The organism is Mesorhizobium sp. M0437 (genome assembly GCF_040321335.1).
GTDB lineage: Bacteria > Pseudomonadota > Alphaproteobacteria > Rhizobiales > Rhizobiaceae > Mesorhizobium.
Window position 1 is genome coordinate 1 of record NZ_JAMYRK010000037.1, and the last position, 57671, is coordinate 57671.

Below are 57671 nucleotides of genomic sequence, written 5' to 3' on the forward strand. Positions count from 1 at the left end.
CGGAGAAGCCGCAAGCTCGAAAGCGCTTGACCTCAACATGCCGAATAGAGAAGTGCTTCAGGACTGCTGCAACCCGGACTTTTTCAACACTATCGACCCTGCTAAGACGTTCGTTCGTGTCTCTGGCGAGCTCTGATGCGGACGATAGACGTGTTTTCAGGGATAGCGGCTGAGCGCCATTGCTTCGACACGTTTTATCCAGGCGTCTTTGCAGTCGGAATAGGCGTGGCTGTCTTCGGGATGCAGCGCAGCACATCGCCGCTTCTCTCGCTCATACTCCTCTGCAATGCTAGGCGAACTGCGCAGAAGGTCGCGAAAGGCAAGATGTCTGCGGATGGCGGGGTCGCCGTCCACGAAGCAGTGAATTTGAACGACCCGCTCGCCCGTTACCTAATCGTGTAGGGTGCAATAGCGTCGTCCTTCCATGCCGTAGGCGCCATGCCATTCATAGCCAAGGGCTTCAATGGCTGCCTGTTCGGCATCCAGCGCCGCCAGATTCGAAACAACGGGCATCAGGTCAAGGACAGGCTTGGCGGCAATGCCGGGGATGGAGGTTGAGCCGATGTGGTGGACCTGAAGGATCGAAGCCGCCTGCTGTTGCAGCCGATCTGCTTCGCTGGCAGCACGGGTGGCCCAGCTCGCATTATGGGGTGCCAGGCGAACGGGGATCGGTGGGGGCAAACTCCGACTCCTCATGAATTGCGGACAGGTCTGCAAACGTCCGGTCCATTCAATATCTGCCAGAAAGCGGACCGCCTGCAAACCACCTTAGCAGACATTCAACTGGCGGCGGCGCAGCTCGCCGCCCGTTGTTCGAGATTTCAATGGCAGGCCGCACTGGCCGGCGGTGCAAAGCCATAAGCTCGCGCTTGCGACATATCACCCCTCGAAAAGGCTCGGCTGCATGCTAAGAGACTCAAAACCCCAAACGGACTGAACTGAGGAGGCGGCCGTCATGACAAGCGAAAGCAAAAAGGCGGCGCGATCCGACCTCGACGAAGCAGCGCTCTACTTCCACAAGCACCCCCGTCCCGGAAAACTTGAAATCCAGGCGACGAAACCGCTGGGCAACCAGCGCGACCTGGCGCTTGCCTATTCGCCGGGTGTCGCCGCCCCCTGCCTTGAAATCCGCGACGATCCGGCAACCGCTGCCGACTATACAGCCCGCGCCAATCTTGTTGGCGTCGTCACTAACGGTTCGGCGGTGCTCGGCCTCGGCAATATCGGTCCGCTCGCCTCCAAGCCGGTGATGGAGGGCAAGGCGGTGCTGTTCAAGAAGTTCGCCGGCATCGATGTCTTCGACATCGAGATCGACGCACCGGGCATCGAGCGCATGGTCGAGACGATCTCGGCGCTGGAACCAACCTTCGGCGGCATCAACCTGGAAGACATCAAGGCGCCCGAATGCTTCGAGGTCGAGGAGCAGCTGAAAGCCCGCATGGGCATACCGGTCTTCCATGATGACCAGCACGGCACCGCCATCATCGTCGCCGCCGCTGTGCTCAATGGGCTGGAATTCGCCGGCAAGTCCATCTCGGACATCAAGATCGTCACGTCGGGCGCTGGTGCTGCGGCGCTCGCCTGCCTCAACCTTCTGGTCTCGCTCGGCGCGCGGGTTGAAAACATCTGGGTCACCGACCGGTTCGGGGTCGCCCATAAGGGCCGCGTCGAGGAGATGGACCGCTGGAAAGACCCCTATGTGAAGGATACCGGGGCGCGCGCGCTGGCTGACGTTCTGCCCGGCGCCGACGTGTTTCTCGGCCTGTCTGCCGCCGGCGTACTGAAACCGGAACTGCTCCACCACATGGCGCCCAAGCCGCTGATCCTGGCGCTGGCCAACCCCAATCCCGAGATCATGCCGGAAGCGGCAAGGGCGGCGCGACCCGATGCGATGATCTGCACCGGCCGCTCCGATTTCCCCAATCAAGTCAACAACGTACTCTGTTTTCCTTACATCTTCCGTGGCGCGCTGGATTGCGGCGCAAGGGCCATCAACGAAGAGATGAAAATGGCCGCCGTTCGGGCCATCGCGGCGCTTGCCCGCGAAGAGCCGTCCGACGTTGCCGCGCGTGCCTATTCCGGCGAGACGCCGATCTTCGGCCCGGAGTTCCTGATCCCCTCGCCTTTCGATCCGCGGCTGATCCTGCGCATTGCCCCTGCCGTCGCCAAGGCAGCTTGCGAGACCGGCGTCGCGACCCGGCCGATCACCGATTTCGCCGCCTATATCGACAAGCTGAACCGCTTCGTCTTCCGCTCCGGCCTGGTCATGAAGCCCGTGTTCTCGATGGCCAAGACGTCGAGCGCCAAGCGCGTCATCTATGCCGACGGCGAGGACGAGCGCGTGCTTCGCGCCGCGCAGGTCGTGCTCGAGGAAGGCATTGCCGAACCGATCCTGATCGGCCGCCCGCACGTCATCGACGTGCGGGTGAAACGCTATGGGCTGCGCATCAAGCCGGGCGTCGATTTCGGCCTGATCAACCCGGAAGACGATCCGCGTTACCGCCACTACGTCGACCTTTTGATCGAGCTTGCCGGCCGCCGTGGGGTGACTACGGAAGCGGCACGCACCATGGTGCGCACCGACAATACGGTGATCGCCGCCCTTGCCCTGAAGCGCGGCGACGCCGACGCCATGGTCTGCGGCCTTGAGGGCCGTTTCGAGCGCCATTTGCGCAACGTCACGCTGATCATCGGGCCACGCGCCGGCATTAGGGATCGCGACCTGTCGACGCTTTCCATGCTGATTTCGCAGCGCGGCATCATCTTCCTCACCGATACCCATGTCTCCGTCGATCCGACCGCCGAGGAGATTGCGGAGATGACCGTTCTGGCGGCCGAGGAGATTCAGCGTTTTGGCATCGAGCCCAAGGCAGCCCTGCTTTCGCATTCGGATTTCGGCTCCCGCGATTCGCCAAGCGCCATGAAGATGCGGCAGGCGGCGGCGATCCTGGCGCGCATCGCGCCCGACCTGCAATGCGACGGCGAGATGCATGCCGACTCGGCATTGTCGGAGCAGCTGCGCCAACGCGTCTATCCGCATTCGCGGCTGAAAGGCGAAGCCAATCTGCTGGTGTTCCCCAATCTCGATTCGGCGAACATCACACTGACGGCGCTGCGCACAATGATGGAGGCGCTGCATGTCGGCCCGATCCTGCTCGGCACCGACAGCCCGGCGCACATATTGACGCCGTCGGTGACGTCGCGCGGCGTCGTCAACATGACGGCACTGGCAGTGGTCGAAGCCGCGCACAAGGCGCAAGCCATCGTCGATCTGGGGTAGCCGCGGGCTTTCTCAGATTGGCCTGAACCGGAAATGCCCTGTCTGCCTGAAGGCAAACAAAGTGTCCTCTTCCCTGGCGCCGCCGCCGATATTGTGAATAACCAGCCTTCTTGTCGGTACCAAAGTGGAGCGATTGGACGACACGATGGCAATATGCGACAGATTGCCGGGCAGCATCTGGGCGACGAGATCCCCTGGCCGATAGTCGGCGGGGTCTTGGCTGACGGGCAAGGCAGCACCGCGCCGCTCGAAATAGGCCGCAAGATTGGGCACACGGCGGTGGTCGATGTTGCGGTCCGGCGCTTTCAGGCCCCAAGCCTTCGGATAGGCGGCAAAATTGGCCCGCATATCCTCATGTACCAATCTTTGCAGATCGACATCGAAGGCGCGGCGATAGGCACGGATCACGACATCCGTGCAAACACCCCGCTCGGGCCCAACGTCCCCGCCCGGATAGGCCAGGCGTGTATAGGTCGGATCGTAGAGTGTGGTGACGCCGATCTGCTCACGGGCAGCTTCGACCAATCTGGTACCCCAATCCGGCGCGATGGGCTTTTGCTGCGCCATGGCATCCGGCATCGCCAGGCACAAAAGACCAAACTGCAGCGCGGCTCGACGGGTAATCGCGGTCATGCCAAGCCTCCGGGCATTGCTGAATCCAGGCATTCTTCTGGGCGAATACGCCTTTTTCGTGCAGCGCCAGGACGTCGCGGTTCTGGCTCTGTCCGAATACGCAGTGTGGCGTGGTCGAAATGACAGCACCGGTCGTGATCGAAGCCGCGCACAAGGCGCAAGCCATCCGATTTGGGCTGAAGCCGGAATCGGCGGCATGCTAAACAAACGATTAACCGCAAGCGCGGTAGCTTTCTGAACAACAGGCAGGCGGAGTCGGAGGGATGACGGGCGCACGTTGGAAGCTGACGCGTACCGCCGCGCTGCTCGGCGCCGTGGTGCTGTGCGGCATTGCCGCCACTCAGGCACAGGCCGCTTCCCGCCTCTGCCGCCAGCTTGAAGCCGATCTTGCCGCCGCTTCTCGTGGTGGCGGCGGCAAACCGGCATTGCTCAGGAAATATGACGACGCAATCGTCCGGCAGCGCCAGCAGATTTCAAAGGCCGTCAGGCAGGCCAGCAGCGCCGGCTGCGGCTTTTCGCTGTCTCGCCGCAACGCCAACGCATGCGCAGCACTCGACGCCACCATCGATCGCATGGCAGCCAATCTCGACGCCCTGCAGGCCAAGCGCGGCGACCTTGCCGGCGGTGGTTCGCGACGTGATCGTGCGCGCATATTGACGTTGCTTGACGCCAATGGCTGCCGCGATGATGCGGCGGCGCCGACGCCCGCGCCGGTCCGCGAAGCCAACCGTGAAAACGGCAAGCGAAACCTGCTCGACCAGCTTTTGGGCAGTCAGCCCGAAGAGGCCGACCAGGCTGAAGAACTGAGCCAGCCGGGCAACATCCGCACCGTGCTCAACAGCGCCGACATGGGCCAGCCCCAAGGCGAATTCCGCACCATGTGTGTGCGGACCTGCGACGGCTATTTCTTCCCGATGTCGAATGCTGCCTCGCTGGGCGATTTCGAGCGCGATCAGAAGAATTGCGAATCGAGCTGCCCCGGCACCGAGATGCAGGTTTTCTACACGCGCGGCGTGAACAGCGATTCGGCGTCGATGACGTCTTCGGTGACGGGCAGGCCTTATATCGAACTGCCGACGGCCTACCTCTACAAGCAATCCGACATGCCGCGGCCGCCGACCTGCGGCTGCAACGCCGCGCAGAATTTCGAGATCATCGCCGGCAACCCGCCAACCCGGGAACAATCCGAGGCGAATGTAGAGAGTACCCCGTTCATTCCGCTGCCGGTTGCCAGGCCTGATCCGGGCGCCGACCCGGAGTTCTTGGCCAATGCGCAAGACGGCCTCGACCGTGGGGCGATCAGACGCCTTGCTGTCAAACCTGTGCCCTCGCCGACATCGCTGCCGCCGCCGGAGCAGCGCAAGGTCAGGGTCGTCGGGCCAACGTTCCTTCCCGACCCAGCAGCGGCAACAGATCTGCAAGCTCCGGACCCGAAGGCTGTCCCGTAAGCGCCAGCCTGAGCGGCATGAACAGCGCCTTGCCCTTACGGCCGCTCGCCGCTCGGATCTTGCCCGTCCAGTCCTTCCAGACGGTGCCGTTCCAAGGCTCTTCCGGCAGCAACTCGAATGCCTGGCGAAGAAAGTCGCGGTCCTCGTCGGAAAACTCCGCCGGCTCCTCTGGACCGTCTCGAAGCGTACGCCACCAGATCGCCGCATCGGCCAGCCTGTCGAGATTGCCGCGCACGGCCAGCCAGAAAGACTCGGCCTGTTCGCCGGAGATGCCGAGCACGATCAGCCGGTCGCGCGCCTCGGAAAACGGCATGTGATGCAGCAGCGTGCGGTTGAGCACGAAGAGTTCGTCCGGGTCGAATTTGGCGGCGGATTTCGATGTTGCAGCCGGATCGAAGCGCTCGACTAGCTCGGCCATCGTTGGCACCGCCACGACGTTTTCCGAGGTGCCGACGAGCACCGCCAGCGAAGCGATCGCCATCGGCTCGATGCCGCTCTCACGCAGGCTCTGGATGGACAGCGCGCCGGTGCGCTTCGAAAGTCCCTCGCCTGATGCCGTTGTCAGGAGATTGTGGTGGCCGAACACCGGCGGCTCCGCGCCAAGTGCTCGGAACAGGGCTATCTGGACGCCGGTATTGGTGACGTGGTCGTCGCCGCGAATGACATGGCTGACGCCCATGTCGATGTCGTCGACAACCGAAGGCAATGTGTAGAGGTAGGTGCCGTCCTCACGCCGCAGAACCGGGTCTGAAAGCGAGGCGAGGTCGACGGTCTCTTCGCCGCGCACCAGGTCGTTCCAGTGGATTTCGGTGCGCTCCGGCTGTAGCGGATCGCTGCTGAAGTTGGGCAGCAGAAAGCGCCAGTGCGGCCGCCGGCCATCGGCCTCATATTCCGCCACCTGCTCGGGTGCCAGCGTCAGCGCCTCGCGGCCATAGACTGGCGGCAGGCCACGCGTGCGGCGCACCTTGCGCCTCAGGTCGAGCTCTTCAGGCGTCTCATAGCAAGCATAGACGAGGCGCGCCTCCTTCAGCCTCTCCAGTGCGGCATCGTAGATTTCGACCCGCCGCGACTGGTACTCCGTGGCATCGGGGAAGATGCCCAGCCAATGCAGGTCATATAGGATAGCGTCGGAAAACTCCTGCGTCGAACGGGCGACGTCGGTGTCGTCGAAGCGCTGGATGAAGCGGCCTTTGTTCTTGATGGCGAACAGCCAATTGAACAAAGCGGTGCGCGCATTGCCGATATGGATGCGGCCGGTCGGTGACGGGGCGAAACGGACGGTAACTGTCATGAGCGGGCGTACCGGATGGTTTTGCTGTTGACAAGACGCGCCCCCGCGCTCGGCGGCAGACATAGAACATGACAAAGGCGAAGAAAAGACTGCAGCGCCGCACGTCTATCAAGACGCGCGGCACCGCAACCGTCAGATCACCAGGCCTTTGGTCAGTTCAAGCGCCTGGCGTTCGAACAGCCGGCGGTAGATGCCGCCTTGCAGCCGGATCAGTTGGTCATGCGAGCCCTCTTCGACGATGCGGCCGCGATCGAACACCAAAAGCCTGTCCAGCGCCCGCACCGTCGACAGCCGGTGGGCAATGACCAGCGTCGTGCGGCCGACCATCAACCGCTCCATCGCCTGCTGGATCAGCACCTCCGATTCCGAATCGAGGCTCGACGTTGCCTCATCCAGGATGAGAATGCGCGCATCGGCAAGAAAGGCGCGTGCGATTGCAACGCGCTGACGCTCACCACCCGATAGCTTTACGCCACGCTCGCCGACCAGCGTGCCATAGCCTTTCGGCAAATTGGCAATGAAGTCATGCGCGCTGGCCAATCGCGCCGCGTGCTCGATCTCGGCCTGCGTGGCGGCCGGCCGAGCATAGGCGATGTTTTCGGCCAGCGACCGGTGAAACAGGATCGGCTCCTGCTGGACGATTGCGATCTGTGCGCGCAGCGACGCCTGCGCCACATTCGCAATATCCTGGCCGTCGATCAGGATATTGCCCGCAGTCACGTCGTAGAGGCGCTGGATCAGCTTGACGAATGTCGTCTTGCCGGAGCCCGAATGGCCAACCAGCCCAACCCGTTCGCCCGGCGCGATGTCCACCGAAAAATCGCGATAGAGCGGCAGGCGGTGGCTGCCATAGTGGAACGTGACATTGTCGAAGGTGATACGGCCATCGGTGATCCGGATCGGTTTGGCTCCGGGCCGATCCTCGATGCCGAGTGGTTCGGACTGGAAGTCGACCAGTTCCTCCATGTCGTTGATCGAGCGCTGCAGATTGCGGATATGTGTGCCGATGTCGCGCAGATAGCCTTGCAGCACGAAGAATGAGGTCAGCACGAAGGCGACATCGCCGGCGCTCGCCTGCCCCCACGACCACAACAGCAGGGAGAACCCGATGACCGCTGCCCTCAAAAGCAGCAGCATCGTCCCTTGCGTGGTGCCGTTGACGGTGCCGCGCATCCAGGTGCGGCGCGTGCGACCGCGCCATTTGGCGACGACCTCGGCGAGCCGCGTCTCCTCGCGTTCCTCGGCGCCAAAACCCTTGACCACGGCGTTGCAGCTTACCGCGTCGGCCAGCGAGCCGCCGAGCCGTGTATCCCACGCATTGGCAAGCCTTGCCGCGGGCGCGACATAGCCAAGCGACAGCATCGTCGTCACCGCGATGAACAGAACCGAACCGGTGGCGACGACAGCACCCATCAGCGGCCAGAACCAGCCAAGCAGCAGCGTCGAGCCGACGAGCATGACGACCGATGGCAGCAGCGCGATCAGGATCGTGTCGTTGAGCAGGTCGAGCGCCCACATGCCGCGCGTTATCTTGCGCACCGTCGATCCGGCGAAGCTGTTGGCGTGCCAGTCGGTGGAGAAGCGCTGGACGCGGTGGAAGGCGTCGGCGGCGATATCCGCCATCATCTTCAACGTCAGCTCGACAATGGCCATGAAGGCGAGATTGCGCAGCACGACACCGGTGAGCGCCAGGGCCACCAGCATCGAAAAGGCCGCTGTCGCCGCGTTCCACGCAACATCGTCGGCCGCAGCACTGCTGGCGACGGCATCCACCAGCCGGCCGGAATAGAGCGGCGTCAGCACGTCGGCCAAGGTCGACAGCAGGAATGTGCCCATAATGCCGGCAAGCCGCCACGGCTGACACCGCCAATGGCTGAGCGTGAAGCCAAGAACGCTGCGAAAGGCGCCCGCGCGCAAATCTATTCGAAAACGAGTCATGATGTCATTCGGGCGCAAACGAGCCCGATCCCACGAAAGTAGAAATTGAAAAACCGCGTCGGCGCCGTTTGGCGCCCGGAGATGCGGAGGTTTGGCGTATTTGGCGGCCCTGTAGAGGGGCGGCGACCGGCAGCGGCGAAATACCTGCCTCGGTTCAGCCTTGCCGCGAGGCTATCTCGCGGCGCACTGACCAAGACCTAGGCTTCGCAGCCTCGCATAACGATGTCAAATCCTGGCATTCGGTTCCTCCTGAAGGGGAATCGCGGAGAGGTGTTTATAGAGACGCCTCAACGCCGCGCCAAGTCAGTAGATAGCCAAAAGCGCATCTGGTCCAAGCAGTGAGACGATTTTGCAACAATCGCGGGTTGTGCGCTGCCTCTGTTCAGGTTGCCGGGATACGGTCGAGGCGCATATAGCGGCCGTCGGTGGAAGGCCTGAAGCCGAGCTTCTCGTACATGGAGTGTGCGTCGTTGGTCGACAGGCTCCAATGCGTGACAGTCTTGCAATCCGGATGACCGATAAGCGTCTGGACAAGCCGGGTTCCGATGCCTTGCCGGCGATACCCGGGCCAGACAATGATGTCGGCGAGATAGGCAAATACCGTACGGTCGGTGATCGCCCGGCCGAAGCCGACCTGATTGCCGCGGACATAGGCGCCGACGCACAGTGAGTTGGCAAAGGCGCGGCGGTGCAATTCGTCGCTGCGGCCGCTGCCCCAATAGCTCTCCTTCAAAATGTCGGATGTCGCCCGGAAGTCGATTCGCGACAGGTCGAAGCTGATCTCAAAGTTGGCCATGGCTAAACCGTTATGCAGCCAATCGCCTACCCGCCATCCCTGAACCGGTTGGTGATGGGATAACGGCGATCGCGGCCAAAGTTCTTCCTGGTGATCTTCACGCCAGGCGCCGCCTGCCGGCGCTTGTATTCGGCGACGTAAAGCAGGTGCTCGACACGCGCCACCGTCGCCCGGTCATGGCCGCGCGCAACGATCTCGTCGACGCCCATCTCGTTCTCGACCAGACACTCCAATATGTCATCGAGCACTGGATAGGGCGGCAGCGAATCCTGGTCGGTCTGGTTCTCTCGCAGTTCGGCCGAGGGCGCCTTGTCGATGATGTTGGCCGGGATCACCTCGCCGGACGGACCGAGCGCACCCGGCGGCACATGCGCGTTGCGCCAGCGCGACAACGCATAGACCTGCATCTTATAAAGATCCTTGATCGGGTTGAAGCCGCCATTCATGTCGCCATAGAGCGTGGCGTAGCCTACCGACATCTCGCTCTTGTTGCCGGTGGTAACGACCATCGAGCCGAACTTGTTGGAAATCGCCATCAGGATGGTGCCGCGGGCCCGGCTCTGCAGGTTTTCCTCGGTGATGCCTTCCTTGGTGCCCTCGAAAAGCTGTGTCAACGTGTGCAGGAAACCCTCGACTGGCTCGAAGATCGGCACGATGTCGTAGCGGCAGCCGAGCGCGCGGGCGCAGTCCTCGGCATCCTTGAGCGAGTCCTTCGAAGTGTAGCGGTAAGGCATAATCACGGCGCGCAGCCGTTCCTCGCCGAGCGCATCGACGGCAAGTGCCGCGCAGATCGCCGAATCGATGCCGCCGGAGAGGCCGAGCACGACATTCTTGAAGCCGTTCTTGTTGACGTAATCGCGCAGGCCCAACATGCAGGCGCGATAGTCGGCCTCCTCCTTTTCCGGGATTTTCGACATCGGTCCGTCAGAGCAGACCCAGATGTCATTCTTTCGCTTCCAGGTGGTGACGTTGACCGTCTCCTCGAACTGGCTCATCTGGAAGGCCAGCGTCTTGTCAGAACCTATGGCAAACGATGCGCCATCGAAAACCAGCTCGTCCTGGCCGCCAAGCTGGTTGGCATAGATAATCGGCAGTCCGCATTCGATGACCTGACGGATGACGATCTGGTGGCGGACGTCGACCTTGCCGCGGTAATAGGGCGAGCCGTTCGGGACCAGCAGGATTTCCGCGCCGCTTTCGGCCAGCGTCTCGCAGACGGCAACCTCGCCCCAGATATCTTCGCAGATCGGCACTCCCACGCGCACGCCGCGGAAATTGACCGGCCCCTGGATCTCGGGGCCGGCCTGGAAGACGCGCTTCTCGTCGAACTCACCGTAATTCGGCAGATCGAGCTTGTAGCGTTCGGCAAGGATCTTGCCGCCATCGGCAAAGATGATCGAATTGTGCGTGCCGGTCTTGCGCTTCAACGGCGTGCCGATGACGAAACCCGGGCCGCCGTCGGCGGTATCGCCGGCGAAATCCTCCGCCGCCCGCTCGCAGGCCTTCAGGAAGGCGGGCTTCAGCACCAGATCCTCAGGCGGATAGCCGGCAAGGAAAAGCTCGGTAAACAGCACGAGGTCGGCGCCTTGGCGGGCGGCATCCGCCCTCGCCTCGCGTGCCTTGGCAAGATTGCCGGCGACGTCGCCGACCGTCGGATTGAGCTGGGCGACGGCGATGCGCAATATGTCTGGAGCGGTCTTGTCTGTCATGCCCGTGGGTTTAGCGCGGCAAAATTCGTCGAGCAATGGCGTTCGTTTGGACCAAACAGTCGATCCTATTCGCCCATATATTCGCGCAAGGCTTCCGGCGGATGGTTCTCGCCGATCGACATTGCCAGAATGCGCGAAATGTGCCGGCGCGGCAGCCCGGTTTCCGCCGCCCAGGCGTTTATCTGCACTTGGATCTTGTCCAGGTCCTTCTTCGACGTCGGGCTCTGCGCGAGGTCGAGCCCAGCGTCGCGCAGCGCTGCCGCCATGTCGGCCGAGACGATGAAGGCGTCCCACTCCAGCCAGCGCAGAAAATACTGGCCGGTATTGCCGCCGAGCCGGCTGCCATGCTTGCCGAGATAGGCCATCAATCCGACCTGGTCATCCGCCGGCCAATTGGCCAGGAACTTGCCGAAGCTGCCATGCTCCTTCGACACGCGCTCGACGAAGGCTGCGTTGTCGCGTACGGATTTGATCTTCTGCGGATTGCGGACGATGCGCTTGTCGAATGTGAGATCGTGCCAGAAATCGTCAGGCTGGAACAGCAGCCGCTTCGGCTCGAAGCCAAGAAATGCTTCCTCGAAACCCGGCCATTTCTGCTCGATGACGCGCCAGACAAAGCCGGCGGCAAAAACCCGCTCGGCCATGGTCGACAGGATCCGGTCGTCCGTAATCTTTGCCACCGCGGCATTGTCGGGCATAGGACCCAGCAGCGACGTCAGCGCTGCCTCACCGCCTTTGCGCTTCGCTGCACGGGCGCGAATTTTCTGAAAATCCACCATTGTTTCCTGACCCCATCGCGTCAATCTACCACTTCCCGTAGGAACCGGCAGCGTCTACCTCATCGCGGACGACGGAGGCGACGATGAACAAAACGATCGAGGACCTGGCAAGCCGCTGGCTGAAGCGAAAGCCGGACGGCCTCAGCGCGCTCGAAAGCCGGGTACTGCAATCTACGCTCGAGCGCACCACGATCTCCAAGGACACCAACAAGGCCGTCGCCTTTCACCAGACGTTTGGAGATCGCCTGGCCGACACCATCGCCCGGATCGGCGGCTCTTGGTCCTTCATCCTGGCATTCATTGGCTTCCTGATCCTGTGGACGGCAGGCAATGTCTGGCTCTTGTCGCGCGCCGCCTTCGATCCCTATCCCTTCATCTTCCTCAATCTCGTGCTTTCCATGGTTGCCGCCCTGCAGGCGCCAGTGATCATGATGGCGCAAAACCGCCAGACGGAGCGCGATCGAATCGACGCCGCCCACGACTATGAGGTTAATCTCAAGGCCGAGATCGAGATCATGGCGTTACACGAAAAGCTCGACGAACTGCGCCACAGCCAGATCATCGGCATGCGAGACGAGATCGCCCGGCTGGCCGAGCAGGTGAAGCGCATCGACGACATTCTGTCGAAGCAGCGAACGTCTTCATGACGGAAGTCATCCATCGTCTCATTGAGCAATATGGATTGGTCGCGGTTTTTCTGGGCTGCGTCGCAGAGGGCGAAAGCGCCGCAATTCTTGGCGGTTTTTTTGCGCATCAGCATGTCTTCATCCCGTGGCAGGCGTTTCTCGCAGCCGCGCTCGGCGCCTTCGGTGGCGACACGTTCTTCTTCATCTTGGGACGGAGCTTCGCCGACCATAAATTCGTGATCAGGCTCCGAGCCCGGCCGGGCTTCAGCCACGCCTACCGCCTTGTCACCTCTCATCCCAACATTTTCGTGCTGTCGAACCGCTACATCTATGGCCTCCGCCTGGTCGGCGGCATCGCCGCCGGGCTGTCGGGCATTGCGGCGGCGCGCTTCGTCATCCTCAACGCCATCTCATCGGTGGTCTGGGCGGCACTGTTCTGCACTGTCGGTTATGTCTTCGGGCTGGGCGCGGAGCACATCGTCGGCCAAGCGCTGGCTCGTCACGAGCGATTACTGATCGCTCTGGCAATCGGCCTCGTTGTGGCCATCCTCGGCTGGCTCGCGGCCCATATCGTCGCCAAGAAGGAACTCCACAAGGGAAGCTGATCGTCAATCAATGCCGAGCGCGCGATCACCCTTCTCGAGGATCAGCGGAATGATCAGGTCTTCCTCGTCGGCAAGATGCCGGGTCAACATGGCGATCAGCCGGCCGTTCTCGTCGGCATAGGCATCGGCGGCGAAACGCTGTTTGTCTTCGCTCTTCTGAAGCGTGCGGATGAAGGCATTTGCCGCCTCGGCATTGCGCTCCAGTCCCTCATGGATTGTGTGGTGATCGGCATCGAGAATCTCGAAGCCGCGCTTCAGACGGGTCTCGGCCCTGGCGAAGACCGGGAAATAATGATGGTCCTCGACATTGTGATGGCCGTCGAGATTGCCGAGGAAATGGTTGAGGCGCGGCGCGAACCAGCGCGCGAATTCCGGCGCGTTCAGCCTACTTTCTCGATAATCGCCGATACCATTGGTGAGCATGCCGCCAAGCTCGCGGAACATGTCGTGCCGCTGCAGCCACATATTGGCTATGCCGTGGATATTGGCATGCGCCTGCCAGTCCTCGCGCGGATATTTTTCGACCAGCCAGCGCAGATCGTCCGGCAGGCCCTCACGTTCAAGCAACAGAAATCCGGTGGTATCGGCCATGTCGGGCCCCTCAGTTGACCTGCATGTAGTGTCTGAAACGTCAGATCGGTACCCCGAGGATCCGCTCGATGACGGCGACGCCCCATACCCCGGCAGCGATCACCACCGAAATCAGCACCGCCAGCGAACCGCAATCCTTGGCCAGTTGGATATCGACGTTGAATTCGCGGCTGAACGCGTCGCATGCCGCCTCGATGCCGGTGTTCAGCACCTCGATCATGATCATGAGCAGCACCGCGCCGATCAGCAACGCATAGCCGCGCCACGATTCCGAAAGGAACCAGCCGAGCGGCAAGGCAAGCACGAGCAGCGTCAGCTCCAGCTGGAAGGCCTCCTCGCCGGCGGCCAGTTTGCGAAACGCCCGCACCGAATTGTAAAAAGCGTCGATCAGTCGCTGCATGCCAAAACCCTTCGGAATCACCGGCAGGGGATAGCGCAATGGCTGGACCAAGGGAATAAGGCGGCCTCTGCAAAGAATCAGCCGGCTGCCACCTTGATCGACGGCGTCGACTTCTCGAACTGCGGCAGCCCGTCATCGATCGCGTAATAATCGCCCTTGTCGCCGACGAAGATATGACATTCGCCTTGGAGCCTAGTTGGCGCGTCGAACAGCCCTGCCATGACCGAAACATAGCCGTCATCGCTCGGCTTCCAGAACAACAGAGAGCCGCATGTCTTGCAGAAGCCGCGCCTGGCGAACGAAGAGGCCTCGTACCAGGTGATGCTCTTCGCGCCGGTGATTGTAATGTCGCGGTCGGCAACGTTGGTCGCCGCATAAAAATGCCCGCTCTGCTTCCGGCACTGCGAGCAATGGCAGTAGACGACACCGCGTAGCGGTCCTCGTGTCTTGAACCGCACTGCCCCGCACAAGCATGATCCGGTGTGACTGTCAGCCATGTCGGCCTCCCGATGCAATTGCCATCGCCTGGCAGCATTCCAGTTTTGCGCGCGTTAGGCACGAGCAAATGCGACACCGGCGGGATTGAATACAAAAAGCGCCGGTTTTCGCCCGGCGCTTCTTCAATGACATCAAAGTTCAGATCATATCAGCCGTTAACGGCCTGCTTGTGCTGGACCGGATGGGTCTTCTTGAGCAGATCGGAGACCAGGAACGCCAACTCGATCGCCTGATCGGCATTGAGGCGCGGATCGCAATGGGTGTGGTAGCGGTCCTGCAGTTCTTCGGCGGTGATGGCGCGGGCACCACCGGTGCACTCGGTGACGTTTTTGCCGGTCATCTCGATGTGGATGCCGCCCGGATGCGTGCCTTCGGCGCGGTGCACCTCGAAGAAGGTCTGCACTTCCTTCAGGATGCGGTCGAACGGCCGTGTCTTGTAGCCGGCGGCCTCGATCGTATTGCCATGCATCGGGTCGGACGACCACACCACGCTGCGGCCTTCCTTCTGCACCGCGCGCACCAGTTTGGGCAGATGGTCGGCAACCTTGTCGGAGCCGAAGCGGGCGATCAGCGTCAGCCGGCCGGGCTCGTTCTCCGGATTGAGCAGGTCGATGAGCTGCAACAGGCCATCCGGCGTCAGCGACGGACCGCATTTCAGCCCGAGCGGGTTCTTGATGCCGCGGCAGTATTCGACATGGGCATGGTCGGGTTGGCGCGTGCGATCACCGATCCAGATCATGTGGCCAGAGGTGGCGTACCAGTCGCCGGAGGTCGAATCGACGCGGGTCAGCGCCTCCTCGTAGCCGAGCAGCAACGCTTCGTGGCTGGTGTAGAAATCCGTCTCGCGCAGCGCGTAATTGGTCTCCGAGGTGATGCCGACGGCCTTCATGAAGTCCATCGTCTCGGTGATGCGGTTGGCGAGCGACTCGTATTTCTCGCCCTGCGGGCTGTCGGACACGAAGCCGAGCATCCATTGATGCACGTTCTCCAGGCTGGCGTAGCCGCCCTGGGCGAAGGCACGCAAAAGGTTGAGCGTCGCCGCCGACTGGCGGTACGCCATCTCCTGTCTTGCAGGATCGGGAATGCGCGACTTGGCGTCGAACTCGATGCCATTGATGATGTCGCCGCGATAGCTCGGCAGCGTTACACCGCCCTTGGTCTCATTGTCGGACGAGCGCGGCTTGGCGAACTGGCCGGCGACACGGCCGACCTTCACCACCGGCTGGGCGCCGGCGAAGGTCAGCACCACCGACATCTGCAGGAAGACGCGGAAGAAGTCGCGGATATTGTCGGCGCCATGCTCGGCGAAGCTCTCGGCGCAATCGCCGCCCTGCAGAAGGAATGCGTCACCGGCAGCGACGGCTGCAAGCTGCTTCTTCAGTTTGCGTGCCTCACCTGCAAAAACCAACGGCGGAAACGTGGCAAGCTGGGCTTCCGTGTTCCTCAGCGCGGCAAGATCCGGATAGGCAGGAACCTGCTGGATCGGCTTAGCTCTCCACGAATTCGGCGACCATTTCGTCATCGAAGCACCTAACGCTCTTTCACACGGACGCCATCGCCCGCCAATCCGCCCCATATGGGGTCGCGGCTCCATACACGAAGCCGATTTCCTATTCTAGACCGGAATTGGGCGCGTGGCGAATGAGCACGGCACTGCGAAAGTGCCGGTGCGGCTGTGCCCAGAGCACCAGCGACGCGCTGCTACGCCGCCTTCTCCACCAGCCGCGCCAGCTGCGTCATGACAACCGCTGAGCCAGCCAGCCGCTTCTCGGGCGTCGCCCAGTCACGGCTGAAGACGACGCTCTGGTCGGGTCGGATCTTGGCCAGCGAGCCCTGTTCGCCGATGAGCTTGACCAGCCCGACCGGATTGGGGAATTCCCGCTTGCGGAAATGGACGACGACACCTTTCGGCCCGGCGTCGAGCTTCTCCACGTTGGCCTTGCGGCAAAGCGCCTTGATGAAGACGATCTTCAACAGATGCTTTACCTCTTCCGGCAACGGTCCGAACCGGTCGATCAGCTCGGCGCCGAAAGCATCGATCTCTTCCGTATTTTCGAGATCGCCAAGACGGCGATAGAGCGCCAGCCTGAGCTGCAGATCCGGGACGTAGCTTTCCGGGATCATCACCGCCGTGCCGACGGCGATCTGCGGCGACCAGCCGCCGTCCTGCACCTCGCCGGAATCCTTCACTTCGGCCACCGCCTCCTCCAGCATCTGCTGGTAGAGCTCGAAGCCGACCTCCTTGATGTGGCCCGACTGCTCTTCGCCAAGCAGATTGCCGGCGCCGCGGATGTCGAGGTCGTGGCTGGCCAGCTGGAAACCGGCGCCTAGCGTATCGAGCGATTGCAGCACTTTCAGCCGACGCTCGGCTGTATCGGTTAGCTTGCGGTTGGCGGGCAGAGTGAACAGCGCATAGGCGCGCACCTTCGAACGGCCGACGCGGCCACGCAACTGATAGAGCTGAGACAGGCCGAACATGTCGGCGCGGTGTACGATCAGCGTATTGGCGGTCGGTATATCGAGGCCGGATTCGACGATGGTGGTCGACAAAAGCACATCGTACTGGCCGTCATAAAAGGCATTCATGATATCGTCGAGCTCGCCGGGCGGCATCTGGCCGTGGGCCACCGCCACTTTCAGCTCAGGCACGGATTCGCGCAGGAAATCATGGATTTCCGTGAGATCGCTGATACGCGGTACGACGTAGAAGGAATGGCCGCCACGGTAGCGCTCGCGCAGCAGCGTCTCGCGGATGACCAGCGGATCGAAAGGGGAGATGAAGGTACGCACGGCCATGCGATCGACCGGCGGCGTGGCGATCAGCGACAGCTCACGCACCCCGGTCAAGGCAAGCTGAAGCGTTCGCGGGATCGGCGTCGCCGACAGCGTCAGAACGTGGACGTCGGTCTTGAGATCCTTCAGCCGCTCCTTGTGCTTGACGCCGAAATGCTGCTCCTCGTCGATGATCAGCAGGCCGAGATTCTTGAACGAGATCGAGGAGCCGAGCAGTGCGTGCGTGCCGATGACAATGTCGACTTGGCCTTCGGCGACGCCCTTCTTGGTCTCGGCCAGTTCCTTGGCGCCGACCAGCCGCGAGGCCTGGGCGACGCGGATCGGCAGGCCGGAGAAGCGCTGCGAGAAGGTCTTGAAATGCTGGCGCGACAACAATGTCGTCGGCACCACCACCGCGACCTGAAAGCCTTCCATCGCCGCGATGAAGGCGGCACGAAGCGCGACTTCGGTCTTGCCGAAGCCGACATCGCCGCAGATCAGCCGATCCATCGGCTTTCCAGCGCCCAGATCACCCATGACCGAATCGATTGCCGTTTGCTGGTCGTCGGTTTCTTCATAGGGGAAACGCGCCGCAAACTCGCCATAGAGGCCTTCCGCCGGCACCAGCGCCGGTGCGGCCCGCATTTGTCGCTCGGCGGCGATGCGGATCAGCTGCCCGGCCATGTCGAGCAGACGTTTCTTCAGCCGTGCCTTGCGCGATTGCCAGGCGCCGCCGCCAAGCTTGTCGAGCGTCGCCTCGGCCGAATCCGAGCCATAGCGCGACAGCAGCTCGATGTTTTCCACCGGCAAGAACAGCCGATCGTCGCCGGCATAGTGGATTTCAAGGCAATCGTGCGGCGCACCGACTGCCTCGATGGTGCGCAGCCCGATGAAGCGGCCAATGCCATGGTCGGCATGCACGACGATATCGCCTGAAGACAATGCCGAAGCCTCGGCGATGAAGTCGGACGCGCGCTTCTTGCGCTTCGAGCGCCGGATCAGCCGGTCGCCGAGAATGTCCTGCTCGGCGACGACGACCAGTTTCTCGGTCTCGAAGCCGGATTCGAGCGGCAGCACGGCCAGGGCCGCCTGCCCTGGCTCAAGCCTTTCGGCTTCGGCAAGCGTCGCCACCGGCTCCAGATTGCCAAGGTGATGCTCGACCAGGATCTGGCCGAGCCGGTCGAGCGAACCTTCAGTCCAGCCGGCGACGACGACACGGCGGCGTGCAGCGCGCTCGTCGGAAATGTGTTTGACGACGACGTCGAAGACGTTGGCGTTAGGGTCGGCGCGTTCCTCGACGAAGCTGCGGCCATGGCGCGAGCCGGCATGGAACACCTTTTTCGCACCGGCATCGGGCGCGTCGAAGGAGGTGAAGTCGATCGCTTCGCGCGGACCAAGCGAGGCAATCAGGTTCTCGGGCGACAGATAAAGCTGATCCGGCGACACCGGCTTGTAGGGCACGGCATCCTTCAAGGCGCCGTCGGCCTGTTTTTTTCGCGCCTCGTAATGATCGAGGATCAGAGTGTGGCGCTCGGCCAGTGCCTCATGCGCCAGATGATCAAACACCACGGGCGCATCCGGCAGGTAATCGAACACGGTTTCCAGCCGCTCATAGAAGAACGGCAGCCAGTGCTCCATGCCGGCAAACCGCCTGCCCTCGCTGACCGCCGCATAGAGCCCATCGTCGCGCGAGGGCGCGCCAAAGGCTTCGATGTAGGCGCGGCGGAAGCGGCTGATGGTTTCCGGCGTCAGCGCCACCTCGCTCATCGCCTGCAGCGCCATCGACTTGCGTTGGCCGATGGTGCGCTGGGTTGCGGTGTCGAAGACGCGGATCGATTCCAGCGTATCGCCGAAGAAATCGAGGCGCAGTGCCTCCGTCCAGCCGGGCGCGAAGAGATCGAGAATGCCGCCGCGCACGGCAAATTCGCCGATGCCGCGCACCGTCGGCACCCGCTCGAAGCCGGAAGTCTCCAGCCGTGACACCAGCGCGTTCATGTCGATCTGGTTGCCGGGCTTGGCGTGAAAGGTCTGCGCCTCGACGAGTTCCGCCGGCGGAATGCGTTGAAGCAAGGCGTTCGCGGTGGTGAGAATGACGGCGCGGTGCGGCTTCTTCGCCAGCGCGATCATCGCTGCCAGCGCATCGAGCCGCCTTGCGGCGGCGTCGGCGCCGGGCGAGACGCGGTCGTAAGGCAGGCAGTCCCAGGCCGGCAGTTCCAGCACCGGCAGGCCCGGCGCGGCAAAGGCAAGCGCCTCGACGATCGCCGGCAGACGCTGGCCGTCGCGCGCCACGAACAGCACCGGCTTGTCAGGGGCGATCTCGTGCGCAGCCTGCACCAGCGCAAAGGCTTCGTAGCCGTCGGCGACGCCATCGACGATGAACTGGCCGGCGCGGCCTTTCGGCAGACCGATCGTAGGGATAAGGCTCATGGCTACACGTTGTTCAGAAGGTCATCTCCCGGCGCGAAGCCAGGATTTTTTGCAGGACGGTACAGTCGATATCCGCCGGAACCGGGCGTTCGCCAGTGACGAGAGGCAGGAATTCGGTGTCGGGAATGTCGAGGAGCCTCTCATATTGGTCGATTTCGTCGCCGGTCAAGGCGCCGATCTCGGCATCGGCGAAGCTGCCGAGTATAAGGTCCATCTCGCGCATGCCGCGGTGCCACGAACGAAACAGAAGCTTGCGGCGGCGGGCATCGAGCCCCTCGCTTGATCGTTTCGTTCCGGTCATCTTGCAACATCCTTGCCCAGGCGGCGCATATAGCGTGGATAGAAGGCGGTGTCAGCCTTGCGCTACAGTCGCCGCAACATAAGCTGACATCATGCGTCCCTCCCTCCTCGATCCGCTGTTTGTCCCGATCACCTCGCTTGCCGGGGTCGGGCCAAAAGTTGGCGCCCTGATCGAAAAAGTCGTAGCAGCCGACCTCGGCGACCGGGCCGCGCGCGCCGGGGATCTCTTGTTCGTGCTGCCGCATACTGTCATCGACCGCCGCAACCGGCCTGGCATCGCCGGCTCGGCGGAAGGCGCCATCGTTACGCTCGACGTCCGCATCGACCGCCACCAGCCGCCGCCACGCGGCAACAGGTCGGTCCCGTACCGGGTCTACGCCCATGACGACACCGGCGAGATCGCGCTGACCTTCTTCCATGCCCATGCCGCCTATCTCGAAAAAGCAATGCCCGTAGGCGAGCATGTCGTCGTCTCCGGCCGCATGGAATGGTTCAACGGCCGCCCGACCATGGTTCACCCCGACCATATCGCACTTGCCGACGACGCGGAAAACCTGCCGCTGGTCGAGCCGGTCTATCCGCTGACCGCCGGGCTCTCGGGCAAGGTACTGCGCCGGGCCATCGGCCAGGCGCTGGCCCGCCTGCCGGTGCTGCCCGAATGGCAGGACGGTGAGTTCCGGCGCCGCCATGCCTTTCCTGCTTTCAGCGATGCGCTCAACCGCATCCACAATCCTGCCGACCCGATCGACGTCTCCGTCGACGGCGCAGCGTGGCGGCGCCTTGCCTATGACGAGTTCTTGGCCGGCCAGGTATCGCTGGCGCTGGTGCGGGCCAAGGTCCGCCGATTATCTGGCCGGCCATTGGTCGGCGACGGCCGCATAGTCGAACAACTGCGCGTGGCACTCCCCTATTCGCTGACCATGTCGCAGGAAATGGCGCTTGCCGAAATCAACGCCGATCTCGGTGACCCCGAACGCATGCTGCGCCTTTTGCAGGGCGATGTCGGCTCCGGCAAGACGGTGGTCGCGCTGCTTGCCATGGCGCGTGCCGTCGAGGCCGGCGGCCAGGCGGCATTGATGGCGCCGACCGAAATCCTGGCGCGCCAGCATCTGGCAACAATTGCGCCGTTGGCGGAACGGGCCGGCCTGCGTGTCGCCGTCCTCACAGGTCGCGAAAAGGGCCGCGAGCGTGCCGACACGCTGACCGGGCTGGCCAATGGTGACATCGACATCGTCGTCGGCACCCATGCGCTGTTCCAGGAAACGGTGACGTTCCGTGACCTCGTGTTCGCCGTCGTCGACGAGCAGCACCGTTTCGGCGTCCATCAGCGCCTTGCCATTACCGCCAAGGGCGATGCGCCCGACATGCTGGTGATGACAGCAACGCCGATACCGCGGACGCTGGTGCTGACTGCATTCGGCGACATGGATGTGTCGAAGCTGACGGAAAAGCCGGCCGGCCGCCAGCCGATCCGCACCGTCACCTTGCCGCTTGAACGGCTCGACGAACTGATCGGACGCATGCTCGACGCCGTCGCCGATGGCCAGAAAATCTACTGGATCTGTCCGCTGATCGAGGAATCCGAGGAGATCAAGCTGATGTCGGCCGAGGACCGTTTTGCCTCGCTGAAGCCGCTGTTCGGCGACCGCATCGGCCTGGTGCACGGCCGCATGAAAGGCACCGACAAAGACGAGGCGATGCGCGCCTTCAAGCAGGGCGACACCCGTATCCTGATCGCCACCACCGTCATCGAGGTCGGCGTCGATGTGCCTGATGCGACGATCATGGTCATCGAGCATGCCGAGCGTTTTGGCCTCGCCCAGTTGCACCAATTGCGTGGCCGGGTCGGGCGTGGCGACAAGCCTTCATCCTGTGTGCTGCTCTACAAGGACCCGCTCGGCGAGACGGCAAAACGCCGTTTGTCGGTGATGCGCGAGACCGAGGACGGTTTCCGTATCGCCGAAGAGGATCTGAAGCTGCGCGGCGAAGGCGAGTTGCTCGGCACCCGCCAGTCCGGCACGCCGGGCTTCCAGGTGGCGCGCATCGAGGCGCATGCCGACCTGCTCGAGGCCGCACGCGACGATGCGCGGCTGATCCTGTCGCGCGATCCGGAACTGCAGTCCGAACGCGGCACGGCGCTGCGCCTGTTGCTCTATCTGTTCGGCCGCGACGAGGCCGTGCGGCTCCTGCGTGCCGGCTGAGGCATCGTGTCGAGCGGAGGATTGGCAAGCGCGCCGTGGATATGCTCGCCGTTCACCGTCACCATTTTGACAGCTGGCGCCACCAGGCCGGCCGACACGATCAGCTTGGCTCCGTCCTCGATCGTCATGTCGAGCAGCACAATGTCGGATTTCGGCACATACATCAGAAAGCCGGTCGTCGGGTTGGGCGTACACGGCATGAACACGGCAATCAGCGGATCGCCTTCCCGGTCGAGCTTCTGGTTGATCTCGGTTTCCTTCTCGCTGGCGACGAAGACAAGCGACCAGACCCCTTTGCGCGGATATTCGACCAATCCGACCTGCCGGAACATGTCGCCCTTGTTCGACAGCACTGTCTCGAAAATCTGCTTCAGCGAACGGTAGATGCCGCGCACCAGCGGCATGCGGCCAAGCAGGCGCTCGCCGAAGTTGACGATGGCGCGGCCAACGATATTGGCGGTCATAAAGCCGATGAAGGTGATGAGGATCAGGGCAACGATCAGCCCAAAACCCGGCACTGGAAACGGCAGGTACGTGTCCGGATTGTAGCGTACCGGAATGTAGGGTTTCACCCAGGAATCGACCCAGCCGATCAGCGACCAGGCAATGTAGGCGGTAATCGCCAGCGGCGCGCAAACGACGAAGCCGGTCAGGAAATAGTTTCTCAGCCGGGTCATGCCTGAGGTCTTGAGAGCATCCGACATGGTTCACCGCAGCGTGTGTTTGCAGCGCGACACTACTGAACCCCAAGGCGCTTTGGAATGGCGAAGTTTTTAAAAGATCAACTATGCCGCGGCTTCCAGCGGTTCGATCTTCTCGAGCTCCGGTGCGAGTTTCTTCGCCTCGGTTTCAAGTTCATAAGCCTGCTGAAAATTCATCCAGAATTCCGGCGTGGTGTTGAAGAACCTGGCGAGGCGAAGCGCGGTATCAGGAGTCAGGCCGATCTCTTCCTTGGCAATGCGTTCGATACGGGTACGAGGAAGATTGAGCTTCTTCGCCAGCGCACCGGCACTCATACCGAGCGGGACGAGATATTCCTCGCGCAGGAACTCTCCGGGGTGAATTGGACGTACGAACTTGAGCATGGTTCAGAGACCTCAAGGGTTTAGGGCAAGTGCCCGCTCAATGGTAGTCGACGATCTCCACCTCTTCGGCGCCAGCGTTGGTCCATTTGAAGCAGGCATTGGTCGTTGATACGAATTGAATGCTGCCCAGCTCTGCTCCCTTCAGGGCTTCAAGGCGATTTCCGGGTGGCGATCGTTCAATTGTCCGGCGTTTTCGATCGCTCGAAGACGACGTTCGCCACGGGCAACCAGATCCGGTGGAAAACCTTTCGGTGCCTTCCCCTCGGCAACCGCTTCCACCGCTTTGCCTTTGAACGAAACGATCAACTTGGACCCTATCGGTAGCCGTTTGGAACCGATCATTCCACCGTTACCGATTTCGCCAGATTGCGCGGCTGGTCGACATCCGTGCCCATGAACACGGCGGTGAAATAGGCGAGCATCTGGATCGGCAGTGCGTAGATGATCGGCGAGATGATTTCCGGTACGTCCGGCAAAACGATCGTCTCCATCGTCTTCACCGTGGCGTGCGCGGCGCCCTTGCTGTCGGTGATCAGGATGATCTTGCCGCCGCGCGCCGCCACCTCCTGCATGTTCGAGACGGTCTTTTCGAAGATACGGTCATGCGGGGCGATGACGATGACGGGCATGTTCTCGTCGATCAGCGCGATCGGGCCGTGTTTCAACTCGCCGGCGGCATAGCCTTCGGCGTGGATATAGGAAATTTCCTTGAGCTTCAGCGCGCCTTCCAGGGCCAGCGGAAAATTGGTGTCGCGGCCGAGATAAAGCACATTCTTGTAGTGCGAGAGGTCGCGCGCGACCTTTTCGATCTGCCCGTCGAGCTTTAGCACCTGGTTCGCATAACGCGGCGCTTCCGACAGCTCGCGTATCAGCGTTTTCTCCTGCTCCTGCGAAATCGTTCCGCGCGCCACGCCCGCCCGCACCGCCAGCGAGGCCAGCACGGAAAGCTGGCAGGTGAACGCCTTAGTCGAAGCGACGCCGATCTCCGGGCCGGCCAACGTCGGCAGGATGACGTCGGATTCGCGCGCCATGGTCGATTCGCGCACATTGACGACCGCGCCGATCTTCATGCCGGCCTTGCGGCAGTAGCGCAGCGACGCCAGCGTGTCGGCGGTCTCACCCGATTGCGAGATGAAGAAAGCGGCATCGTTCTTCGACAGCGGCATCTCGCGATAGCGGAACTCCGAAGCGACATCGATGTCGACCGGCAGCCGCGCATAGCGCTCGAACCAGTATTTGCTGATCAGCCCGGCGAGATAGGCGGTGCCGCAGGCCGAGATCGCCAGCCGGTCGATCTTGGCGAAATCGAACGGCAGGTCGAGCGGCTTCGAGACGCCGCTGATGAAATCAACATAATGCGCCAGCGTGTGCGAGATCACTTCCGGCTGCTCATGGATTTCCTTTTCCATGAAATGGCGGCGGTTGCCTTTGTCGACCATGAAGCTCGTGCTGAGCGACTGTTGGCGTTTGCGGTCGACCTTGTTGCCGCCCATGTCGAAGATATCGACCTCGTTGCGGCGCACCACCGCCCAGTCGCCGTCTTCCAGATAGGTGATCGAATTGGTGAAAGGGGCAAGCGCAATGGCGTCGGAGCCAAGGAACATCTGGCCGTCGCCATGACCGACCGCGAGCGGCGGGCCATTGCGCGCGCCGACGATCAGATCCTCGTCGCCCTTGAACATGATGGCGAGCGCAAAGGCGCCTTCCAGCCGCTTCAGCGCCTTGTGCGCCGCCTCAACCGGCTTCAGCCCCCTGGCCAGTTCGCGCGCCACCAGATGCGCGACGACTTCGGTATCGGTCTGTGAGGCGAAGCTGTAGCCGTCGCGCATCAGCTCGTCGCGCAATTCGGCGAAATTCTCGATGATGCCGTTATGGACGATGGCGACGCCGTCGGAAAAATGCGGATGCGCATTGCTCTCGTTCGGAACGCCATGCGTGGCCCAGCGCGTGTGGCCGATGCCGATCATGCCGTCGAGCGGTTCGTCCTTCAGCAGGCGCTCGAGATTGACCAGCTTGCCCTCGGCGCGGCGGCGGTCAAGCCTGCCGTGCTCGATCGTGGCGACGCCGGCCGAGTCATAGCCGCGATATTCGAGCCTTTTCAGCGCATCGACGATAAGCGGCGCGACCGGCGAGTCACCGACAATTCCAACGATACCGCACATGGCGCCTGCCCCCGATTCCGACCTCAAACCCGGCACTATTTAGAGACTGCCGGGCTGCCGCGAAAAATCACATTCCATTTCGTCCGGTATCAGCCGGACTATCCTGCACAGATGCACCATGACAGGGCGCACTTGCAATCCGGTTACTGCAATTGCTCAGTTTCTCCGCTTATGTATCCTATCTCGGCTCAACGGCTCCAGAAATCAGTCAAAGACATGATGCGGCTATGAACGAACGAATTGACACGGTGACGCTTTGGCGTCCGGTTGGTCCCCGCGAACTGGAGTTGATCCAGAGGGCAGGGATGCGCGCCTTTCCTCCTCGACTTGCCGATCAGCCGATCTTCTATCCGGTTACCAGCGAGGCCTATGCCACCCAGATCGCCCGAGACTGGAACGTGCCCGCGAGCGGATCAGGTTTCGTGACGCGTTTCGAGGTGAGTCGCAGCTTTCTGGACCGTTACAGCGTCCAGCATGCCGGCAGCCGGGCGCATCTGGAATACTGGATTCCGGCCGAAGACCTGTCGGCCTTCAACGATGCAATCGTTGGCGAAATCCAGCTTGTCGCCGAGTTCCGCTAGTCTACCCTTTTTTGCGGGCCGCCGCGGCCTGAGAAAAACGCTCTCGCAACTCCTTGCCCTTGCCGGGTAGAGTCCGCTGGCGGGCGCGGCCGAAAGCCAGCGCATCGTCGGGTACGCTTTCGGTAATGACGCTGCCCGAGGCGATGTAGCCGCCCTTGCCGATGGACACCGGCGCCACCAGCGAGGAGTTCGAGCCTATGAAGGCGCCCTCGCCGATATCGGTGAAGAATTTCGAATAGCCGTCATAATTGCAGGTGATGGTGCCGGCGCCGATATTGGCGCCGGCACCGATGCGGGCATCGCCGATATAGGTCAGATGGTTGACCTTCGCGCCCTCCTCGACGATCGCCTGCTTGACCTCGCAGAAATTGCCGACCTTGGCCTTGGTTCTCAGATCGGCCCCGGGCCGCAGCCGCGCGAACGGCCCGACATCGCAATTCGACGCGATGGTGGCGCCTTCGATATGGCTGAAGGCATGGATCTTGGCCCCCGTCGCGATTTTCACGCCCGGCCCGAACCAGACATTGGGTTCGACGACCGTATCGGCGCCGATCTCGGTGTCGTGCGAGAAGAACACAGTTTCGGGCGCGATCAGCGTAACGCCAGAAAGCATCGCCTCGCGCCGCCGGCGCTGCTGCCAGATACCTTCCGCCTGGGCAAGCTCGGCACGGTTGTTGATGCCGAGCGCGTTCTCGAAACTGGCTTCGGTGGCGACGACATCAAGTCCCTGGGCAGCGGCGATCTCGACGATGTCGGTGAGATAATACTCGCCCTTGGCGTTCTTGCTGCCGACTTGATCGAGCAGCTTCAGCGCGTGCCTGCCGGCGACCGCCATCAGCCCGCCATTGCAGAAGGTGATCTTTTTCTCCTCGTCCGAGCAGTCCTTCTCCTCGCGGATGGCCACGAGCTTGCCGGCCTTTTCGATAAGCCGGCCGTAGCCCGAAGGATTTTCCGTACGGAAGCCGACCACGACGACGGCCGCACCTTCCGCCAGCTTCAGCCTCGCCGCCGCGAGCGCTTCCGGATCGATCAACGGCGTGTCGCCAAACATCACCAAGATATCGTCATAACCTTTTGATATTGCTGCACGTGCGGCAAGCACGGCGTGCGCGGTGCCGAGACGTTTTTCCTGAACGAAAGCCTCGGCCCTCGGCGCAAACTTGAGTGCAGCCTTGCGCATCTCATCGGCGCCATGGCCGATCACCAGCGCCAATTCGCCGCTGCCGGCGGCTTCGGCCGCCTTGACGACATGGGCAACCATCGGCAGGCCCGCGATTGTGTGCAGCACTTTCGGCACTGCACTCTTCATGCGCGTGCCTTCACCGGCGGCGAGGATGATGGACAGGCAGGATCTCTGGCTCATGGGGACAGCAACCGTTGAAAGGGGTCTGGAATCGAAGCGTTAGTAGCACCGGCGCCATGCTGCACCAATGCGGTTAAATTCCGGTGAGACGGTGGAACCTCCAACCCGCGACACGCTCAAGCCGATCGGCTCAGGCGGCTTCCGCCTCGTTGCGTGATGCGAAGCTGGGGGCTCGGCCACGGCCGTATTGCCGTGGCGAACAGTTCATGACCCGCTTGAAGGCTGTGCTGAAGGCGCTTTCGGATTCGTAGCCGAGCGAAAGCGCTATGACGGCGACGGGATCGCTGGAATTCGTCAGCCGGTCGCCAGCCAGCAGCATTCGCCAGCGCGTCAAATAGTCCATCGGCGACGCGCCAACCGTCTCCTTGAATCTGAGCGCAAAGGTCGATCGCGACATGCCGGCCCGTTCCGCCAGTTCCTGTAGCGTCCAGCCATGCGCCGGATCGTCATGCATGGCCCTGATCGCCGCGCCGATCTGTTTGTCCGCGAGGGCAAAGAGCCAGCCGATGCCACCTTTCAATCCTTCCGAAAGATGCAGCCGCAGCGCCTGAACCAGCATCATGTGGGCGAGGTGCTGGATCATCAGAAAGCCGCCCGGCTGCGGCTCGCGCAGCTCCTGCATCATCCGCTCCACAGACCAGCGCAGCGCCGACTGGTCCGACTCTTTGCGGATATGCACAATGGCTGGCAGCATCCGCAACAGCATGCCGGCATGATTGCCGCCAAGCGCGAAGCGGCTGCTGACCAGAAAGAAATCACCACCGCCATTGTGGGTCACGACCCCGCCGGCTCGCGCAGGCGGAAAAATCTTGACGGCTTCAACAGGCGTCAAGCTCATGTCGCTTGCAAGGCGGAAAGGCCGTCCACTCGGCAGCAGGAAGCTGTCTCCCGTCTCAAGGCGCACTGCGTCAGCAACACCCTCCACAGACAGCCAGCACCGGCCGGAGACCACCGCTCCGGTCTTGATGCTTTGCTGCTGGTCGGGGAACTGGATCGACCATTCACCACCAGCATCGAAACCGGCCGACATATAGTTTCGCGGCTTCAGCAGCGAGAGCACATCTGAAAGGGGATCCACAGGTCATTCCGGACGATTGCGAAGATAATACGGACTTTACCGCATAGATCGTATTTTCTCAAGCGCCTATCACGACACAACTGAGCCGCGAAAATGGTCGTGGCCAGAAACGAACAAGGAGAAGTCGTGGTGCGTGTTTTCGTTACCGGAGCGACCGGATTCGTCGGTTCTGCCGTCGTTCAAGAACTCATCGGCGCCGGCCATCAGGTGCTCGGCCTCGCCCGCTCGGCGGCGTCGGCCAAGTCGCTTGCGGCCACCGGAGCCGAGGTGCATCGAGGTGACCTCGAAGCCCTCGAAAGCCTCAGCAGGGGCGCAGCGGCAGCTGATGGAGTGATCCATACCGGCTTCAACCACGACTTCTCGAAATTCGCGCAAAATTGCGAGATGGACCGGCGCGCCATCGAGGCCTTGGGCGGTGCACTCGAAGGCTCCGAGCGGCCCCTGCTCGTCACCTCCGGGACCGCGCTCCAGGCGCGGGGCCGTATCGCGACCGAGGAAGATGCGCCTGTCCCATCTTCCGCTTCGTATCCCCGCGCCTCCGAAGCGACAGCCGCCGCGCTGGCGGCACGCGGCGTGCGCGCGTCGGTTGTGCGCCTTCCTCCGTCGGTCCATGGCCAAGGCGACCATGCCTTCGTTCCTATTCTCATCGACCTCGCTCGCGAGAAGGGCGTGTCGGCCTATATCGGCGAAGGGCTCAATCGCTGGCCTGCCGTGCATCGGTTCGATGCCGCCCGCGTCTACCGGCTTGCGCTCGAGCATGGAGCCGGTGGCGGGCGATATCACGCGATCGCCGAAGAAGGCGTGCCGTTCAAGGACGTCGCCGGCGTGATCGGCCGGCGCCTGGACGTGCCGGTCGTCGCCAAGTCCGCGGAAGAAGCCGCCGATCATTTTGGCTGGTTCGCGATGTTCGCGGCGATGGATGTCCCGACCTCGAGCGAACGAACCCAGGCGCTGCTGGGGTGGCAGCCGAGCGGACCCGGGCTGATCGCTGATATCGACCAGCCGGGCTATTTCGAAGGCTGAACAGACCCATGTCGGGCGGCAAACCTATCCCAATTGCCCCAGCACCGGAAAATTCTCGAGCAACCAATAGGACACCGCCTGCACGCCGCCGGTCAGGAAAAACACGCCGGCGACCACCAGCAACGCGCCGATGGCCTTTTCGACGCGGCCGAGATGGACGCGGAATTTCCCGAGAAAGCGCATGAAGGCGCCTGAAAACAGCGCCGCAACGAGGAAGGGAATACCGAGGCCGAGCGAATAGGCGGCGAGCAGCAGCGCGCCCTCGCCCACCGTCTCGCGGCCGCCGGCAAGCGTCAGGATCGGCCCCAGCACCGGGCCGATACAGGGCGTCCAGCCAAAGGCGAAGGCCAGGCCCATGACGTAAGCGGCGATCAGGCTGGCCGGCTTGCCTTGTGACTGGAAGCGCGCCTCGCGTGAAAGCAAAGGGATGCGCAGTACGCCGAGGAAATTCAGCCCCATCAGGATGATCAGCACGCCTGCCGCCATTGCCAGCGGCTCCTGCCAGACTCGCAGCAAATGGCCGATGGTCGAGGCGCCGGCGCCGAGCGCGACGAAGACGGTCGAGAAGCCGAGCACGAAGGCGATTGAGGAATTAATCAGCGCGCCTCGCGCGCCGGCCTTTGCCGTAATGCCGGCCTCGCCGCGGAAATCGTCGACCGACACGCCGGCCATATAGCACAGGTAAGGCGGCACCAGCGGCAGCACGCAGGGGGACAGGAAGGAAATTGCTCCCGCCCCGATCGCACTGACATAGCCGACGTCCAATGCCATTTCCGTCTCCCGATGACTGCGCAGCCATATAGCCGCGACAACAGCCGTCCGCCAATCACCATCGCGTGGCCCCATCACATTGGGTAGCAAGTCGGCGCCCGCCCGGGAAGAAAGGGCAGCCAGGCAGCGTTGATCAAACGAAACTGCGTTGTTCCGCACGCTTTTCGAAATGACCCAGGGAGAAGTCCATGAAAACGATCGCAATTGGCATAGCCGCGCTTTTGCTCGGCACTGCCGCATCCTTCGCTGCCGAGGCGTGGAAGGAAGCGGAGGTCGGCGGCACCAAGATCTACACCGACGCCAGCGGCATGACGCTCTACACCTACGACAAGGACGAGGCGGGCAAGTCGAACTGCTACGACAAATGCGCCGCCAATTGGCCGCCGCTGAAGGCTGACGCCAACGCCAAGGCCGAGGGCGAGTGGACGATCGTCGACCGCACCGACGGCATCAGGATGTGGGCCTACGAAGGTAAGCCGCTCTACACGTTCATCAAGGACAAGAAGGCCGGCGACGTGACCGGCGAGGGTGTCGGCGGCGTCTGGCATATCGCCAAGGCCGACTAGGCCTTGAGCTTCTGATCGGCTGTAACAGGCAGCAACACGGCTGGTCGCTGGGAACTCGACCCAACCGCCCCGGCGGCCAGCTTTTCAGCACGGTACTTCCTTGCGACTGTCCGAGCAAAATGCCGGGCAAGCGATTGCGCGCTTTACAGCATCTGTTCAAGCAGGGCTGGCGCGTGCTCGATGTTTCTCTTATATCCGCGGGAGAGTTTGTCCCGTTCTCCAGGATCAATTGTCGGGTTTGTCCAGCGATAGGCTGCTCATTTCCCTTGTCCAGGATTGCGGAAATCGCATGGCGCGCCGTTGGGTTGCGCATTCGCTACAGGGCCGCATTTTGACTGCTTGGCCTTGACCGGATGCAAAAGCGCGGCCATGTGAGCGACACATTGAACGAGATTTCGTCGCGCGCAGCGGAATTCTTCTGCCGCATCACAACTGATATGAGACCGTATGGACGTCGTCGTCGTCGAATCGCCGGCCAAGGCGAAGACAATCAACAAGTACCTCGGCAAGAACTACAAGGTTCTGGCCTCGTTCGGCCATGTCCGCGATCTGCCGGCCAAGGATGGCTCGGTGCGTCCGGATGAGGACTTTGCCATGTCCTGGGCCGTCGACACCGCGTCTGGAAAGCGTCTCGCCGATATCGCCAAGGCGGTCAAGGACGCCGACGGGCTGATCCTCGCCACCGATCCGGACCGCGAGGGCGAAGCGATCTCCTGGCATGTCCTGGAAGTGCTGAAGCAAAAGCGCGCGTTGAAGGACAAGCCGGTCAGCCGCGTCGTCTTCAACGCCATCACCAAGGCGTCCGTGCTGGAGGCGATGGCCAATCCGCGCCAGATCGACGCGCCGCTGGTCGATGCCTATCTCGCTCGCCGTGCGCTCGACTATCTGGTCGGCTTCACGCTGTCGCCCGTGCTGTGGCGCAAGCTGCCCGGCGCCCGCTCCGCCGGCCGCGTCCAGTCGGTGGCGCTGCGTCTGGTCTGCGACCGCGAATCCGAGATCGAGCGCTTCATCCGCGAGGAATACTGGCAGGTCGCCGCCATTCTCGGTACGCCGCGCAAGGATAATTTCGAGGCGCGGCTGACCGCCTTCGAGCGCAAGAAGCTGCAAAAGCTCGACATTTCCAACAAGGCGCAGGCCGACGACATCAAAGCGATGCTCGAAGGCGCCAGCTTCAAGGCGGCGTCGGTCGAAGCCAAGCCGACCAAGCGCAATCCCGGGCCGCCCTTCACCACCTCGACGCTGCAGCAGGCAGCCTCATCGGGCCTCGGCTTTTCGGCCAACCGCACCATGCAGGTGGCTCAGCGGCTCTATGAGGGCATGGAGATCGGCGGTGAGACCACCGGCCTGATCACCTACATGCGAACCGACGGCGTGCAGATGGCGCCGGAGGCGATCTCTGCCGCGCGCGATGCGATTGCCAAGGAATTCGGCCCTAAATACCTGCCTGAAAAGCCGCGCTACTATTCCGCCAAGGCCAAGAATGCCCAGGAGGCGCACGAAGCGATCCGTCCGACCGATTTCATGCGCACGCCGGCTTCCGTCAGGCAGTATCTCGACGCTGACCAGGCGCGGCTTTACGAGATGATCTGGAAACGCGCCATCGCCAGCCAGATGCAGCCGGCCGAGATAGAGCGCACCACGGTCGAGGTCGAGGCCATCAACGGCCCGCGCACCGCCGAGCTTCGTGCTGTAGGCTCGGTTGTTCGCTTCGACGGCTTCCTTGCCGCTTACATCGAGCAGAAGGAAGAAGATTCGGAAGACGAGGAAAGCCGCCGCCTGCCCGAGATCCGTGCCGGCGAGCAGCTCACACGCGAGGCGATCAACGCCACCCAGCACACCACCGAGCCGCCGCCGCGTTATTCGGAAGCTTCGCTGATCAAGAAGCTGGAAGAGTTGGGCATCGGCCGGCCGTCGACTTATACGGCGATCCTGAAGACGCTCGAGGATCGTGACTATGTCACCATCGACAAGCGCAAGCTGGTGCCGCAGGCCAAGGGCCGGCTATTGTCGGCCTTCCTCGAAAGCTTCTTCGAGCGTTATGTCGAGTACGACTTCACCGCTTCGCTGGAGGAAAAGCTCGATGAGATTTCCGACGGCAAGCTCGCATGGAAGGACGTGCTGCGCGATTTCTGGAAGGATTTTTCCGGCGCCGTCGCCGACATCAAGGAGTTGCGCGTCACCGACGTCCTCGATGCATTGAACGAGGAACTGGCGCCGCTGGTCTTTCCCGCGCGGGAAGACGGTTCGAACCCGCGCATCTGTCCGAAATGCGGCACCGGCAACCTGTCGCTGAAGCTCGGCAAGTTCGGCGCCTTCGTCGGCTGTTCGAACTATCCCGAATGCTCCTTCACCCGCCAGCTCGGCGACGCCGCCAATCCCAATGGCGAGAACGGCGGTGGTGAAGACGGCACCAAAGTGCTCGGCAAGGACCCCTATACCGCCGAGGAGATCACGCTGCGCAATGGCCGGTTCGGCCCCTATATCCAGCGCGGCGACGGCAAGGATGCCAAGCGCTCCAGCCTGCCCAAGGGCTGGACGGTCGATTCGATCGATCACGAAAAGGCGCTCGCCTTGTTGTCGCTGCCGCGCGACGTCGGCAAGCATCCGGAATCCGGCAAGATGATTTCGGCCGGGCTGGGGCGCTACGGGCCGTTCGTGCTGCATGACGGCACCTACGCCAATCTCGACAGCATCGAGGACGTGTTCTCGATCGGCCTCAATCGCGCCGTCTCGGTGATCGCCGAGAAGCAATTGAAGGGCAAAGGCGGCCGCAATGGCGGCACAGCCGCTGCGCTCAAGGAACTAGGCGAGCATCCTGCCGGCGGCGGCAACATAGTCGTGCGCGACGGCAAATACGGGCCTTATGTGAATTTCGGCAAGGTCAATGCGACGCTGCCGAAGGGCAAGGATCCGCAATCGGTGACGATCGAGGATGCGGTGGCGCTCATTGCGGAAAAGGAAGCCAAGGGCGGCAACGGCGCCAGGAAGCCCTTCCGCAAAGCGGCCGCGCCTGCCAAGAAACCGGCTGCGGCCAAAAAACCGGCGGCCAGGAAAAAGGGATAGGACGGGTTGGCGCGCAAAGTCTCCGGAAGAAGCCACGGCGATCTGCGCACCGCCGATACCCGTGCCAAGGTCAGGGACAATTACCGGCCTTCACGCGACGAGATACTGCGTTACATCGCCGAAAATCCGGACCGCGCCGGTAAACGCGACATCGCCAAGGCGTTTGCGCTGCGCGGCGAAGACCGTATCTGGCTGAAGGACGTCTTGCGCGACCTGCAGGATGAAGGCCTGCTCACCAAGGAGCGCAAGCGGCTTGCCCGTATCGGCGCCCTGCCCCACGTCGCGGTGCTCGACATCTTCGGCCGTGACGCCGACGGTGTGCTGCTGGCGCACCCGACCGAAGCGATTGGCAATGGCGAACCTCCGGTCATAGCGATCCGCGTGTCGCGCGGCGGCAATGGCCCGACGCCGGGCATCGGCGACCGCGTGCTGGCCAAGACCTTTCCGACCGACGATCCGGCAGGCCCGGCCTATACGGGCCGGGTGATGAAGATATTCGAGAAGCGCACCGATGCGGTTCTCGGCGTTTTCCGTGTGCTGAAGGACGGCACGTTCCGCATCGAACCGGTGGAAAGGCGTCAGCCGGAGCTGGTCGTCGACAAGGAATTCCAGAACGGCGCCAAGAACGGCGACCTGGTCGAGGTCGAGCCGGCACGGGCCTCGCGCTACGGGCTGCCGCGAGCCAAGGTTCTGGCGGTGTTGGGGTCGCTGACCAGCGAAAAGGCGGTCTCGATGATCGCCATCCACGCACACGACATTCCGCATATTTTCCCAGCCGACGTCATCGCCCAGGCGGAGGCGGTCAAGCCGGCGACGCTTGCCGGCCGCGAGGATTGGCGCGAGCTGCCGCTGCTCACCATCGATCCGGCCGATGCCAAGGATCATGACGACGCGGTGTTCGCCATGCCTGACACCGACGAGAAGAACGCCGGCGGCGTGATTGTCACCGTCGCCATTGCCGATGTCGCTGCATACGTGCGCTATGCCACGGCGCTCGATCGCGAAGCGCTGAAGCGCGGCAATTCGGTCTATTTTCCCGACCGAGTCGTACCGATGCTGCCGGAGCGCATCTCGAACGACCTCTGTTCACTGCGCGAGGGCCAGGATCGTCCGGCGATAGCGGTGCGTATGACTTTCTCGGCCGATGGCCACAAACTCAGACATTCCTTCCATCGCGTCATGATGAAGTCGGCGGCGAAACTCGCCTATCAGCAGGCGCAAGCGGCGATCGACGGCGCACCGGACGACACGACTGGCCCGATCCTCGATACGGTGCTGAAGCCGCTATGGGACGCCTACGCGATCCTGAAGCGCGGCCGCGACACCCGCCAGCCGCTCGAACTCGATCTGCCCGAGCGCAAGATCCTGCTCAAGCAGGACGGCACCGTCGACAAGGTCGTCGTGCCGGAGCGGCTCGACGCGCACAAACTGATCGAAGAGTTCATGATCCAGGCCAATGTCGCCGCCGCCGAGACACTCGAGGCGAAGCGCCAGGCGCTGGTCTACCGCATCCACGATGCGCCCTCGCTCGCCAAGCAGGAATCGCTGCGTGAATTCCTGCAGACGCTCGGCCTGTCGCTGGCGCGCGGCGCGCAAATGCTGCCGAACCAGTTCAACGGCATCCTCGCTCGCGTGCGCGGCGCCGATAATGAGGGGCTGGTCAACGAAGTGGTGCTGCGCTCGCAGAGCCAGGCCGAATATTCGCCCGCCAATATCGGCCATTTCGGCCTCAACCTGAAGCGCTACGCGCATTTCACCTCGCCGATCCGTCGCTATGCCGACCTGATCGTGCATCGTGGGCTGATTGCCGCACTCGGCCTTGGTCCGGGGGGCCTGACGCAGGACGAGGCGGAGCGGCTGGAAGAGGTCTCGGCGCTGATTTCGGCGACCGAGCGGCGCGCGATGGCCGCCGAGCGCGACACGGTCGACCGGCTGATCGCCGCCTTTCTCGCCGAGCGCATCGACGACCGTTTCGACGCCCGCATCTCGGGCGTCACCAAATCGGGCCTGTTTGTCCAATTGCCGCAGTACGGCGCGGATGGCTTCATTCCGGTTTCAACCCTGGGCGGCGACTACTATATATACGACGAAACTGCTCGATCGCTTTTCGGAGAACGCACCGGCAAGGGCTATCAGCTTGCTGATCGCGTCGAGGTTCGCCTGATCGAGGTGGCGCCGATGGCCGGCGCGATGCGTTTCGAGATGCTGACCGAGCCAAAGCCGCTGCCCGGCTCCAAACGGTCGTTCCACAAGGCCAAAGGCCGCGCCCGGGCGTCGCAATCGCGTCCAGGCTCGCGCGGCAGGAGACGGTAATGCCAACAGAACTGCAGGTGGAAGAACGGATTTTCGGTGGCGAACATCACTCGGGCCGGACCGCCCGGCCGCTATGGACGGCAATGAAGCGCGGTATGCTCGGCCGCTGCCCGCATTGCGGCGAGGGCAAGCTGTTTCGCGCCTTCGTCAAGACCGTCGACAAATGCGATCATTGCGGCGAGGAGCTCCACCACCATCGCGCCGACGACCTGCCGGCCTATCTCGTGGTCGTCATTGTCGGCCACATCGTGCTCGGGGCCTTCATGGGTGTCGAGGCGACCTCGACGCTGTCTACCTGGCAGCACATCGCCATCTGGGTGCCATTGACCATCATTCTGGCCGTCGTCCTGCTGCAACCGGTCAAGGGCGCTGTCATCGGCCTGCAATGGGCGTTTTATATGCACGGCTTTGGCGGTGAAGAAGATCTGATCGAGTCGCATCCCGAGGCTTGAAACCGAGGCTGGCGCAATCGGCATGGCTGGACGCCACTTTCGCATCGGAGAAGATTCCGCTAGGTCGACCGCATGGACGTTATGACCAAGGCGGAAGTCGACGAGGTTGAGCGGATCGCGCTCGAGGCCAAGCCTATACGCCCACGCGACGCCGCGACGCTGATCCTGCTCGACCGCAAAGGCGACGAATTCCTGGTGCTGATGGGCCGGCGCCACGCCGGTCATGCCTTCATGCCGGGAAAATTCGTGTTTCCTGGCGGCCGCACAGATCCGGCCGACAGCCGCATCTCAATAGCCACCGCACTTCATCCCGAGGAAGAAGCGAGATTGACCGCTGGTATCGGTCGCACCAGCCCGGCTCGCGCCCGCGCGATTGCCCTGTCGGCAATCCGCGAAACCTATGAGGAGGCCGGCCTGCTGATCGGTCAAAAAGGCGCGTTCGCAACCGCCAGGCGCGACTGGCAGGGCTTTGTCGAACACGGCGTCATCCCATCACTGCAAGCGCTGCGCTTCGTCGCACGCGCCATCACCCCGCCCAACCGGGTGCGCCGCTTCGATACGCGCTTTCTCGCCGCATGGCGCGACGATGTCGCCGTTGAACTGCCGGGTGGCGGTCCGACCAACGAGTTGGAGGACGTCGTTTGGCTGCCGCTGGCCAAGGGCCAGGCAAGCCGATATTCCAGACATCACGCGCACGGTCCTGGAGGAACTGGAAACGCGGCTCGCCTGGGATCCGCTGCTGAGCCCCGGCAGTCCCGTGCCGTTCTACCGGCTTGTCCACAATCGCTTCGTCCGCGAAATTCTCTAGAGCAGCCAGGCATTCCATGACAGTCGATACCCAGCCGCAGGGCAAGGAACGCGTACACTGGCTGCCGATGGTCGCGGCGATCTCGTCGATCAGCGTCGTCGGCATTGCCATCGGCCTTGGCATGCCGCTGCTCAGCGTGATCCTGGAAACGCGTGGCCATTCCGCGTCGATGATCGGTCTCAACACCGCGGTCGCCGGCCTCGCCTCTATCGCCGGCGCGCCGCTCGCCACCCCGCTTGCCATGCGGTTCGGGGTCGCCTGGACGATGCTTGCCATGATCGCCGCCGGGGCGCTGGCCTTTGTCGGTTTCCATTTCGCGCCAGCTTTCTGGATGTGGTTTCCGCTGCGCGTGCTGCTGCATATCGCGCTAACGGTGCTGTTCATCCTGTCGGAATTCTGGATCAGCACCTCGGCGCCGCCACACCGGCGCGGACTGGTCCTCGGCATCTATGCCACCGTGCTGTCTCTCGGCTTTGCCGCCGGGCCTTGGCTGTTCGCCCATCTCGGCAGCAGCGGCTTCCTGCCCTTCGGCGTTACCATCGCCTTGGTTACGCTCGCTGCCATACCGGTCCTGGCGGCACGCAACGAGAGCCCGACGATCGTCTCGGACGGCGAAACCAGCAATTTCCTGCGTTACATCTGGCTGGTGCCGACGGCGACCGCGGCCGTGCTGGTGTTCGGCGCGGTCGAGACCGGCGGCTTTGCACTGTTCCCGGTCTACGGTAGCCGCATCGGCTACTCAGAGGCGGACGCCGCCCTTTTGCTCACCATGATCGGGCTTGGCAACGTGCTGTTGCAGATCCCGATCGGCATGATCAGCGACCGCGTAAGCGACCGTCGCTATCTGCTGATGGCCTGTGCCACCGTCGGGCTTGCCGGTACGGTCTTCATGCCGTACTTCGCGCAGAACTGGCATTTGATGGCAGCGCTTCTGTTCGTCTGGGGCGGTGTGGTCGCTGCCATGTACACAATCGGCCTGGCGCATCTCGGCTCGCAGCTTTCCGGCCACGAATTGGCCTCCGCCAACGCCGCCTTCGTGCTCTGCTACGGCGTCGGCATGGTGCTTGGCCCGCAGGCGATCGGCATCGGCATGGACGCTTTCGGGCCGTCGGGCTTCGGTTGGGCGCTCGGCCTGTTCTTCGCCTGCTATATCGTGCTGGTCGGCACCAGGCTGCTCCACAAAATCCTCTGACTCGGCCCAGCTGCCGACATCGCTCCCACTGCTGACCAACTCCTGACACAACCATGTCAGGAGGGCTCGAGTATATGCTCCCCCAAAGTGCATAAGCAGGGAGACCTCGGATGATCGATAGTGGCTTTGAAACGAAATCGCTGCGGATGGAATTGCTGCTGCTGGTGACCTTTCAGGCACCGGCAGCCGATGTCGACCGCATCATGGAGGCGGTGGTCGCGATCGCGCCGCTCGAAATGGGCAAATATGACAGCAATGCCTTTCAGTCGGCGGACGGCATCGAACGTTACCGGCCGCTTGAAGGTGCCGCCGCCGGCGCCGAGACGGAATTGCGCAGGCGGTCGGGGACTGTCGAGGTGTCGTTCGAACTGCCTGATGACCAGAAGCTCGCCGCACGCGTCGTCGAGGCGATTTATCAGGTTCACAGCTATCAGGAACCGGTGATCCGCATTCAGCCACTGCTTGCCAGCCGCTCCAAGGGTCTCGACGACCGCACCAACCCGAACCGCTGGTGGAACACGACGGGAGACTGGAAGAAGGCGTTACAACCGGAAACCGTCGCGGCGGAGTGACCGGAACCTGGTCGTATCTCGGTTTGAATCTGGCTGTCAGGAAGCCTGCCGATGAATGATGAAGCAAACCGCAAACCGGCAAGCGATCCCCAGGACCTGGCGCGGCTATTGGTTTCTCGCGAGCAAGCGGGAGACGCGGAAGGAATGGCTGCTCTTTACGAACCCGGTGCCATCCTCGATACCGGCAACGGACAGTTGGCCTGCGGCAGAGATGCCATCCGCCGATTTTACGCCAAGTTGGTGGCAGCGGGACGAAAGTTTGATCTCGGAGATCAGCGTCCGGCTATCATCAACAGGGATTTGGCGCTCACTTCCACGCGCCTTGCCGACGGCACCGTTACTGCGGAAATCGCTCGCCGGCAAGGTGACGGGAACTGGCTTTGGGTGATCGATCAGCCGTCCATCGCTCGATATTCATAGCCAGCATTCAAACTGAGACGCCACCCAGAGGACGGCCGGAGGCACACAGGAGCCTCCCGCGGCTGTCGGCACCCAATCAACTTGTCGGGTTTTGGTAGCACTCAATGTCCGCTTCGTCCCCAGCCTCCATCGGCTGGCATAAACCCGGACAACTCATGTGCTACCTAATCCGGACAACTCATCTGCTTACGACACAGAACCTGGACAAGGGTTGACTTTCCGGGCGCGTTCTTTATGTGTCGCGGCAAGTTTCCCGCGTCCGGGTGTTTCCCGTGCTCCAGCGGCCAAAACTCCACGAACATTCAACGGACGAACATCATGGCCAAAGCCGCAAACATCAAAATCAAGCTTCTGTCGACCGCCGACACCGGTTTCTTCTACGTGACCAGCAAAAACAGCCGCACCAAGACGGACAAGCTGTCGTTCCGCAAATACGACCCGGTCGCCAAGAAGCACGTCGAATTCAAGGAAACCAAGATCAAGTAATCGGGTTTTCTCTCGCAGTACCGAAACGCCGCCTTCCGGGCGGCGTTTTTCATTTCGGGGATACAGGGCTAGCCGATGCGATCGCCGCTTGCCGGATCGAACAGATGGAGCGATGCCGGATCAGCCGACAGGCGCACGGCCTCACCCGGCTTCACGCTGGCCCGGCCCATGGCAAACACGCAGACCTGCTGGCCGGCAAGCCTGGCATAGAACTGGGTGGACAGGCCGAGCGGCTCCACGACACCCACCTCGCCCTTCAGCGCGCCATTGTCGGCGAGCCGGATATGCTCGGGCCGCAAGCCGACGGTGATCGCATCGCCATCCCTGAGCGGCAGGCCGTCCGGCAGCCTCAGCTTCTGGCCGTCGGCCAGGATGGCATCCGGCTTGGCGCCCTTTTCAACCACGGCAGACAGAAAATTCATGCCGGGCGAGCCGATGAACCCGGCGACGAACATGTTGACCGGCCGGTCGTACAGATCGAGCGGCACACCGACCTGCTGGACGAGGCCGTCATGCATGACGACGATGCGGTCGGCCATTGTCATCGCTTCGGTCTGGTCGTGGGTGACATAGACCGAAGTGGTCTTCAATTGCTGGTGCAGCGCCTTGATCTCGGCACGCATGTGAACGCGCAGCTTGGCATCGAGGTTCGAAAGCGGCTCGTCGAAGAGAAAGACCTTCGGGTCGCGTACGATGGCACGGCCCATGGCGACGCGCTGACGCTGGCCGCCGGACAATTGCCGAGGCAGGCGCTGCAGAAGCGCATCGAGCCCGAGCCGCTTGGCGGCACTGTCCACCCTTGCATCGATCGCCGGCTTCCCGGCCTTTCTCAGCATCAGGCTGAAGCCCATGTTCTTCGACACGTCCATGTGCGGATAGAGCGCGTAGGACTGGAATACCATGGCAATGTCGCGGTCCTTTGGCGCCATATCGTTGACCAGGCGCTCACCAATATGGATTTCGCCGTCGGAGACCTCCTCCAGCCCGGCGATCATACGCAGCAGTGTCGACTTCCCGCAGCCGGACGGGCCGACCAGAACGACGAACTCGCCGTCGGCGATTTCGAGATCGACTGCGTGCAGAACGCGCACCGCTCCATAGTCTTTGCGGACTTTGTCAAGTGTAACGGAGGCCATCGATCTATCCCTTGACAGCGCCGGCGGTAAGGCCGGTGACGAGGTAGCGTTGCAGGAAGGCAAAGAAGACGCAGACCGGGATCAGCGCCAGGATGGAAGCCGCCATCATCTGTCCCCAGTCGACCGCGAATTTGCCGATATAGGTGAGCAGGCCGACCGCGAAGGTCTTCTGGTCGTCGCTGGAAATCAGCATCAGCGCAAACAGCAACTCGCTCCAGGCGGCGGTAAAGACGAAGCCGAGCGTCGCGCCCATGCCGGGCAGCGTCAGCGGCACGATCACCTTGCGCATCGCCTGCAGGCGCGTGCAGCCGTCGATCATCGCTGCCTCTTCCAGGTCTCTCGGGATGCCGTCGAAGAAAGATTGCATCAGGAAGGTCGCAAAGGCCGTATTGAACGCGGTGTAGATGATGACGAGGCCGGTCAGGCTGTTGATGAGGCCGATCTGTCCCATGATGCGGTAGATCGGCGGAATGACCATCACCAGCGGAAAAGTCTGGGTGAGCAAAAGCAGGATGGCCAGGGTCGCCTTGCCGCGGAAGGAAAATCGCGACATGGCGTAGCCGGCCAGCGTGGCAATGACCGTTACGAAGGCTGCCGTCGAAACCGAAACGATAACGCTGTTCAGGAAGTAACGCGGGAAATCGCTGGCTTCGAGCACGGTGACGAAGTTCTGCAGCGTCGTTTGCGACGGCCAGAAAGTGATGCCTTCGGAATAGAGCAGCCGCTCCGGCGTGACCGAGATCTTCAACGTCCAGAAGATCGGGAACAGCGCGAAGGCCATATAGGCGGCGATGGCGCCGTAAAGGCCGATACCGCCGAGGACGCGCGAGGAAGCGGAGCGTCCGGCAATCATCAGACGTGCCTCACCAGCGAACGGCGGATGCCGATAAGCGCAACCGCGTAGACGATGAGCAGCACAAGCAGCAGGACCGCCACTGCGGAGGCATAGCCTTTGTCCAGCGACTTGAACGCGCTGACATAGATATAGACCGGCACTGTGGCGGTCGAACCGGCAGGCCCGCCTTCGGTCATGACGAAGATCAGGTCGGCGAATGTGGCGATCCATATGGTGCGCAGCATGACGGTAATGACGATGGTCGGCGCCAGGAACGGCAGCGTCACCTTGGTGAAGCGCTGCCACGGCGAGGCGCCGTCGATCGCCGCCGCCTCATGCAGTTCTGACGGGATCGACTTCAACGCCGCCAAAAGGGTGATGGCAAAAAAGGGAATGCCGAACCAGACATTGGCGACGATCGGCCCCCACATGGCTGTCGAGGGATCGGAGAGCACGTTGGTTGGCTCGGCTTTCAGCCCCAAGGCGTAGAGCCAATGCGGCAGCGGCCCGATGATCGGGTTGAACAGCCAGGCCCAGGTCAGGCCCGAGAGGAAGGACGGTACCGCCCAAGGCAGGAACACCACGGCCTGCACGATCTTTCTGCCCCGGAACGGCGTATCGAGCAGCAGCGCCAGGCCAAGTCCAAGGAAAAATTGGAAGAACAGGCTGGCTGCCGTCCACCATAGCGTGTTGACGAGCGCCTGCCCGAGCACAGGATCCGACAGCATCGCCTGATACTGCCCAAGCCCGACATATTCGGATTTGAAAGCGGAGAATTTGCGGAACGAGTAGCCGACACCGATAACCAGCGGCACCAGGAGCACGACGACCAGCAGCGCGATCGCCGGGCTGAGATAGAGCCAAGGCTCGATCACGGCATGGGATAGCCGCTTCTTTCGCGGCCTGCCGGCGGATCGGATTTCGGACACGGCATAGGTCATTGGTACTGGATCGTCTCCTGGGTAACCACGGGCTGGCGACAGCGCCTTCCCCGTTTACGGGGAGATGCCGGTCCACCCTCCGCAGCTGCAGCGCAGCTGCTGCGGAGGACGGGCAGGCAGATGAGAGGCAACACGAGCCACGACGGGTTGGCGCCGCCCTCATCCGTCACTTCGTGACACCTTCTCCCCGTGAACGGGAGAAGGAAGAAGAGCTATTTCTTGTTCTTGGCCAGCCAGTCCTGCTGTTCTTTGGTCAGGAACTTGGCCCATTCGTCAGCCACGTCCTTGGCCGCTTTCTGGCCAAGCAGCACTTCCTGAAAATTCTTGATCGCCACCTGGTCTACGAAATTGCCAAGGTTTTCCAGGTGAGTCGGCGGCGTCACCATCTCGTATTTGTCGCCGTTGTTCAGTTCCTCGAACCAGCCTTTGAACTGCTCGGTCCTGAAGTGGGCGTCCTGGTCGGCGCCGTTGTGGATTGGAATGACGCCGACTTCCTTTGCCCATTCCAGATTGTCCTTGGGCGACAACAGCGTCGCCATCAGCTTCCATGCATCGTCCTTGTGCTGGGAATTGGCGAACATCGCCCAGCCGGCATAACCGAGCGTCGGATAGGATTTGCCGCTCGGTCCGACCGGCATCGGCGCCACGGCGAAATCGTCGGCGCTCATCTTGTCGGCGATGCCGAGCAGCGCGTCGGGATCCTGGTTCAGCATGGCGCAGGTGCCGCTGTAGAACCCGGTGACGGTCTCGTTAAAACCCCAGCTCACCGCATCTTTCGGCGCCAGGCCGTTCTTGTACATGTCGGCGAGCATCTGCAGGCCCTTGACCGAGCCTTCCTCGTTGATGGTCGAGGTGCCGTCCTCGTTGAAATACCCGCCCTTGCCGGCGGCGATGTTCATGAACATATGCATGCCGTTGAAGGCGCCCGGGCCGCCGCGCAGGCAGTAGCCGTATTTGCCCGGTATCGCCGAGATTTTTTTGGAGTCCTCGACGAATTCATCGAGCGTTGCCGGCGGACCGTCCAGACCAGCCTCCTTGAACAGCTTCTTGTTCCAGAACAGCGCGTTCAGGTAATAGCCGTAAGGGATCATGTACTGCTTGTTATCGACCGTCGAGCCGAACTGCTTGGCACGCTCGCCAAGCGTTTTGGCATCGTCCCATTTGGCCATGTATGGCCCGAGATCCTCGAGCTGGCCGTTGGTCGCATAGAGACCCATCCAGCGTTCCGGCATCTCGACGATATCGGGCGTGTCGCCGGCCTGCACCATGGTGAGGAACTTCTCGAACGCCTGTCCCCAGGGCAGTGATACCAGCTCGACCTTGACACCCGGATTGGCCGCCTCGAATTCGGCGATCTGCTTCTTGAGGAATTCGGTACGCGGCGGGCTGGTGATGACCTCGACCATCTTGACCGTGGAATCGGCCAGCACGCTGCCGGCGGAAATCGCCAGACCCAAGACGGCACCAAGAAGGATGCTCAGTTTTTTCATGTTCAGCACTCCCATTTTGAACGGCTCCTTTATCTTTTTGCTCTGTCGAAGGCCCGGGCAACATCCGCCCACAGGTCTTCGACACTTTCCAATCCGACACTGAAGCGGATGGTTCGTGGGCTGACGCCGAAGCGCGCCATCGAATTCAGGCCCGGCGTCTGCTCGAGCGAGGCCTTTGCCGGAACGACCAGGCTCTCATGGCCGCCCCAGCTGACGCCGATGCGAAAGAGTTTCAGCGCATCGACGAAAGCCGGGATGTCGACGTCTTCCGTCACTTCGAACGAGAACAGCCCGGCATAGCCGGCAAGCGTCGCCTTGCCTGGATGGTTGGAATAGGCCGGGTGGTTGACCCGCTCGACATGGTCATGCGCTTTCAGCCGTTCGGCGATGGTCAGCCCGCTCTTCATGTGGTGCGGCAACCGCAGCGGCAATGTGCGCAGGCCACGCAGCAACAGCCAGGCCTCGAAAGGCGAAAGTTTGCCGCCGAGATAGGAATAGGTCTGCTCGTTGATATGTCGGATATGGGCGGCCGAACCGGCCACCACACCGGCGACGGTGTCGCTGTGGCCGCCGAGATATTTCGAGGCCGAATGCAGCACCAGGTCGACACCGTGCGAAATCGGCTTCTGGAACACCGGCGTCGCCCAGGAATTGTCGATCGAGGTGATGATGCCCTGCTCTTTGGCCAGCCGCGCGAGCTGGGTTATGTCCTGGAGCTCGAATATCATCGACGTCGGGCTTTCCAGGTAGAGCAGCTTGGCGCCGGGAAGTGCTGCCGCGACCGCGTCCGGATCGGAACCGTCGACGTAGTCGACCTTGATGTTGAGCCGTGGCAAAAGCCGTTCGAACAGCCGGTAGGCATCGCCGTAGCAATTGCGCACGACAACCATGCGCTCACCGGCACCGACGAAAGCAAGCACCGTGGCGCTGATCGCCGCCATGCCGCTGGAAAAGCCGCGCGCGGCCTCCGCGCCTTCGAGAGCGGCGACACGCGCCTCGAACTCCATGACCGTCGGGTTGTCGCCGCGCGAATAGATCGGCTGATGTCGCCTGCCGGCGAATGTGTCGGCCATCTCGGAATAGTTGGCGAAGGTGAAGAGCGAAGTCTGGTAGATCGGCGGGACCACCGCGCCGCCGGGGAAAGGCTCGTCATGGGCGAGAAGCGTCGCTGCCTCGGCGAGATAGTCGTTTTCGAAACCGGCGGGATGATCGCTCATTTCTGGCCTGAAAGTTCGAGTTTGGCCGCGCCGCGCTTCAGATCGTCCTCGACGGTGGCGATCAGCTTGAGCGCCTCGGCCCGGGCCCCCTCCGGATCGTGCGCGGCAATGCGTTCGTAGATGGTGCGGTGGTAAGGAAAGCTGGCGTGGCCGAAATCACGAACGCCGAGCGGATGCTCCCAGAAACGATGGAACAGTTCGTGCATGGCGGCGATGATCTGCTCGAACAGCGGATTGCCGGAACTGCGGTAGATCGACTGGTGGAATTCCCAGTCCTCCTCCGCCGACATCCCGGCGCGGGTGTGGAAGGCCTGCTCCATAATGTCGAGCTTGCGCCCGATCTCGACGAGATCTGCCTGGCCCGCGCGGACGGCGCACAGGGCGGCGGCTTCCGCTTCCAGTGCCCGGCGGATTTCCAGCGTCTGCATCAGGCTGGTGAAATCATTGCCGCCGGCCAGCGTCAGCGGCATGTGCAGCATGTCCAGCGAGACCACTCCCTTGAGATAGGTGCCGCTGCCTTGCCGCCGTTCGACCAGGCCTAGCCCTTCCCAGCGCGTCAACGCCTCGCGCACGGTGTTGCGGCTCACCTTGAGGCGCTCGGCAAGGATTCGTTCGGTCGGCAGTCTCTGGCCGGGCCCGAGAGCTTCCCGCATCACAAAGCCGGCCAGCGCCTTGAGCACCGCGTCGTCACGAGCAGTTGCCTGTATGGGGGAAAGGCCGAATTCGGTCATGCCAACGGGTCACCAAATGGCTCAATGGTCCAACCAATTTCTGCATAGAAGACAGGGCCTGTCAATCGACTGCGGGCGCATACGCCCTGCCCAAGCCGGCTATTTCAAAGGGCGCTGTCGCTGCCGCAACAAAAACCAAACATTTTCCGGGTCTTGGCGTATAATCCTGATGTGTTTTGAAAATTGGGGGCCGGCCGGCGTTTGGCAGCGGTACGAGGAGGCCACTATGTGCCAGCGCCGGCCGGCCGACCCCACGGACCCAGGAGATGCGGCGGACCTGAGCATCATGGGGTATTCTTCGGGTCGAACCGGCGATCTAGCCTCGTGCCGGTTACGTCTAAGGGCTGCACATTTGCGCAACAACTTATGGAAATCAACCGTTTCTTAACCAAGCCTCGCAAATCGCTTGGATTAAGGTAAATTCGTAACCTTGTCGCGTTGACCCGGCAATTGGTGTTCGGTGCTAAGCCGCCTTGGCGACGACGCGATTGCGGCCGCCGCTCTTGGCTTCGTAGAGCGCAAGGTCGGCGCGTTTCATTAGCGCGGAGACCGTGTCCACCCCTTTCAGCACCGACGAAACGCCGACGCTGACGGTGACTTCGACGGCTTTGCCTTCGGCGCCGACGGGAAACGGCAGTTGGGCGATTTCGGCGCGAATGCGCTCGGCGACCTTTTCGGCCACCGCGCCGTCGGTGTCCGGCATCACCACGACGAACTCCTCGCCGCCGAAGCGGCAGGCCAGGTCGATGCCGCGCACATTCTTGCGCAGCCGCCGCGCGAATTCGCGCAGCACGTCGTCGCCGCCGTCATGGCCATGCGCGTCGTTGATGCTCTTGAAGCGGTCCAGATCGGTGATCATCACCGACAGCGGCCGGCGCCGTGCCACGGCGCGGTCGAACAGCGTCTGCAAATGGCTGTCGAGATAGCGGCGGTTGTGCAGGCCGGTCAGGGCATCGGTCACCGCCATCTCGATGGTCTGGGTGACGCTGGCGCGAAGCTGGTCGTTGTAGCGCTTGCGGCGCACCTGCGTACGCAGCCGCGCGGTCAGCTCCTGCTGGTCGATCGGCCGCATCAGATAATCGTTGATGCCGAGTTCGAGGCCGCGGATGATACGTCCCTCCTCGCCCTCGTCCGCCAGAAGGATGATCGGCAGGAAACGGGTGCGATCGAGCGAGCGCAATTGCGAGCAGAGCCTCAGCGGGTCGAAATCGGCGAAGGCCGTCGAGATCATCACGCATTCATACGGCTGCTCGGCGGCCTGGAAGAAGCCGGCATGCGGATCGTTGGCGACGTCGAGATCGGCACTGCCGCGCAGCATCTTCTGGATGCGCTCGAACGAGGATTTGCGCTCGTCGACCAGCAGCACCTTCGGCACCGCATCGTCGGCAGCGAAGTTGCGGCTCAAAAGCTCCTCGATGCCGATATTGCGTGTCGTCGAGGCGCGCAGCCGCAGCTCGTCGGTCAGCGATTTCAGCCTGACCAGGCTCTTGACGCGCGTCATCAACTGCAGATCGTTGACCGGCTTGGTCAAAAAATCGTCGGCGCCGGCCTCGAGGCCGCGCACCCGGTCCGAAACCTGGTCGAGCGCGGTGATCATCACGACAGGGATGTGCGATGTCGCCGGGTCGCCCTTCAGCCGCCGGCAGACCTCGAACCCGTCCATGTCGGGCATCATCACGTCGAGCAGCACGACGTCGACCTTGCCGTTCTCGCAGATCTCGATCGCGTCCGGCCCGTTGGTGGCGGTCAGGACCTCGAAATATTCGGCGAGCAGCCGAACCTCCAGCAGCCTGACATTGGCTGGGATGTCGTCGACGACGAGGATCCGCGCGGTCATTTCACAAAGCTCCGGCTCGGCTGGAAAGATACATCAGGCATCGCCCAGGTAGGATTTGATGGTTTCGATGAAACGCGGCACCGAGATCGGCTTGGAGATATATGCCTCGCAGCCGCCCTGGCGAATGCGCTCCTCGTCCCCTTTCATCGCGAAGGCGGTGACGGCGATGACCGGGATGACGTGGAGATCATCGTCCTCCTTCAGCCATTTGGTGACCTCGAGGCCCGACACTTCCGGCAGCTGGATGTCCATCAGGATGAGGTCCGGCCTGTGCTGCCGCGCCAGATCCAGCGCTTCCAGGCCGTTGCGTGTGCGCACCGTCTCGTAGCCGCTCGCTTCGATGAGGTCGCGAAAGAGCTTCATGTTGAGCTCGTTGTCTTCGACGATCATAACCTTCTTTGGCATCGATTTCCCGTCCCGGCTGACCTTCCACTCGAAGGGTGCCGTCATGCGCCCCTTGTCGGCACGCACCAAACCTGTTCCCACTATACGGCAATATGATTGACGAAACGCAAACCGGCCGCCCTAAAAGCGTTCGGATTCCAGGTGGGCGAGCTTGCTGCCGGCGACACTTGCCACTACTGCGAAAACAGAACGATTCCGCCCATGAAGGAAGGTAGCGATGGCAAACGCAGCGTCAATGCGCGAGGAAGCGGAAACCATTGCCGTAAAGGCGTTGGGCTTCGTCGCCGCCGATCCGGAACTTCTGCCCCGCTTCCTGGCGATCACCGGCATCGAAGCCCATTCCATCCGCCGGGCGGCAGGCGAGCCGGGATTCCTGGCCGGCGTGCTGCAGTTCATCCTTGCCCATGAGCCGACGCTGATGCGTTTTTCCGAGGAGACCGGAACGCCGCCCGCCGCAGTCGGCAAGGCATTGCGGGCGCTGCCGCTCGGCGACGACAATCATGAGCATTCGGTATGAGCGACGATCCCGAGACGGCGCGGCAGATCGAGGAGCTGGCCGCCGACGACCGGCCGCTGCTGGTGCTCGACGTCGACGACGTCGTGCTCGAATTCATCCGGCCGTTTCCGCATTTCCTCAAATCGCGCGGCTTCGGCCTGACGCTGGCTTCCTTCCGCCTCACCGGCAACATCACCGAAACGGCGAGCGGCCGTTTGATCGAACAGCCCGAGGTTACGGCACTTCTGGGGGAATTCTTTGACGCCCAGGCCGATTGGCAAAGCATTACCGACGGTGCCGAGGATGCTCTTGCAGCGCTTAGCGACAGCGCCGAGATCGTTCTGCTAACCGCCATGCCGCACAAGCACCGCGTGGTGCGCCGTGCGCATCTCGACGCGCTCGGATTGCCCTACCCGCTTTTGACCACCGAAATGGCCAAGGGACCGGCGGTGGCCAAATTGCGCGGCAACAAGGGCCGCCCGGTCGCTTTCGTCGACGATCAGCCGTCCAATCTTGTGTCGGTGCAGAACTCGGTCGCCGATGCGTATCTCTTCCATCTGATGGCCGACAATTCGCTGCGCGCTTTCCTGCCGCCGCCGCCGGACGGCGTCAGAGTCGTCGAAGACTGGCGCGACGCCGCGCCGAAGATCGCGAGCGCTCTGGGGCTTTAATGCGAGCGCTCAGGGCTGCAGCTTCGGTCCTGCCCCGCCATTGTCGCCGCCGTCCGAATCCTCGCCCCCGGTCGAATTGTCCGTTCCATTCGCGCCATCATCGCCCGAGTTGTCATCCTGGCCGGCGCTGTCGTCCTGGACTTCATCCGGCCCCTTCAGCATGGCGCCGTTGACCGCAACGGACCCATCGGCCTTGGTGTTGATCACCCATTCCAGCCGGCCATCCGGCAGCGTCTTGCCAAAACCTTTGACGGCCAGCGCAAAGGGGAAGGCCTGCGCCATCTGCTCATCGCTCTTGGCGCCTTCCTTCAAGGCATCGACGATCCTGTCGTAGCCGGCCACAGCGACGGTCACGGTCGCATCAGGCTTTTCGCCGCCCGGGAAAGTCATCTCGCCTTCCATGGCGACTTCGACGTCGCCATTCTTCACGGTCGAGTGGCCGAGGATTACTTTGGGTTTCTTGGCCTTGAAATCGGCGACCAAAGCCTTGCCGAATTCCCCCGGCAACGGCGGATTCTTATTGAGATCAAAGGCTTCGATCGCCTTCTTCGCCATCGTGTCGAGATCGATATTGGTACCGCCGAAGTTGAGGTCGATATCCGTCGGCACCAGTGGACCAGTCCAGGCGGGCAGCAATTGCCGGGGGATCGTCAGACCGGAGGCCTTGATCCCATAGTTGATCTTGCCGTTCTGGGAGACGCCATCCATGCCGCTAGCCAAATCCAACTGCTTCGCACCCCACTTGCCGACTGGGCTCTCAATTGCGAAATCCTTGAAGGCGTACGTTCCATCGATTCTTTCCCAGACAGGCAACGCCGCAAGGAGACGTGACTTAAGTTCCGCCTGATTTACTTTCAGTTTCGCCTCGTCTTCATTAGCGACGGCAAAAGCAAGCAGATCCATCAACGGCTTTGTCCGAACACCCTTGCCGTTTGCATGCACCGAAAATTCCGGCGCATTGAGGGTGACCGGGAAATTCAACCCTCGCTCGGGATCGTTGATTTTGAGGACTTCAGCAAAATTCAAGATCTTTTCCGCGACAGTGAAATCGATGCCGCCGTTCGCCGATTTCGTCGAATTTAGCGTGGCGGTGCCGGCACCGGCAGAGACATCGGCCTCTTGCTTCGGCTCCCGGGTTTTCATCGTCATAGCGTCCATTGACCCCGTGGCGCTGACGAAGGCCACCAGGGCCGGATCATACACACCGGTGAACTTGTTGTTCGACACCGAAAAGTCGATGTGCTGCGGCCCTTGAGGCCCCTTGAAATCGAACGATCCGGTCAGCGACGTATCCGCCGACACGTCCCACTGCCCGTCCTGGCGCGGCTTGACCCGCATGTCGTAAGGCGTGACGTCGAACTTGAAGGAATCCTGTTTCGACAGCAAAGCGACGAGCGGCTTGAAATCGACGGCGAGTTTGTACGCATCGCCGTCGGCAGTGATTTTCACCAGCCCGATATCGAAACCCTGCCTGCCGAAATAATGTGCCAGATCATCGGTAAGCTTCTTCGCGCCTTGGCTGTCGACGGTCTGGGCGAAAGCGGGCGCGCTAAACGCGACGGCGAGAACAAGTGGCAATACACGCTTCACGTCGATTCTCCGTTGTCTCGGGCCAAATCATTGCTTGTATTAGTGAAACAGCGTTACAGCGGCAAGACGCCGGCTGTAGGCCAAAAGCGCATCCGGCTAAAGCACCAGCCGCACCAGCGGTCGGCCTGGCTTACGTTCGACCAATCGCTGGAACCCGGCCTTCTCGAAGACCCGCGACGAGCCTACGAACAGCCCGATCGAGCGCGAATCCTTCGACAGGTCGATCGGGCAGGCCTCGATCAGCCGCGCGCCGTTCTCGCGGGCGAACTCGATGCCGCCTTGGACCAGGCGGTGCGACAGGCCCTTGCCGCGTGCTTTGGTGCGGATGAAGAAGCAGGAGATCGCCCAGACGCCCGGATCGCTGGCGTCGGCGGGGTCGATCGGCGCCGACCCCCTGCCCTGGTTGTTCCATTCGGGCACGTCGGCACGCGGGCCGATCTGCATCCAGCCGACCGCCTGGCCACCCTCGAAAGCCAGCACGCCGGGCGGCGGCCCGGCCCCGATCCGCGCCTTGATGTGGTCCTTGTTGCGCTCCCGGTTGCTCGCGCGGCGTGCTGCGGGCGACAGCCGGAAATGTGTGCACCAGCAGCCGTAGCAGGCGCCTTGCCTACCGAAAAGATCTTCGAAATCCGCCCAAAGCTCGGGCACTAGCGGCGCTATGGTCGTATTCATGAGCTCTCTCCCGGCCCACCGCCTTGTCGTGGCATCCGTCCTGACGTACCATTACATTTGTTCTCTTTATGTTCGCAGCGATGGCGGCCCCTGTCAACAATCCCGAACACGGTTTTTGCCGCGACTGCCTGAGTTTTCAGCGCAGCGAGGCACGCCGTTGCGAGCGCTGCGGCAGTCCACGGCTCGCCCGCCATCCGGAGCTCTACCGGCTGCGCCTTGCCCATATCGATTGCGACGCGTTCTACGCGGCGGTCGAAAAGCGCGACAACCCGGCGTTGAAGGACCGGCCATTGATCATCGGCGGCGGCAAGCGCGGCGTCGTCTCCACCGCATGCTACATTGCCCGCATCCACGGCGTGCGCTCGGCAATGCCGATGTTCAAGGCGCTCGAAGCCTGCCCGGAAGCGGTGGTCCTGCCGCCGGACATGGAAAAATACGTCCGCGTCGGCCGTGAGGTGCGCGCCATGATGCAGGCGCTGACGCCGCTGGTCGAGCCGCTCTCGATCGACGAGGCCTTTCTCGACCTCGCCGGCACCGAGCGCCTGCATGGCCTGCCGCCTGCGGTGGTCCTGGCGCGCTTCGCACTCGGCGTGGAAAAGGAGATCGGCATCACCGTTTCGGCCGGTCTTTCCTACTGCAAGTTCCTGGCCAAGGTGGCATCGGACTTCCGCAAGCCGCGCGGCTTTTCGGTGATCGGCGAGGCCGAGGCTATCGGCTTCCTGGCCGAGCAGCCGGTGACGCTGATCTGGGGGGTCGGCAAGGCCTTTGCCGCCACACTCGAGCGCGACGGCATCCGCACCATCGGCCAGTTGCAGCGCATGGAACGTGGCGATCTGATGCGCCGCTACGGCGTCATGGGCGACCGGCTCTACCGGCTTTCGCGCGGCGAGGACGACCGTCGCGTCGTTCCCGACCAGGACGCGAAAAGCGTCTCGGCGGAAACCACTTTCGATACCGACATCGCCTCCGTCGACGAACTGGTTTCGGTGCTGAGGGCGCTGTCGGAAAAAGTCTCGGCCCGGCTGAAGAAATCCGGCATTGCCGGACGCACCGTCGTCCTCAAGCTGAAGACCCAGGATTTCAGGATCCGCACGCGCAATCGCCAGCTCGGCGATCCGACCCGGCTGGCCGACCGCATCTTTCAGACCGGGCTCGAGCTGCTGCGCAAGGAAGCGGATGGCACGAAATACCGGCTGCTCGGCATTGGCGTCAGCGATCTCTCCGACGATGACCGGGCGGACCCGCCCGACCTGGTCGACGTCCAGTCACGCAAGCGCGCCATGGCCGAAGGCGCCATCGACACGCTGCGCGGCAAGTTCGGCCGCAGGGCGGTGGAAACCGGCTATACCTTCGGCAAGGGCCGCGATGCCCATCCGCCCGAACCGGTCGAGGAATGATACCGGCATGTTTGAGATTCAGGTCAGGCCGAGTCGAGAAGGGTGGTTTCCGAGAACCGGAGCGGAGCGCACTTGTGAGTACGTGAGCACTGGATGCGCAGGAAACCGCCTTTCGCAGGCCGGCCTCACCTGAATATCAACTTGCCCCAGTCACGTGCGCTGCAGATCGATCCGGGTGGCCACCACACTCTTCCCGGTTTTCGGATCGGTATCGACGACGATCAGCCGCATGCCATTCTCGCCGTTCTTCTCGACCGTCATTTGCGCCTTGCGATCGCCATTGACCTCCTTGGCCCAACGGATGCCGAGATTGATTGCGTTGCCGGAGCGGCTGCCGCTCAATTGCGCCGGCCCGGTGCGCGATCCGACATAGGTGCCGGTGTATTTCGTCCCGCTCGATTTGAGATCGGCGCTGATGGCGCGCGTTACCACGATAAGACCGCGGCAGCTGCCGTCGAGCGATAGCGAGCTCGACGTTGCGTCGGAATTGAAATGACAAGAGACATTCACCGTCGGCGCATCGGTGGTCACCTTGACGATGCCTTTGCCGGCGAAATTCCCCTGGAATGAGCGAAGAAAATCCGGATCGTCGGCATGCGCTGCCCCGGCCCCGGCCGTCAGGCAGCCGGCAAGTACAAATCGTGCAAGTGATTTCATCGGACCGCTCCTCGTTGGTGTCCAAAACACAGCACGCAAACACTGAGGGACCAACGCTTCCCTCAGCGGCGGGTTCCGGCTTCAACATCACTGTTTGCAACGCTGCACGGCTGGCCCAGTCGAATGCGTCGGCTAGCGGTTGCGATGAGCGCTCCGGCTTGCGACATAGCCGCATGGCACCCGCACCCTCGATCCCCAAGGCCGCGTTCTGGATGGCGCTGTCGATCGCCTCGTTCCTGGCGATGTCGGTGGCCGGCCGCGCCACGACGGCCGAACTAAACGTCTTCCAGGTGCTCGAGCTGCGCTCGGTGATCGGCTTTTTCATCCTGTTGCCGCTGGTCATGATGTCAGGCGGTTTTGCGGCGATGCGCACCGGACGCCCGCTGGCTCATATCGCCCGCAACGTCGTCCACTATACCGGCCAGGCTGCCTGGCTCTACGCCCTGACGCTGATCCCGCTTGCGGTACTGATCTCGATCGAATTCACGACGCCGATCTGGACCGCTTTGCTGGCCGTCGCTTTCCTCGGCGAAAGGCTGTCCCGGCCACGGCTGGCGGCAATCGTGCTCGGGCTGATCGGCGTTGTGATCATCGTGCGTCCGGGCGTCGGCGCGGTCAATCCGGGGCATGTTATCGTGCTGGGAGCCGCGGTCTGCTTCGGCGTCTCGGTGGTTCTCGTCAAGTCGCTGACGCGGACGGACAGCGTCGTGCGCATCATCTTCTGGATGTTGATCATCCAGTCGCTGCTTGGCCTCGTCCCGGCGCTTTACGAATGGCGCAACCCGCCGCTTGAGCTCTGGCCGTGGATCCTGCTCATCGCCTTCACCGGCATGTCGTCGCATTTCTGCATGGCCCGCGCACTTGTCTATGCCGATGCGACGGTCATCTCGCCAATGGACTTTTTGCGCGTGCCGCTGTCGGCGGTGATCGGATGGCTGCTCTATCACGAGCAGATCGACGCCTTCACCGCCGGTGGCGCCCTGCTGATCCTCATGGGAAATCTGCTCAACCTGCAGCGGAGAGCACCGCAACCGGCGGAGATCGCCGCTTCATAAGCGTGCGCTAACTCTTAGACCAGTTCCACCTCGACCACGCCCGGCACCGCCCGCATCGCCGACGCGATCTGCGGCGATACGCGGTAGCGGTTGGGCAACTCGATCTCGACCTCGCCCTCGCCGCCTTCCTTGATGACGATGATGCTCACCTGACTGTCGCCACGCTGGCCAAGCTGCGATTGGATTGTCAATGCCGGTGCGTCATTTCTGACGAAGATGCGCAACGCTTTCTGGATACGGCTTGCCTCTTCCTCCAACGACTGCACGGTCTGGATGCGCAGATTGACGCCTTCAGGCCTGTCCTCGGCCGAAACGGTGATCACCACCGAGCGGCCGGGTTCGAGCAAGTCGCGGTATTGCGCCAGCCCCTCGGAAAACAGCACCGCTTCATACTGGCCGGAGGTGTCGGAGAACTGCACGACGCCCATCTTGTTGCCGGTGCGCGTCTTGCGCTCCTGCTTGGTGGTCACCGTGCCGGCGAGCCGGCCGGCGGCAGCACCGCGTTTGACGGCGGCCGAAAACTCGCCCCAGGTCTGCACCCGCATTTTCTGCAGCGCCGCCTTGTATTCGTCGAGCGGATGCGCCGAGAGATAGAACCCGACCACCTGGAATTCACGGTGCAGGCGGTCGGCGGCGAGCCAGGGATCGGTCGCCGGCAAGTTGAGCGCCTGCGACTGTGCGCCGAGCGAGGCGCCAAAGATGTCATGCTGGCCGGTGACGGCATTCTGCTGCGCCAGCGACGCCAGCCCCATCATCCGCTCGACGCCGGCCATCATCGCCGCGCGGTCATGACCGAAGCAGTCGAGCGCGCCGGCCATGATCAGGCTTTCGAAGACGCGCTTGCCGACGATCTTCGGATCGACCCTTTCACAGAAATCGGCGAGGCTCTTGAAGGGTTTTTCGCCGCGCGTGGCGACGATGTGCTCGACCGCCGCATCGCCGACGCCCTTGAGCGCGGCCAGCGAATAGAAGATGCGGTTCTCGCCGACCTCGAAATCCCGGAACGACGTCATGACCGACGGCGCCACCACCTCGATGCCGAGGCGCAGCGCATCCTGGCGGAAATCGGCGAGCTTGTCCGTATTGCCCATGTCGAGCGTCATCGATGCCGCCAGGAATTCGACGGGGTAATGCGCCTTCAGATAGGCGGTCTGGTAGGAGACGACGGCATAGGCGGCGGCATGCGATTTGTTGAAACCGTAGTCGGCAAACTTTGCCAGCAGGTCGAAGATGAAGTCGGCTTGCGGCTTGCCGACGCCGCGCTCGACCGCGCCCGAAACAAAGCGCTCGCGCTGCTTGTCCATCTCGGCGCGGATCTTCTTGCCCATGGCGCGGCGCAGCAGATCGGCTTCGCCCAGCGAATAGCCGGAGAGCTCCTGCGCGATCTGCATCACCTGTTCCTGGTAGACGATGACGCCTTGCGTCTCCTTGACGAGATGGTCGATCTTCGGGTGGATCGACGCCATCTCCTCCTCGCCGTGCTTTCTGGCGTTGTAGGTCGGTATGTTCTCCATCGGCCCCGGCCGGTAGAGCGCGACCAGCGCGATAATGTCCTCGATACAGTCGGGCCGCATGCCGATCAGCGCCTTGCGCATGCCGGCACTTTCCACCTGGAACACGCCGACCACCTCGCCGCGCGACAGCATGGCGTAGGTTTCGGGGTCGTCGAGCGGAATGTGGGCAAGATCGATCTCGATGCCGCGGCGGCGGATCAGCTTGACGGCCCTGTCCAGCACCGTCAGCGTCTTCAGGCCAAGGAAGTCGAATTTCACCAGCCCGGCCTGCTCGACATATTTCATGTTGAACTGCGTGACCGGCATGTCCGAGCGCGGATCGCGGTACATCGGCACCAGCTCCGACAGCGGCCGGTCGCCGATGACGATGCCGGCGGCGTGCGTCGAGGCGTGCCGATAAAGACCTTCCAGTTTCTGCGCCGTATCGAGCAGCGTCTGCACGATCGGCTCACGCTCCGCCTCTTCGGCAAAGCGCGGCTCGTTGGCGATGGCGTCGGCGAGCTTGACCGGATTGGCCGGGTTCGACGGCACCATCTTGCTCAGCTTGTCGACCTGCCCGTAAGGCATCTGCAGCACGCGGCCGACGTCGCGCAGCACCGCGCGCGCCTGCAGCGTGCCGAAGGTGATGATCTGGCCAACCTGGTCGCGGCCGTATTTCTGCTGGACGTAGCGGATGACTTCCTCGCGCCGGTCCTGGCAGAAGTCGATGTCGAAGTCGGGCATCGACACGCGGTCGGGATTGAGGAAGCGCTCGAACAGCAGCGAAAAACGCAGTGGGTCGATGTCGGTGATGGTCGT

At 62.5% G+C, this 57671-nt stretch carries 49 protein-coding genes and 3 pseudogenes (1 of these 52 running past the window's edge); 20 read left to right on the forward strand and 32 right to left on the reverse strand.

The features are described 5' to 3' along the window. Positions 1-156: 156 nt before the first annotated feature. A pseudogene (locus tag NKI72_RS21605) lies at positions 157-696 on the reverse strand (GrpB family protein). Between the two features lie 259 nt (positions 697-955). On the opposite strand from NKI72_RS21605, the gene NKI72_RS21610 reads away from it, so the two are divergent. Continuing rightward, entirely contained in the window at positions 956-3280 is a 2325-nt protein-coding gene (locus tag NKI72_RS21610) for an NADP-dependent malic enzyme (protein ID WP_352850854.1), read from the forward strand. A 12-nt stretch (positions 3281-3292) separates the two neighbouring features. Here the strand turns inward: NKI72_RS21610 and NKI72_RS21615 are convergent, their stop codons facing one another. Next, positions 3293-3913 carry a DUF1287 domain-containing protein gene (locus NKI72_RS21615; protein ID WP_352831610.1) on the reverse strand — a complete coding sequence of 207 codons (621 nt, stop codon included), beginning with the start codon at positions 3911-3913 and terminating at the stop codon, positions 3293-3295. Positions 3914-4176: 263 nt separating this feature from the next. Between NKI72_RS21615 and NKI72_RS21620 the strand changes: the two genes are divergently transcribed. Continuing rightward, the gene (locus tag NKI72_RS21620; protein ID WP_352831607.1) at positions 4177-5361 is read left to right on the forward strand and encodes a DUF2865 domain-containing protein; all 1185 of its coding nucleotides are present in this window, start codon (positions 4177-4179) and stop codon (positions 5359-5361) included. Here NKI72_RS21620 and gltX read toward each other — a convergent pair. The 5 genes from gltX to NKI72_RS21645 all read right to left on the reverse strand — a co-directional run bounded on the left by gltX (position 5279) and on the right by NKI72_RS21645 (position 11874). After that, the gene (gene gltX, locus NKI72_RS21625) at positions 5279-6652 is read right to left on the reverse strand and encodes a glutamate--tRNA ligase (RefSeq protein ID WP_352471740.1); all 1374 of its coding nucleotides are present in this window, start codon (positions 6650-6652) and stop codon (positions 5279-5281) included. The two genes, NKI72_RS21620 and gltX, sit on opposite strands and share 83 nt — an antisense overlap. A 132-nt stretch (positions 6653-6784) precedes the next feature. Beyond that, positions 6785-8590 (reverse strand): ABC transporter ATP-binding protein, encoded by a 1806-nt coding sequence (locus NKI72_RS21630; protein WP_352613797.1) that lies wholly within the window; start codon positions 8588-8590, stop codon positions 6785-6787. Positions 8591-8972: 382 nt separating this feature from the next. Further along, positions 8973-9386, reverse strand: a complete 414-nt coding sequence (locus NKI72_RS21635; RefSeq protein WP_352831606.1) for a GNAT family N-acetyltransferase — start codon at positions 9384-9386, stop codon at positions 8973-8975. 26 nt (positions 9387-9412) lie between these two features. Further along, positions 9413-11095, reverse strand: coding sequence for an NAD+ synthase (locus NKI72_RS21640; protein WP_352850856.1), 1683 nt, complete (start codon positions 11093-11095; stop codon positions 9413-9415). A 65-nt stretch (positions 11096-11160) separates the two neighbouring features. Further along, positions 11161-11874, reverse strand: a complete 714-nt coding sequence (locus tag NKI72_RS21645; protein ID WP_352502474.1) for a DNA-3-methyladenine glycosylase I — start codon at positions 11872-11874, stop codon at positions 11161-11163. A gap of 83 nt (positions 11875-11957) precedes the next feature. On the opposite strand from NKI72_RS21645, the gene NKI72_RS21650 reads away from it, so the two are divergent. Both NKI72_RS21650 and NKI72_RS21655 read left to right on the forward strand, forming a co-directional pair. Further along, positions 11958-12521, forward strand: coding sequence for a DUF1003 domain-containing protein (locus NKI72_RS21650; protein ID WP_023680015.1), 564 nt, complete (start codon positions 11958-11960; stop codon positions 12519-12521). Beyond that, positions 12518-13105 (forward strand): DedA family protein, encoded by a 588-nt coding sequence (locus NKI72_RS21655; protein ID WP_352502473.1) that lies wholly within the window; start codon positions 12518-12520, stop codon positions 13103-13105. Before NKI72_RS21650 ends, NKI72_RS21655 begins: the two co-directional genes overlap by 4 nt. 3 nt (positions 13106-13108) lie before the next feature. Here NKI72_RS21655 and NKI72_RS21660 read toward each other — a convergent pair whose 3' ends face one another. From NKI72_RS21660 to NKI72_RS21685, 6 genes are all read right to left on the reverse strand, one after another. Next, positions 13109-13696 (reverse strand): hemerythrin domain-containing protein, encoded by a 588-nt coding sequence (locus NKI72_RS21660; RefSeq protein ID WP_352502472.1) that lies wholly within the window; start codon positions 13694-13696, stop codon positions 13109-13111. A gap of 40 nt (positions 13697-13736) precedes the next feature. Beyond that, positions 13737-14096: a diacylglycerol kinase gene (locus tag NKI72_RS21665; RefSeq protein WP_352471749.1), complete on the reverse strand. Its 360-nt coding sequence runs from the start codon at positions 14094-14096 to the stop codon at positions 13737-13739. 77 nt (positions 14097-14173) lie between these two features. Beyond that, positions 14174-14593, reverse strand: a complete 420-nt coding sequence (locus tag NKI72_RS21670) for a GFA family protein (protein WP_352502471.1) — start codon at positions 14591-14593, stop codon at positions 14174-14176. Positions 14594-14742: 149 nt separating this feature from the next. Then, a complete protein-coding gene (locus NKI72_RS21675) occupies positions 14743-16116 on the reverse strand; it encodes a class II 3-deoxy-7-phosphoheptulonate synthase (RefSeq protein WP_352471752.1) in 1374 nt (457 codons plus the stop codon). 179 nt (positions 16117-16295) lie between these two features. Then, positions 16296-19793: a transcription-repair coupling factor gene (mfd, locus tag NKI72_RS21680; RefSeq protein ID WP_352502470.1), complete on the reverse strand. Its 3498-nt coding sequence runs from the start codon at positions 19791-19793 to the stop codon at positions 16296-16298. A 13-nt stretch (positions 19794-19806) separates the two neighbouring features. Further along, positions 19807-20094 (reverse strand): FAD assembly factor SdhE, encoded by a 288-nt coding sequence (locus NKI72_RS21685; protein WP_352471754.1) that lies wholly within the window; start codon positions 20092-20094, stop codon positions 19807-19809. Between the two features lie 91 nt (positions 20095-20185). Here NKI72_RS21685 and recG point away from each other — a divergent pair, with 91 nt between their 5' ends. After that, positions 20186-22294: an ATP-dependent DNA helicase RecG gene (gene recG / locus NKI72_RS21690; RefSeq protein ID WP_352502469.1), complete on the forward strand. Its 2109-nt coding sequence runs from the start codon at positions 20186-20188 to the stop codon at positions 22292-22294. On the opposite strand, the gene NKI72_RS21695 is transcribed toward recG, so the two are convergent. The 4 genes and pseudogenes from NKI72_RS21695 to glmS form a co-directional block, all read right to left on the reverse strand. Beyond that, positions 22246-22998, reverse strand: coding sequence for a DUF502 domain-containing protein (locus NKI72_RS21695; RefSeq protein WP_352471756.1), 753 nt, complete (start codon positions 22996-22998; stop codon positions 22246-22248). The two genes, recG and NKI72_RS21695, sit on opposite strands and share 49 nt — an antisense overlap. Positions 22999-23079: 81 nt before the next feature. Then, complete coding sequence (locus tag NKI72_RS21700) at positions 23080-23379, reverse strand: HigA family addiction module antitoxin (RefSeq protein WP_031212869.1); 300 nt, start codon at positions 23377-23379, stop codon at positions 23080-23082. A 37-nt stretch (positions 23380-23416) separates the two neighbouring features. Continuing rightward, positions 23417-23685, reverse strand: a pseudogene (locus tag NKI72_RS21705) (type II toxin-antitoxin system RelE/ParE family toxin). A 32-nt stretch (positions 23686-23717) separates the two neighbouring features. Further along, a complete protein-coding gene (gene glmS, locus NKI72_RS21710) occupies positions 23718-25541 on the reverse strand; it encodes a glutamine--fructose-6-phosphate transaminase (isomerizing) (RefSeq protein WP_352831602.1) in 1824 nt (607 codons plus the stop codon). Positions 25542-25768: 227 nt separating this feature from the next. On the opposite strand from glmS, the gene NKI72_RS21715 reads away from it, so the two are divergent. Continuing rightward, positions 25769-26122, forward strand: coding sequence for an ADP-ribosylation/crystallin J1 (locus NKI72_RS21715; protein ID WP_352502466.1), 354 nt, complete (start codon positions 25769-25771; stop codon positions 26120-26122). 1 nt (position 26123) lies between these two features. Here the strand turns inward: NKI72_RS21715 and glmU are convergent, their stop codons facing one another. Then, positions 26124-27485, reverse strand: coding sequence for a bifunctional UDP-N-acetylglucosamine diphosphorylase/glucosamine-1-phosphate N-acetyltransferase GlmU (gene glmU / locus NKI72_RS21720; RefSeq protein WP_352831601.1), 1362 nt, complete (start codon positions 27483-27485; stop codon positions 26124-26126). A 130-nt stretch (positions 27486-27615) separates the two neighbouring features. Next, positions 27616-28563, reverse strand: coding sequence for an AraC family transcriptional regulator (locus tag NKI72_RS21725; protein WP_352831599.1), 948 nt, complete (start codon positions 28561-28563; stop codon positions 27616-27618). A 129-nt stretch (positions 28564-28692) separates the two neighbouring features. On the opposite strand from NKI72_RS21725, the gene NKI72_RS21730 reads away from it, so the two are divergent. After that, complete coding sequence (locus tag NKI72_RS21730; protein ID WP_352831597.1) at positions 28693-29586, forward strand: SDR family oxidoreductase; 894 nt, start codon at positions 28693-28695, stop codon at positions 29584-29586. A 24-nt stretch (positions 29587-29610) separates the two neighbouring features. On the opposite strand, the gene NKI72_RS21735 is transcribed toward NKI72_RS21730, so the two are convergent. Continuing rightward, entirely contained in the window at positions 29611-30357 is a 747-nt protein-coding gene (locus NKI72_RS21735; protein WP_352471765.1) for a cytochrome c biogenesis CcdA family protein, read from the reverse strand. 188 nt (positions 30358-30545) lie between these two features. Between NKI72_RS21735 and NKI72_RS21740 the strand changes: the two genes are divergently transcribed. From NKI72_RS21740 to rpmG, 9 genes and pseudogenes are all read left to right on the forward strand, one after another. After that, entirely contained in the window at positions 30546-30923 is a 378-nt protein-coding gene (locus NKI72_RS21740) for a COG4315 family predicted lipoprotein (RefSeq protein ID WP_352850857.1), read from the forward strand. Between the two features lie 447 nt (positions 30924-31370). Next, entirely contained in the window at positions 31371-33986 is a 2616-nt protein-coding gene (gene topA, locus NKI72_RS21745; RefSeq protein ID WP_352831594.1) for a type I DNA topoisomerase, read from the forward strand. A gap of 6 nt (positions 33987-33992) precedes the next feature. Beyond that, positions 33993-36299: a ribonuclease R gene (rnr, locus tag NKI72_RS21750; protein ID WP_502898554.1), complete on the forward strand. Its 2307-nt coding sequence runs from the start codon at positions 33993-33995 to the stop codon at positions 36297-36299. Next, entirely contained in the window at positions 36299-36751 is a 453-nt protein-coding gene (locus NKI72_RS21755) for a DUF983 domain-containing protein (protein ID WP_023679976.1), read from the forward strand. Before rnr ends, NKI72_RS21755 begins: the two co-directional genes overlap by 1 nt. Positions 36752-36823: 72 nt before the next feature. Beyond that, positions 36824-37559: pseudogene (locus NKI72_RS21760) on the forward strand (NUDIX hydrolase). Positions 37560-37575: 16 nt separating this feature from the next. After that, positions 37576-38751 (forward strand): MFS transporter, encoded by a 1176-nt coding sequence (locus tag NKI72_RS21765; RefSeq protein WP_352770286.1) that lies wholly within the window; start codon positions 37576-37578, stop codon positions 38749-38751. Between the two features lie 110 nt (positions 38752-38861). Further along, positions 38862-39323, forward strand: coding sequence for a YqfO family protein (locus NKI72_RS21770; RefSeq protein ID WP_352471771.1), 462 nt, complete (start codon positions 38862-38864; stop codon positions 39321-39323). A gap of 51 nt (positions 39324-39374) precedes the next feature. Continuing rightward, positions 39375-39743 carry a YybH family protein gene (locus NKI72_RS21775; protein WP_352471772.1) on the forward strand — a complete coding sequence of 123 codons (369 nt, stop codon included), beginning with the start codon at positions 39375-39377 and terminating at the stop codon, positions 39741-39743. Positions 39744-40061: 318 nt separating this feature from the next. Beyond that, entirely contained in the window at positions 40062-40229 is a 168-nt protein-coding gene (gene rpmG, locus NKI72_RS21780; protein ID WP_006201775.1) for a 50S ribosomal protein L33, read from the forward strand. Positions 40230-40297: 68 nt separating this feature from the next. Here the strand turns inward: rpmG and NKI72_RS21785 are convergent, their stop codons facing one another. The 8 genes from NKI72_RS21785 to NKI72_RS21820 all read right to left on the reverse strand — a co-directional run bounded on the left by NKI72_RS21785 (position 40298) and on the right by NKI72_RS21820 (position 48821). After that, entirely contained in the window at positions 40298-41365 is a 1068-nt protein-coding gene (locus NKI72_RS21785; protein ID WP_352613809.1) for an ABC transporter ATP-binding protein, read from the reverse strand. A gap of 4 nt (positions 41366-41369) precedes the next feature. Then, positions 41370-42218, reverse strand: a complete 849-nt coding sequence (locus tag NKI72_RS21790) for a carbohydrate ABC transporter permease (protein ID WP_352613810.1) — start codon at positions 42216-42218, stop codon at positions 41370-41372. Further along, entirely contained in the window at positions 42218-43141 is a 924-nt protein-coding gene (locus NKI72_RS21795) for a carbohydrate ABC transporter permease (RefSeq protein WP_352613811.1), read from the reverse strand. The genes NKI72_RS21790 and NKI72_RS21795 overlap by 1 nt, the downstream gene beginning before the upstream one ends. A gap of 212 nt (positions 43142-43353) precedes the next feature. Then, on the reverse strand, positions 43354-44631 hold the full coding sequence (locus NKI72_RS21800; RefSeq protein ID WP_352770278.1) for an ABC transporter substrate-binding protein: 1278 nt from the start codon (positions 44629-44631) through the stop codon (positions 43354-43356). A gap of 29 nt (positions 44632-44660) precedes the next feature. After that, complete coding sequence (locus NKI72_RS21805) at positions 44661-45848, reverse strand: PLP-dependent transferase (RefSeq protein ID WP_352831590.1); 1188 nt, start codon at positions 45846-45848, stop codon at positions 44661-44663. Then, positions 45845-46579 carry a FadR/GntR family transcriptional regulator gene (locus tag NKI72_RS21810; RefSeq protein ID WP_023679986.1) on the reverse strand — a complete coding sequence of 245 codons (735 nt, stop codon included), beginning with the start codon at positions 46577-46579 and terminating at the stop codon, positions 45845-45847. The genes NKI72_RS21805 and NKI72_RS21810 overlap by 4 nt, the downstream gene beginning before the upstream one ends. 463 nt (positions 46580-47042) lie before the next feature. Then, positions 47043-48416, reverse strand: coding sequence for a PleD family two-component system response regulator (locus tag NKI72_RS21815; protein WP_352448689.1), 1374 nt, complete (start codon positions 48414-48416; stop codon positions 47043-47045). Between the two features lie 33 nt (positions 48417-48449). Then, the gene (locus tag NKI72_RS21820; protein WP_006334976.1) at positions 48450-48821 is read right to left on the reverse strand and encodes a response regulator; all 372 of its coding nucleotides are present in this window, start codon (positions 48819-48821) and stop codon (positions 48450-48452) included. 217 nt (positions 48822-49038) lie between these two features. On the opposite strand from NKI72_RS21820, the gene NKI72_RS21825 reads away from it, so the two are divergent. Together NKI72_RS21825 and NKI72_RS21830 are read left to right on the forward strand one after the other, a co-directional pair. Then, a complete protein-coding gene (locus NKI72_RS21825) occupies positions 49039-49338 on the forward strand; it encodes a DUF3572 domain-containing protein (RefSeq protein WP_352502452.1) in 300 nt (99 codons plus the stop codon). Continuing rightward, positions 49335-49988 carry a hypothetical protein gene (locus tag NKI72_RS21830; protein WP_352831588.1) on the forward strand — a complete coding sequence of 218 codons (654 nt, stop codon included), beginning with the start codon at positions 49335-49337 and terminating at the stop codon, positions 49986-49988. The genes NKI72_RS21825 and NKI72_RS21830 overlap by 4 nt, the downstream gene beginning before the upstream one ends. 9 nt (positions 49989-49997) lie before the next feature. Here NKI72_RS21830 and NKI72_RS21835 read toward each other — a convergent pair whose 3' ends face one another. Next, positions 49998-51326 (reverse strand): hypothetical protein, encoded by a 1329-nt coding sequence (locus NKI72_RS21835; protein WP_352816729.1) that lies wholly within the window; start codon positions 51324-51326, stop codon positions 49998-50000. 348 nt (positions 51327-51674) lie between these two features. Next, positions 51675-52250: a GNAT family N-acetyltransferase gene (locus NKI72_RS21840; protein WP_352816732.1), complete on the reverse strand. Its 576-nt coding sequence runs from the start codon at positions 52248-52250 to the stop codon at positions 51675-51677. Positions 52251-52318: 68 nt separating this feature from the next. Between NKI72_RS21840 and NKI72_RS21845 the strand changes: the two genes are divergently transcribed. Beyond that, positions 52319-53647, forward strand: coding sequence for a DNA polymerase IV (locus NKI72_RS21845; protein WP_352471784.1), 1329 nt, complete (start codon positions 52319-52321; stop codon positions 53645-53647). Between the two features lie 150 nt (positions 53648-53797). Here NKI72_RS21845 and NKI72_RS21850 read toward each other — a convergent pair whose 3' ends face one another. After that, on the reverse strand, positions 53798-54304 hold the full coding sequence (locus tag NKI72_RS21850; RefSeq protein WP_352850859.1) for a hypothetical protein: 507 nt from the start codon (positions 54302-54304) through the stop codon (positions 53798-53800). Positions 54305-54477: 173 nt separating this feature from the next. Here NKI72_RS21850 and NKI72_RS21855 point away from each other — a divergent pair, with 173 nt between their 5' ends. Continuing rightward, entirely contained in the window at positions 54478-55359 is an 882-nt protein-coding gene (locus NKI72_RS21855) for a DMT family transporter (protein ID WP_352471788.1), read from the forward strand. Positions 55360-55373: 14 nt separating this feature from the next. Here NKI72_RS21855 and dnaE read toward each other — a convergent pair whose 3' ends face one another. Continuing rightward, positions 55374-57671: the 3' portion of a DNA polymerase III subunit alpha gene (dnaE, locus tag NKI72_RS21860; RefSeq protein WP_352850860.1), read on the reverse strand. The gene runs 1230 nt beyond the window's last position; the window shows 2298 of its 3528 coding nt (coding positions 1231-3528); its start codon lies off the right edge, out of view; the stop codon is at positions 55374-55376.

What these genes read in the sequence shown, in the direction of transcription:
- NKI72_RS21855 (WP_352471788.1), top strand. Translation starts at nt 54,478, where the DNA reads ATGGCACCCGCACCCTCGATCCCCAAGGCCGCGTTCTGGATGGCGCTG.
- NKI72_RS21715 (WP_352502466.1), top strand. Translation starts at nt 25,769, where the DNA reads ATGAACGAACGAATTGACACGGTGACGCTTTGGCGTCCGGTTGGTCCC.
- NKI72_RS21620 (WP_352831607.1), top strand. Translation starts at nt 4,177, where the DNA reads ATGACGGGCGCACGTTGGAAGCTGACGCGTACCGCCGCGCTGCTCGGC.
- NKI72_RS21635 (WP_352831606.1), bottom strand. Translation starts at nt 9,386, where the DNA reads ATGGCCAACTTTGAGATCAGCTTCGACCTGTCGCGAATCGACTTCCGG.
- NKI72_RS21825 (WP_352502452.1), top strand. Translation starts at nt 49,039, where the DNA reads ATGGCAAACGCAGCGTCAATGCGCGAGGAAGCGGAAACCATTGCCGTA.
- topA (WP_352831594.1), top strand. Translation starts at nt 31,371, where the DNA reads ATGGACGTCGTCGTCGTCGAATCGCCGGCCAAGGCGAAGACAATCAAC.
- NKI72_RS21610 (WP_352850854.1), top strand. Translation starts at nt 956, where the DNA reads ATGACAAGCGAAAGCAAAAAGGCGGCGCGATCCGACCTCGACGAAGCA.
- NKI72_RS21790 (WP_352613810.1), bottom strand. Translation starts at nt 42,218, where the DNA reads ATGATTGCCGGACGCTCCGCTTCCTCGCGCGTCCTCGGCGGTATCGGC.
- NKI72_RS21830 (WP_352831588.1), top strand. Translation starts at nt 49,335, where the DNA reads ATGAGCGACGATCCCGAGACGGCGCGGCAGATCGAGGAGCTGGCCGCC.
- NKI72_RS21685 (WP_352471754.1), bottom strand. Translation starts at nt 20,094, where the DNA reads ATGACCGGAACGAAACGATCAAGCGAGGGGCTCGATGCCCGCCGCCGC.
- NKI72_RS21785 (WP_352613809.1), bottom strand. Translation starts at nt 41,365, where the DNA reads ATGGCCTCCGTTACACTTGACAAAGTCCGCAAAGACTATGGAGCGGTG.
- NKI72_RS21735 (WP_352471765.1), bottom strand. Translation starts at nt 30,357, where the DNA reads ATGGCATTGGACGTCGGCTATGTCAGTGCGATCGGGGCGGGAGCAATT.
- NKI72_RS21630 (WP_352613797.1), bottom strand. Translation starts at nt 8,590, where the DNA reads ATGACTCGTTTTCGAATAGATTTGCGCGCGGGCGCCTTTCGCAGCGTT.
- NKI72_RS21805 (WP_352831590.1), bottom strand. Translation starts at nt 45,848, where the DNA reads ATGAGCGATCATCCCGCCGGTTTCGAAAACGACTATCTCGCCGAGGCA.
- NKI72_RS21655 (WP_352502473.1), top strand. Translation starts at nt 12,518, where the DNA reads ATGACGGAAGTCATCCATCGTCTCATTGAGCAATATGGATTGGTCGCG.
- NKI72_RS21845 (WP_352471784.1), top strand. Translation starts at nt 52,319, where the DNA reads ATGTTCGCAGCGATGGCGGCCCCTGTCAACAATCCCGAACACGGTTTT.
- NKI72_RS21755 (WP_023679976.1), top strand. Translation starts at nt 36,299, where the DNA reads ATGCCAACAGAACTGCAGGTGGAAGAACGGATTTTCGGTGGCGAACAT.
- NKI72_RS21660 (WP_352502472.1), bottom strand. Translation starts at nt 13,696, where the DNA reads ATGGCCGATACCACCGGATTTCTGTTGCTTGAACGTGAGGGCCTGCCG.
- NKI72_RS21640 (WP_352850856.1), bottom strand. Translation starts at nt 11,095, where the DNA reads ATGACAGACAAGACCGCTCCAGACATATTGCGCATCGCCGTCGCCCAG.
- NKI72_RS21740 (WP_352850857.1), top strand. Translation starts at nt 30,546, where the DNA reads ATGAAAACGATCGCAATTGGCATAGCCGCGCTTTTGCTCGGCACTGCC.
- recG (WP_352502469.1), top strand. Translation starts at nt 20,186, where the DNA reads ATGCGTCCCTCCCTCCTCGATCCGCTGTTTGTCCCGATCACCTCGCTT.
- NKI72_RS21850 (WP_352850859.1), bottom strand. Translation starts at nt 54,304, where the DNA reads ATGAAATCACTTGCACGATTTGTACTTGCCGGCTGCCTGACGGCCGGG.
- NKI72_RS21765 (WP_352770286.1), top strand. Translation starts at nt 37,576, where the DNA reads ATGACAGTCGATACCCAGCCGCAGGGCAAGGAACGCGTACACTGGCTG.
- NKI72_RS21820 (WP_006334976.1), bottom strand. Translation starts at nt 48,821, where the DNA reads ATGCCAAAGAAGGTTATGATCGTCGAAGACAACGAGCTCAACATGAAG.
- NKI72_RS21700 (WP_031212869.1), bottom strand. Translation starts at nt 23,379, where the DNA reads ATGCTCAAGTTCGTACGTCCAATTCACCCCGGAGAGTTCCTGCGCGAG.
- NKI72_RS21645 (WP_352502474.1), bottom strand. Translation starts at nt 11,874, where the DNA reads ATGGTGGATTTTCAGAAAATTCGCGCCCGTGCAGCGAAGCGCAAAGGC.
- NKI72_RS21840 (WP_352816732.1), bottom strand. Translation starts at nt 52,250, where the DNA reads ATGAATACGACCATAGCGCCGCTAGTGCCCGAGCTTTGGGCGGATTTC.
- NKI72_RS21670 (WP_352502471.1), bottom strand. Translation starts at nt 14,593, where the DNA reads ATGGCTGACAGTCACACCGGATCATGCTTGTGCGGGGCAGTGCGGTTC.
- rpmG (WP_006201775.1), top strand. Translation starts at nt 40,062, where the DNA reads ATGGCCAAAGCCGCAAACATCAAAATCAAGCTTCTGTCGACCGCCGAC.
- NKI72_RS21810 (WP_023679986.1), bottom strand. Translation starts at nt 46,579, where the DNA reads ATGACCGAATTCGGCCTTTCCCCCATACAGGCAACTGCTCGTGACGAC.
- NKI72_RS21775 (WP_352471772.1), top strand. Translation starts at nt 39,375, where the DNA reads ATGAATGATGAAGCAAACCGCAAACCGGCAAGCGATCCCCAGGACCTG.
- NKI72_RS21675 (WP_352471752.1), bottom strand. Translation starts at nt 16,116, where the DNA reads ATGACGAAATGGTCGCCGAATTCGTGGAGAGCTAAGCCGATCCAGCAG.
- glmS (WP_352831602.1), bottom strand. Translation starts at nt 25,541, where the DNA reads ATGTGCGGTATCGTTGGAATTGTCGGTGACTCGCCGGTCGCGCCGCTT.
- NKI72_RS21695 (WP_352471756.1), bottom strand. Translation starts at nt 22,998, where the DNA reads ATGTCGGATGCTCTCAAGACCTCAGGCATGACCCGGCTGAGAAACTAT.
- NKI72_RS21795 (WP_352613811.1), bottom strand. Translation starts at nt 43,141, where the DNA reads ATGACCTATGCCGTGTCCGAAATCCGATCCGCCGGCAGGCCGCGAAAG.
- NKI72_RS21770 (WP_352471771.1), top strand. Translation starts at nt 38,862, where the DNA reads ATGATCGATAGTGGCTTTGAAACGAAATCGCTGCGGATGGAATTGCTG.
- gltX (WP_352471740.1), bottom strand. Translation starts at nt 6,652, where the DNA reads ATGACAGTTACCGTCCGTTTCGCCCCGTCACCGACCGGCCGCATCCAT.
- mfd (WP_352502470.1), bottom strand. Translation starts at nt 19,793, where the DNA reads ATGAGCCTTATCCCTACGATCGGTCTGCCGAAAGGCCGCGCCGGCCAG.
- NKI72_RS21835 (WP_352816729.1), bottom strand. Translation starts at nt 51,326, where the DNA reads ATGCGGGTCAAGCCGCGCCAGGACGGGCAGTGGGACGTGTCGGCGGAT.
- glmU (WP_352831601.1), bottom strand. Translation starts at nt 27,485, where the DNA reads ATGAGCCAGAGATCCTGCCTGTCCATCATCCTCGCCGCCGGTGAAGGC.
- NKI72_RS21815 (WP_352448689.1), bottom strand. Translation starts at nt 48,416, where the DNA reads ATGACCGCGCGGATCCTCGTCGTCGACGACATCCCAGCCAATGTCAGG.
- NKI72_RS21665 (WP_352471749.1), bottom strand. Translation starts at nt 14,096, where the DNA reads ATGCAGCGACTGATCGACGCTTTTTACAATTCGGTGCGGGCGTTTCGC.
- NKI72_RS21800 (WP_352770278.1), bottom strand. Translation starts at nt 44,631, where the DNA reads ATGAAAAAACTGAGCATCCTTCTTGGTGCCGTCTTGGGTCTGGCGATT.
- NKI72_RS21650 (WP_023680015.1), top strand. Translation starts at nt 11,958, where the DNA reads ATGAACAAAACGATCGAGGACCTGGCAAGCCGCTGGCTGAAGCGAAAG.
- NKI72_RS21615 (WP_352831610.1), bottom strand. Translation starts at nt 3,913, where the DNA reads ATGACCGCGATTACCCGTCGAGCCGCGCTGCAGTTTGGTCTTTTGTGC.